Genomic DNA, 40,650 nt, shown 5'->3' with positions numbered 1-40,650 from the left:
CGCAGACTCACCCATGGCCCAGCCAGACCAGCACACCCGCCATACCAACCACACATCAGTCACAAGAGCCGGATATCCCATGCCATTGTGGGTTCCCCACTCGTCTACGAGCGGAGAACCCACAACGCGGAGGGATATCCCCTGAAGTTGCCGGTGGGGACGGGTGGAGGAGGGGCGGGGGAGGCGGTCTCGCCGGGGTGGGACGGGGAGGCGGTCTTACGGGCGCGGCGGGCGCGGCACGGGGGCGGCGGGTGCGGCGGCGGGAGGCGGTCTTACGAGGGGTGGGACGGGAAGGTGGTCTCGTGGGGGTGGGGCGCGGAGGGGGTCGCGGCGGCAGGCGAGGATGCGGTCGCGCAGGAGTGTGGCGGGGAGGCGGTCGGCGCGGGCGTGGGACGGGGAGGCGGGCTCGCGGGGGTGGGCGGGGTGTTCGGGGTCGGGCGGGGGTGGGTTAGGTGGGGTGGGTTAGCCAGTGGATGGGGTCGGTGGTGGGGAGGGTGGGGAGGCCTTCGGTGGTGAGGGCGGCGGTTAGGAGGGTGCGGCGGTGGGCGGCGTAGGTCAGGACGTGGGCGATTACTGCGCCGATGGTGTAGATCTCGATCGTCTCGCCCGGGCAGACGATGAGCTCGTCGAGGCGGTCGTCGGCGCAGACCGTGCGTACCTGGTCGAGGAACTCCGGGCCGGCGACGGCCAGCCGTTCCTGCAACTGGCTGATCGAGGGCCGCTCCTCGGTGCTGAAGTCGTAGGGGCGACCGGCGATCGCGGCGGTCCACATCTCCAGCTGGATCACGAGTCGCGCGAGCAGTCGCCGTACGGTCGGATCCTCGTCGACGCATGAGATGGACAGCTCGATCGGGGCGTCGAGGCGGTCGTCCGGGAGGGTCGCCGCCTGGGTCATCAGTTCGCCGGCGAGCCACACGTGGTGCTCGACCATCCGCGTCAGGACGTCCATCGAACTCACATTCTCTCTGGCCGGCACCCGGATCCCGGCCGGCGGATGGAAGTGCACGCCACGCGGCGAACCGATCTGCAGTCGCGTCGGCTGTCGGCGCCAGGTCGCCGGCGCGACGCCGTACGCCCGGCTGAAGGCCCGGGTGAACGACTCGTGCGTGCTGTAGCCGGCTTCGACCGCGACGTCGAGGATCGACCAGGTCGTCGTGAGCAGCCGGTACGACGCCCGCTCCAGCAGCACCCGGCGTCGCATCCGGCCCGGCGGCTCACCGGCCGCGGCCGCCACCATCCGATCCAGGTGGAACCGCGACAACCCCACCCGCCGCGCCAGCTCCTCGCCGTCCGCGACCGCATCCTCCAGCGCCCCGGCCAGCACCCCTAGAAACTCGTCGAACGCGTCGGTCCCCATCACCCCATCGTGCCCCGCCCTCGGCCCACCCGCTTGACGTGTTTTGCGGTCAGTGGTGGTGGCGGGGCCGGTGCCCGGGATCCACCACAGCACCCGGCGGAACGCCTCCATCGCGGTATCTGGTACTCCAGATGCAGCTTGCGTCCGCTGGAACCAGTGCAGTGGATGGCGCGTTGTAGCAGGCGTCGTCGTTCTCAGCCGTAGAGGAGACCGTTCGTGTACGTGCCGACCGCGCCGATGATCGCCGCCGCCTTTGAGTTAGGGGAGCCGGTGGGGGAGCTGGACCTGGTTCGCCGTGGGGATACCGACACCTGGCGGCTGGAGACGGCGACGGGGGAGTACTTCGTGAAGGGCTACTGGCCCGACACCGGCGGCCAGTTCACCTCGGGTGGGCTGCTCGATCAGCTCACGATGGCGATGGACTTCGAGCAGCGCGCGCACTCCGCAGGGATCGATCTCGCCGAGCCGGTGGCTCCGGTCGACCCGGTGGCCGGGTGGGTCACGCGGGTTGAGGATCGCCTGTTCAGGGTCTATCGCTGGATCGCGAGCCGCCCGTTGAGCGCGGACGACGACATCTCCGAGTGGCTCGGCCGGACGATGGCCCAGGTGCATCAACTCCAGCCGCTCGGGCGGGCCGGCCTCCCCGACTGGTGGCGTACGGCGCTCAAACCGCGAGCCGACTGGGAGCAGTGGTTCACCGAAGCCGACCGTCTCGGCAAGACCTGGGCGCCACTCGCGTGGGAACGGCTGCCGGACATCGCCGCCGTGACCGCCCGCATCACGGCCGCCTGCGACGACGCCCCGGACTGCGTGATGACCCACGGCGACTTCAAGACGCACAACCTGCTGATGACGCCGAACGGCCCGGTGCTGATCGACTGGGACAGCGTGCGCGTCGACAGCGCAGCCCTCGAGGCCGGCCGGGTCGCGCACATCTTCGCGGCCGGTGCGCCGGAAGGCATCCAGCGGGTCCTGGCTGCTTATGCCGAAGCCGGTGGGGACGTCTCCTGGGCGGGGGACGACCTGTTCCTGAGCGTGGCTCGCAAGGACCTGCACAGTCTCTTCGAGCATGTGCAGGTTGCCCTGGGCATCATGTCTGCCCCGCGCTGGATGACCGACCCGGACCAGATGATTACGGACCTGCTCAGGCAGGAAGGCTCTGCCGCAGGAAGTTGAGCTGCCGGTGCAGGAGGTTCTCGACCGTCTGCGGATCCTTCACCGCATGGCCTTCCCCGGGGAGCATGACGAACTCGTGCGGTGTGCCGAGCGCGTTGAGGGCGCCGGCGAAGCGGAAGGCGTTGCCCGGCCAGACGTTCGTGTCGGCCAGCCCCTGAATCAGCAACAGCGGTCGGCTGAGGTTGGCGGCGTACGGCAGCAGTGAGGTACGGCGGTATGCCTCCGCCTGCTCGTCCGGATGACCGAGGAAGCGTTCCTTCCAGTACGAGTCGTACCAGCGCTGATCCGTGACCGCGGCCCCGCCGATCGCTGCATGGAACACGTCCGGCCAGTGCAGCAGTGCTCCGATGGCCAGGTAGCCGCCGTAGCTCCAGCCGCGAATCGCGACCCGGTCGAGGTCGAGGTCGCCGTACTGCTCGGCAATCGCGTGCAGGGCGTCGATCTGGTCGTCGAGCACCGGCTCGAGGATGTCGCCGACCGTCGCGCGGTCGAACGCCGGCCCGCGTCCCGGCGTGCCGCGACCGTCCGTGGTGAGCACGATGAACCCGTGCTCGGCAAACCATTGCGAGGTCAGGAAGAACGGCGACCGGTAACGCTGTACGAGCTGCTGCCCGGGACCTCCGTACGGCGTCAGCAGCACCGGAAGCTTCGAAGACCCGGGCTCATGCCATGACGGCCGGAACACCGCGGTCCGCAGCTCACGTGGCCCGGAGCTGACGAACTCGACCCGCAGGTCGAGCACCGGCTCCTCCTCGACGGATGGCAACTCTTCCCCGTTGACTGTGATCCGCCGTCCGGCCGGCGTTCGTGAGTCCAGCACTACGGTGCCGTCGGCCACCAATCCGTCGTGGACACCGGGCTCGTCGGTCAACCGCCGTACGTCGCCATCCCAGACATACATGTGGACCTCGGTCGGATCCGGCTGGGCCGTGAAGGTCACGGTCTCACCGATGACCCAGGAGACATCGGCGACCTGCAACCCGGGCGGTGTCACGGCCTCGTCGCCGATCATCAGCCGGTACGTGTCGACCGCCTCGTCCCGCTCGATCCACACCAACCGGCCGGACGCCGTCTGCCGCGGCACACCCTCGGGTACGCCGACGAACTGCGGATCCGTCACCTCGCGAACCAGCGTGGTCGCGCCCGATCCGGGATCAACCTCGAGCACCTGCAGACACCGCTGATCCCTTGTCTGGACGGCGATCAGCGGCCGCTCGGCCGTCCACAGGCCGCGAACGACGTACTCGAACCGCTCCCGGTCCCACTGCACCTCGCGCCGCTCGCCGTTGAGGTCGAACACGAACAGCCGGACGTCGGCGTTCGCCGTACCCGCGGCTGGATAGCGGAACGGCTTCGGCTCCGCGGTCGGGTCGGTTGGATCCGCGATGAATCGGACCTGGACCCGGCTCTCGTCGACGCGGGTTGCCAGCAGGCGTTGGCCGTCGGGCGACCACCACATCCCGTCGCCACGTCCCATCGACATCCAGGCCGTGAACTCCGGCCTTCCCCAGAAGACGTTCCCGCCGTCGGCCTTGGCGAGCGAGCGTTCGTTCTTGCCGTCCACGTCGATGAGGTGCAGCGCGCGGTCGCGGCCGAACGCGATCGTCTTCCCACTCGGGTCGAGGCGCGCCACATCGACGTTCTCGACCGGTAGTTGGTCGAAGTGCCGGCCGATCAGGTCGGCCAGGAACAGGTCGTGCTCGCGGATCACGAGCAGGGTGGCGCCATGACCGTCGTACGACGATGCCGGGCCGACGCGTCGCTCGTGCTGCTCGGCGACGTCGTACGCCCAGAGCGCGTCGTCGCGCAGGTAGACCACGAACCGTCCGGCGCCGGCGATCCCATGGTTGCCCGGCGCACCGGCCCGGAAACGCTTGGTCCGGGCAAGCTGTCCCGGCAGATCCGCAACCACCCCAGCACCTCCGGCCTCGACGCGGATCGCCAGTCTGTCAGAGGTCCGGTCAGGTGGTGAAGAGCTTTCCGTAACCAGTTGGACGCGCGGCGCAGCCGGCAGCGTGCAGAAGCCCCCAGAGCAGTGCCGAGTTGGCCGTCAGCACCGGACGGCCGAGGTCCTCCTCGAGCGCCGAGACGATGCCGACGGCACGGAAACCGTTGCCGCCGATGAACACGGCCTCGGCCTCGTCGGGCGTGTACTTGCGGACCCAGGCGTAGAGCTCGGACGGGTTGACGCTGCGCTGGTTGCTCGGCAGCCCACAGGGTTTGCGCAGCACGACGTCGAACTCCTGCGACGCGAAGTACTCGCCGCCCAGCCGGTTGAGCTCGGCGTCGAACCATGGCGGGTCGAAGATCGCGAGCGTCCGCGCGTTCAGCCGGCGCAGACCCGCCACCGCCGAGGCGCAGGTCGCGACCACCGGGATGCCGGCGCTGTGCCCTTCCAGCCGCTCGACGACCTTGTGCTCACCGTCGGCGCCGTTCAGGTACGACGAGCTCGTGAAACCGATGCCGATGGCACCTAATGGGGCCGCGGCGAGCAGCGCGACCGCGTCGTCGATGTACGGCGGCTGGACGAACATCTGCACCGGCGCCAGCGCGATCGTCGGATCCATCAACCCGCCGGTCGTCATCGCCCCGAACGGAACCCGCGCCGCATGCACCCGCACACCCTCCGGCGCCATCGCCTGCAACTCCGACTCCGGCCCGACATCCCCATGCGGCGTCAGCACCCCGAGCCGTACCCGCACATCCCACCCATCCGGCTGCCACATGTCCCAACCTCCGTCCCCCACCTTCGATTGTGCGCTCGGGGAACCAGCAACGGCTAGGGCTGGAGGGAGGCCACCGTCTCGAGGATCCGCCAGTCCTCTTCGGCGGTACGGCGGACGTCCGGGCTGATGTAGGTGTCGAGTACGACGTACTCCGCGCCGAGCTCGGCGAGCCCGGCCAGGTCGGCCTTGATCTGGTCGAGGGAGCCCTCGCCGAGCACGCGGTCGTCGTCGGCGAGCTCGGTCGTCGGGTGGGCCCGGATCCGCGGGCAAAGGGCCGGCAGGTCCGCGCCCGCCTCGGTCGCGGCCCGGCGCAGCATCGGCATCCCCGTGTCGCGCAGCCAGTGTGGATGCGGGTTGATCGGGTGCCAGGCATCGCCGTACTGAACTGCCCGCCGGACCGCCGCCCGGCCAGCCCCGCCGACCCACACCGGCGGGCGCGGCGCCGGCCGCGGTCCGGTGTGGATCTCGCCGTACGGCGCGTGCGGCCCGGGTGACGTGGTGATGTCGTTGCTCCAGGCATCCACGATCGCGGCCAGGTACTCGTCGGTGATCGGACCACGACGGTCGAACGGCACACCGAGGGCGGCGTACTCCTCCTCGGACCAGCCGGATCCGACCCCTAGGATGAACCGCCCGCCGCTGAAGTGCGCGAGGTTGGCTCCGACCCGGGCGGTCTGCAACGGATGGCGGTAGGGGAGGACCGCGACCGACGTGCCGAGCTCCAGCCGGGTGGTGTGCGCGGCGAGCCAGGTGATCGTGGTGAACGGGTCGTAGAACGGGACCGGGTACAGCGCCTGCACCTCGGGGGTCAGAGCGATGTGGTCCGAGATCGTCGCGAGCGCGAACCCGGAGTCCTCGGCGAACCGGGCCCAGCCCAGCAACGACTCGGGTGTGGTGCCCGGGCCGTAGTTGAGCAGGTTCAGCCCGAGCTTCACCGTCGCGCCTCCAGGAAGGCGGCGAACGGTTCGCGCGCCTCGGCGAGCTCGATCTGCACGATGCGATCCGGGTCGAGCTGCCGGGCGGCCGCCTGGATGTCGATCAGCACAGGGGCGAACGGCGTACCGAGATCAGGCACCCACTCCTTCGGGGCTGCGTAGACGATGCGGTCGATCTCGGTGGCGATCGCGGTCGTGTGGCAGATCGGGCACGGTTCGCAGCTCGTGTAGAGCGTCGTACCGGTCAGGGTGATCGTGCCGAGCTCACGACAGGCGGCCCGGACGGCCACGACCTCGCCGTGCGCCGTCGGGTCGTTGTCCCGCAGCGCGGTGTTCACCCCGGTCGCCACCACCTCGTCCCCGTTGGCGATCACCGCCCCGAACGGCAACTGCCCCTCGGAGCCGTTCACCCGCGCCAACTCGATCGCCTGCCGCAACAACCCGAGCTCCATGCCCGGACGCTACCCGCCGCCCCAGGCCACCCACCACCGGATTCCGCGTGCTCAGTGCGTCGCAGGGCCGGTCGTGCTCTCCCGTATGACGAGGTCGTAGTCGGCCGGGAGCTCGGCCGGTGGCGACTGGTCACCGTCGAGGCGGCTCAGCAGCAGCTGGACGGCGTGCTTCGCGATCTGGGTCTTGTCGGGGCGGATCGTGGTCAGGCTCGGCGTGCTGTAGCGGCCGTCCTCGATGTCGTCGAAGCCGACCAGCGCGATGTCCTCGGGAACACGGAGGCCGCGGCTGAGGATCGTGCGCAGCGCGCCCAGCGCCAGCAGGTCGTTGTAGCAGAAGACCGCGTCCGGGGGATCGGGCAACGCGAGCAGCTCGGCCATCGCGGCCGCGCCGTCGGATCGGTGGAAGAACTCGGTCGGACGGATCAGCTCCGGCACCACCTCGAGGCCGGCCGCGTGCAAGGCGCTGCGATAGCCCTGGGTCCGCAACTGGCCGGTCTTGCGGCTCTCGTCGGACTGGTCGCCGATGGCGGCGATCCGCTGCCGGCCGAGATCGATCAGGTGCCGGGTCGCGAGCCCGGCGGCGGCGACGTTGTCGATCATGATGTGGTCGAGCCCGCCCTGCACGACGCGCTCACCGAGCAGCACCACCGGGGTGGAGGACGGGCGATCGCGGAGATCCGCGTCGCCCAGGGCGAGCGGGCTGAAGATCAGCCCGTCGAACATCGCCGCGCGGTTGCCGCGCATCACCAGCTCCCGCTCGCGCACCGGGTCGCCGTCGGTCTGGTCGACCACGACCGTGTAGCCGGCGGATGCTGCCTGCTCGATCACGGCCCGGGTCAGCTCGGCGAAGTACGGTACGTCGAGCTCCGGCAGCACCAGCGCGATCAGCCCGGACCGGCCGCGCCGCAGCGTGCGGGCGACCGCGTTGGGCTGGTAGCCGAGCTCGTCCAGCGCTCGCTGCACCCGGGCCCGGGTCTCCGCGGCGACCTGGGGGAAGTCGTTGACGACGTTCGACACCGTCCGGACCGAGACACCGGCCCGTTCGGCGACTTCACGCAGTGTGGCGGGCACTGGGTACCTCTTCCCGGTCGGCGAGCTCTTGACACTTGCAACGTTGCAAGCATAGCGTTCCGAGCGTTCCTTGCAACGTTGCAAGCCCCGCAGAAGTCATCAGCTCTGCCGAAGTCATGAGGAAGCGCCATGACCACTTCGTTCTCGTCCCCTGTCTCCCGCCGCACCGTGCTCCGGGGCGCTGGTGCCGCCCTGATCGCCGGCGGACTCGGCGCCTGCGCGCCGGGGAACACCACCGGCAGCACTCCGCTGCCGAGCAGCGCGACTACGCCCCCGTCCGGTGAGCTCACCATCTGGGACCGCACCGGCGACCTGTTCAAGGTCTTCGACAAGGCGATCGCGAGCTTCACCGCGAAGTACCCGCAGGTGAAGGTCAACCACGTCGCCGTCGACATCAACGCCAAGCTCCCGGCCACGCTGATCAGCGGCGCCGGCGTGCCCGACGGCGCGTTCTACGACGACGCGCTGCTGACCGGGGTCGCGCCGCACCTGCACGACCTCAGTCAGCTGATCGAGCAGTACAAGGCGGACATCGCGCCGTACAAGCTCGGGGTGGTGACCGTCGACGGCAAGGTCGTCGCGGTGCCGTGGGACCTCGACCCCGGCCTGCTGTTCTACCGCGAGGACATCGTCACCCAGGCGGGTGTCGATCCGGCGAGCCTGACGACGTACGACGCACTGCTCGGCGCGGCCAAGTCGGTCCGGGAGAAGTTCCCGAAGGCGAAGCCGATCCACCTGGAGAACGACCAGTTCCTGGCCCAGCTGTGGATCGACATGTTCGCCAACCAGCAGGGCGGCGCGATGGTCGACGCGGCGGGCAAGCTCACGATCGACTCCGATCCGTACCGAAACGCGCTGACCTGGCTCGACCAGGTGCGGGCCGACGGGCTGGGGACGCTGGCGAAGTACACCCAGCCGACCGACCTGCAGACCCAGGACAACGGGACGCAGGTGTTCGTGCCGTGGGCGCAGTGGTTCGTGTTCGCGCCGCAGCAGTTGCTCAAGGCAAGCAAGGGCAAGTGGCGGGCGACCGCGCTGCCGGCCTGGCAGGAGGGTGGCGCCCGGTCCGGGGTGATGGGCGGTTCGTCGTTCGTCATCCCGGCGAAGTCGAAGAACCCGGAGCTGGCCTGGCGGCTGTACGAGCACCTGGTGTTCAGCAAGGAGGGGTACACCGCGGTCTACGGGCCGAACGACGTGTACCCGGGTGGCCTGAACACGTCGATCCCGTCGTACCTGCCGGCGCTCGACCCGAACGCGCCGCTGTTCAAGCCGATCGACGCGCTCGGCGGGCAGGACCTGTGGAAGGTCGCGGTCGAGGCGGGCAGGCAGGTCCCGGGTGGGTACTCGATCCCGACCTGGTGGGGCAAGGCGGTCGACTACTTCGGCGTCAACGTGCAGAAGTTGCTCGCCGGGCAGATGAGTCCGGACGAGGTGCTGAAGACCTCGGCCACCCAGATCCAGAAGAACCTGATGGGGCCCAGTTGATGGTGACCGTCACCGAGGCGGCCCAGACTCGGCGGGAGGCGCATCCGGTACGACACCGCCGCCGGGTCAAGGCTGCGCCGTACCTGTTCGTCGCGCCGTTCGTGCTGGTGTTCGCGGCGTTCAGCGCGTATCCGATCTTCTTCGCGCTGCAGTTGAGCTTCACCAACTGGCACGGGGCCGGGGTGCTGGAGTTCATCGGGCTGGCGAACTACCGGTTCCTGCTGGCCAGTCCGGACTTCTGGCAGTCGATGGCCGTGTCCGGTGGGCTTTGGCTGCTCGTTGTACCGGCGCAGGTGCTGATCGCGCTGACGATCGCGGTGGCGTTGCGCAAGGCAAGGTTTCGGGCGTTGTTCAGTGCGGCGCTGATCGCGCCGTTCGTCACGCCGCTGGTGGCGATGGCGCAGGTCTGGATCATCTTGTTCGACCAGGACTTCGGAGCGGTCAACCACGGCCTGACCTCGCTCGGCCTGCCGGCGGTCGGCTGGCTGACAACGTCGATCTGGGCCAAGGTGACCGTCGCGCTCCTGGTCTTGTGGCGGACCACCGGGTACGCCGTCATCTTGTTGATGGCGGGATTGTCGACAATCCCCTCGGACGTCTACGAGGCCGCCCGGATCGACGGCGCGAACGCGTGGCACCAGTTCTGGTCGATCACGGTCCCGCTGGTTACCCGCACGTTGAGCTTCGTCGTCGTGATCGGGACGCTGACCGTGTTCCAGCTCTTCGCCGAGCCGTACGTCGTCACCGGCGGCGGACCGTTCAACGGGACCCGCACCGCCGGACTCTACCTGTACAAGCACATCACCAACTCCGACCTCGGTCTCGGCGCGGCGAACTCGATGCTGCTCGTGGTGATGGTGCTCGCGCTGTCGCTCGCCTCGATCCGGCTGCTGCGTTCCCGGGAGGACGGATGAAGCTCTCTGCTGTCGGTCGCTACGGGTTGCTCACCATCGCCGCTGTCATCAGCCTGGCGCCGTTGCTGTGGATGATGGCTTCGTCGCTGAAGCCCGGTGGCGACATCATCGCGCGGCCGTTCAGCTTCGACCTGGGGCAGCTCACGCTGGGCAACTTCCGGGCGATGCTGGACACGATCCCGATCGAGACCGGGTTCCGGAACACCGCGATCGTCGTACTCGTCAAGGGCGCGTTGACGATGGTGTTCTGCCCGATGGCCGGGTTCGCCTTCGCGAAGTACGACTTCCCCGGCAAGCGGCTGCTGTTCGGCACGGTGCTGACCACGTTGATGCTGCCGACGCTCGTGCTGCTCATCCCGCTGCTGCTGGAGATGAGTCAGCTCGGTTGGGTCAGCACGTTCCAGGCGCTGATCCTGCCGGGGGCGATCGACGCGTTCGGGGTGTTCTGGATGCGGCAGGTGATCATGTCGATCCCGGACGAGCTGCTCGACGCCGCCCGGGTGGACGGCGCCGGCGAGCTGCGGATCTTCGCGAGCATCGTGGTCCCGGTGATCCGGCCGGGGCTGGCGGCGCTCGGCGTGCTGACCTTCATCAACATCTACAACGACTTCGTCTGGCCGGTCGTGGCGGTGAACGACGAGCAGCACCAGACCCTCCAGGTGATGCTGTCCGCGCTGGCGCAGAACATCCGCTCCGGCCAGCTCGGCGCCGACTGGACCAGTGTCTGGGGTCAGCTGCTGGCCGCCAGCACGATCGCCGCGATCCCCGTCCTCATCGTCTTCATCGCCCTGCAACGCCACCTCATCAAAGGCGTCATGGCCGGAAGCCTCAAAGGCTGACTGGAGAACCCTGTGAACACACCACGCCCCGACTACCCCCGCCCACACTTCGACCGCTCGACCCAGTGGCTGAACCTCAACGGCGAGTGGGACTTCGCACCCGACCCAGCCGGCACCGTGCAGCCGGATGACGAGTTCCCGGCAACCATCGTCGTCCCGTTCCCCTGGGAGCATCCTGCGTCGGGTGTGGTCGCGCATTGGTTGCCTGTCGCCTGGTATCGGCGGCGGATCGAGCGGCCTGCGGAGTGGGCCGGGCAGCGGACCATCCTGCACTTCGGTGCCGTGCACCATCACGCCACCGTGTGGGTCAACGGTCAGCCGGCAGTCGAGCATGAGGGTGGGTATCTGCCGTTCGAGGCCGACATCACCGACCTGCTGGACGACGGGACCGGCACGCTGGTGGTGCGCGTGGACGCGCCGCTGGACAAGCGGTTCATCCCGCACGGGAAGCAGCGGAGCATGCCGGCCGACGACTACGACGGCTGTGCGTTCTCCCCGTCCAGCGGGATCTGGCAGGCCGTGTGGCTCGAGCCGCGACCGGCGGAGTACATCTCCCAGCTCACCCTCCGCCCGACCCCGGAGCTCGACGGCATCGAGGTGACCGTGACCGGCCCGTCGCCGGTCCGGATCGAGATCCCCGGCGTCGCCGTCCACGAGTTCGACGACCTGACCGGCCCGGTCACCCTGCCGATCTCCGAGCCGCGGTTGTGGAGCCCTGAAGATCCCCACCTGTACGACGTCGTCGTCACCGCCGGCGAGGACACGGTCCGCGGCTACACAGGGTTGCGGCGGATCGAGTGGCAAGGCAACAACCTGCTGCTGAACGGCGTGCCGACGTACGTCCGTGGCGTGCTGGATCAGGGCTTCTGGCCCACCGGCGGTCACACCGCGCCGACCGACGACGCGCTCAAGCGGGACCTCGAGCTGGCGCGGGAGGCCGGGTTCAACCTGGTCCGGAAGCACTTGAAGCTCGAGGATCCGCGCTGGCTGTACTGGGCTGACAAGGTCGGCATGCTGGTCTGGGCCGAGCCGCCGTCGACCGGCCGCTTCACGCCGGAAGCCGTTGCTGCTTTCGAAGCGGTCACCGCCGGGATGGTCGAGCGCGACGGCAACCACCCGAGCATCGTGATCTGGGGTGCGTACAACGAGGAGTGGGGACTCGACTGGGACGTCCCCGGTGATCCAGCGAAACAGGACGCCGTACGGCGGGTCTACCGGATCATCCGGGACGCGGACCCGAGTCGTCCGATTGTCGACAACTCCGGGTGGGCGCATGTCGAGACCGATCTCGTGGACTGGCACTACTACGACGAGAACATCGGGTCCTGGGCGGCGGTCGTGGACCGGCTGGTCAACACCGCGGACGGGAGCTTCCCGGTCCGGCTCGGCCCGGACTTCGTGGCCACCAAGACGATCGCGGCGCCCGGGTTCGACCCGTCGGACCGGATCCAGCTGAACGGCGAGTACGGCGGTGGGTCGACCAGTGTGGAGCGTGGTTGGCACCTGCGCTGGCAGACCCAGGAACTCCGCCGGCACGCCCGCAACGCCGGCTACATCTTCACCGAGCTCTACGACATCGAGCACGAAACGGTAGGCATCTACACCTACGACCGCCGCCCCAAGGACCTAGGCGGCACAGTTCCCGCCGACGTCCACGCCGAAACCACCCTGATCGTCGACGTGACCCCCGAGGCTCCTGGACGGGACCTGGTCAGTGCCGGCGAGGTGACGGTGCCGGTTCGGGTTTCGCATCACGGGCGGGATCCGTTGGTGGGGTCGTTGCAGTGGGCAACTGGGTCCGCGCCGGTCGACGCGAAGCCGTTCGTCGTGACGGACCCGACCGATGTCGTGGCGACTCCAGGACGGCTCCAGTTCTGGGTCACCGACGCGTCCGGCGCCGTCGTCGCGCGCACCTTCGTAGACATCGTCCTGCACTGATCTCGGGAATCCGCCCCTATCCGAGGAGGTCTCATGTCCGTTCGCAGGTTGCTGGTCGCCTTGGCTGTGGTCGCCGCCGCCCTGGTGACCACCCCGGCGGCCGCCGCGCCGCCGGGGAACGTGCTCTACAGTCCCAACCTCTCCACCTATCCGAACGCCGACGCCAGCTACCCGCGGGCGATCCGGCTCGACCACGACGGGAGCGCCGGCCGGACCGTCCTGGCGACGTTTGCCCGCCGCAACGAATCCGGCCCCAGCGCCTTCCCGGTCTTCCGCAGTACCGACGGCGGCGCAACGTTCGGCGCCAACCCGATCAGCACGATCACTTCCAACACGGCCGGCTGGGATCTCGGCGCTCCGGTGATCTACGAGGTGCCGCGGACCGCGAACGGGCTCAACCAAGGTGACCTGCTCGCCGCCGGTACGGCGTGGGACGAAGGCAACTTCACCGCGCAGAAGGTCGAGGTGTTCAAGAGCACCGACCACGGCGCGACCTGGCAGTACCTGTCGATCTGCACCCAGACCAGCGGCCAGCCGAACACGATCGGCCACGGCATCTGGGAGCCCTGGTTCCTGCTGGCGCCGAACAACACCCTCGCCTGCTTCATCTCCGACGAACGCCCGGCCGGGTCGCCGACCAACAACCAGATCATCGGCCACTACACCTCGACCAACGGCGGCGTGAGCTGGAGCGGCAGCATCACCACGGACATCGCGTTCCCGGCCGACAGCCTCGCCCGCCCGGGGATGTCGATCATCACCGCGCTGCCGAACGGGCAGTTCATGATGACCTACGAGATGTGCCGGGACGCGACGAACGCGGACCACGCCTGCGAGGTCTACATCAAGACCAGCCCGGACGGCCTCAACTGGGCGCCGACGAACAACCCCGGCACGCTGGTCCAGACGAGTGACGGCCGCCAGTTGCTGCACACGCCGTACCTCGCCTGGGTGCCAGGCGGCGGACCGAACGGCACGCTGCTGCTGTCCGGGCAGCGCGTCGTCACCGGACCGACCGGCAACAAGGCGGTGATGGCGGAGTCGGGCTCGGTCCTCTTCGCGAACACCTCGCTCGGCAGCGGCAGCTGGACCGAGCTCGAAGCACCGGTCAACGTCAACCCGACCGGCGGCTACGCGGCCGGCGTCCCGGCCTGCCCTGGGTACAGCTCGCCGATCGTCCCGTCGGCGAACGGTACGTCGTTCCTCTACCTAGCGGCGACGTGGTTGGGCACGGGCAACCAGTGCCAGGTGCGGTTCGGGACCGGTGTCGTCGGTGGACCGACCGGAGCGATCACCGGCCCGGCCGCGGCCGGGAAGTGCCTTGACGTGGACACCAACACCGCGGTCAACGGACGAGCCGTGCAGCTGTGGACGTGTGGCGCCGTACCGGGTCAGCAGTGGACGATGATGGCCGACGGCACCATTCGCGCCTTCGGCAAGTGCCTGGACATCGTCGGCAACGGTACGGCGAACCTGACCAAGGTCCAGCTGTGGGACTGCGGAACGGCCGGCGGCCAGATCTGGCAGCCGCAACCGAACGGCTCGCTGCTGAATCCGCAGTCAGGTAGATGCCTGGACGCACCCAACGGCGCCACGGCAGACGGCACCGACCTGCAGATCTACGACTGCAACGGTCTCGACCCGCAGAAGTGGAAGGTGCCGGTGTAGAAGGGCGAGCGGCCGCGGGCGAACCCGCGGCCGCTCGGCGTCTCTGCTCGGGAAACCGCTACTGGATGTCGTCGTCCTGCCCGTCGAGACCGTCCAGCCGGTCCTTGGCGAGGTCGGTGCCCTGGTCGATCTTGTCGCCGTGCTCGCCACCGGTCTTCTCGTCGGCGAACTCGCCGGCCTTGTCGACGCCCTCGCTCACCTTGTCACCGTGCTCGTCGACGGCATCCGTCGCCTTGTCCTTCAGGTTGTCGAACATACCCATCGTGTTTCCCCGTTCTGTCGATGGTTGCCTTGGGCTACCTGTCCGTCTGTACCCCATCGAACCGATCCCACACAAGGCTTCCGCCGGGGTGTTGGCCCCCCGTTCACCGGAGAACGCTTGCCAACTCGTCAGTCGGCGAAAGGATTCCGGCCCGCGGCCAGGGCGGGAAGGATCGTGGAGTTCAACCGGCTGTACAGGTGCCGCTGGAGCATGGGACCGAAGGTGATGCGGGCAGCGCCCAGGGCGGCCAGGTCGGCGAGGGAGTTGTTGCCGGTGCCGTAGCTGATGTTGACCGGGCCGGGGATCTCCTTCGTGAGGGTGCGGATGGTTTCGGGGTCGTCGGTGGCGATCGGGTAGACGCAGTCGGCGCCGGCTGCGAGGTAGCGGACGGCCCGGTCGATCGCGGCACGCGGCCGGTCCTCGGGCGCGCCGGCGCCGCGGATGAAGACGTCGACCCGGGCGTTGATCACCAGGTCTGGTCCGGCGGCGGCACGGACCTCGGCGAGGAAGGCGGCCTGCTCGTCGGCGTCGACCAGTTCACCCGTCGCGGGATCGGAGTCCTCCAGGTTGAGGCCGACGGCGCCGGTGCCGGCGAACCGCTCGGCGAGCTCGGCCGGCCGGAGCCGGTAGCCGCGTTCGAAGTCGACGGTGACGGGGACGGAGACCGCTCGCGCGATCCGTGCGGCCGCGGCCAGGACGTCGTCGACGGGGGCCGCTTCGCCGTCGTCGTACCCGAGGATCGTCGCGGTGGCGAAGCTGCTGGTCGCGACGGCCGGGAAGCCGGCGTCCTCGACGGCCCGGGCCGAGGCCGCGTCCCAGGCGTTGGGGATGACGACGGGGGTGCCGGGGACGTGCAGAGCGCGCAGGGTGTCAGCCGGGGTCATGGTTCCTCCTTGGACGACCGGCCGATCGGGAGACCGAAGGCCGGGAAGATGGCGGGGGTGTGGAAGGCCGTCACGGCGGCGATTCCGCCGGCGGTCAGGGTCAGGACTTTGATCGAGTGCGCGTGGTACAGGCCGTCACTGCCCCGGTTGTAGAGCGCGAAGGCGGGCTGGCCGTTGGCGGAGGTCTCGACGAGGAACCCGCGGCCGGGATCGAGCTTCGCGTCCAGCAGCCGCAGTACGTCGGTCCGCCCGCGGAACCAGGACGGAACGGGCGGCATCTCCCACCGGGTGTCCGCGGTCAGCAGCCCTTCGAGCGCGACCAGGTCCTTGCGCTCGAAGGCGGCGGCGAAGTCGTCGAGCAGCGCCCGCCGGACCGGCTCGGCCGGTTCGCTGAGCTCGTCTTCGGCCGGGTGAACCCTGGCCAGTTCGGCCCGGGCCCGCTGCAGTGCGCTGTTGACCGCCGCCGTGGTGGTCTCCAGCATCACCGCTACCTCGGCCGCCGGCCAGTTGAGCACCTCGCGCAGGATGAGTACGGCGCGTTGCCGCGGTGCGAGGTGTTGTAGAGCGGCGACCATCGCCAAGCGGAGGCTTTGCCGCTTCCCGACCACGGCGGCCGGGTCCGCGTTGAGTATCCGGTCCGGGAAGGGCTCCAGCCAGGTCACCTCGAGGGCGTCCGGTTGCAGGTTGTCCGGGTCGTGGCTGGGTGCGCCGATGGCGGATGGGACGACGCGACGGCTGCTGTGCTGCAGCGAGTTGAGGCACACGTTGGTGGCGATCCGGTAGAGCCAGGTCTGCACCGACGAGCGCCCTTCGAACCGTGACTGCCCGCGCCAGGCGCGCAGATAGGTCTCCTGCACCGCATCCTCGGCGTCGTGCAGCGAACCGAGCATGCGGTAGCAGTGTGTGACCAGGCCTGCCCGGTGTACGGCGAACTCGTCCTCGAGGTCCATGCCACCTCCCTCCACCTGTATAGACCGCGCCCACCGACAGAACTCATCGGTGCGATCACCAGAGGGAGACGAGGACCTTGCCGGAGGCGTCGGAGTTCTTGGCGACGGTGAAGGCTTCGACGGCCTGGGGAGCCGCGAACTCGTGGGTGACGACCTGCTCGAGGTGGGGGTTGGCGTCGAGGAGGTCGATGGCCTGGTCGATCTCGTCGTTGAAGCGCATGGTGCCGCGTAGCTGGAGCTCCCGGGAGACCAGGGGCGACAGGTTCACCGGACGGGCCTCGTTGAGCGGGATGCCCACGAGTACGACGATGCCGGCGCGCCGGGCGGCGTCGAGGGCACCTGTGATGGCGACCGGGATACCCGTGCACTCCAGTACGACGTCGAAGTGTCCGGACGGGACGTCCTGCGTGCCGATCTGGATGGTGTCGTGGACGCCGAGGTCGCGGGCGCGCTGCAGCGGACCCGGGAGGACGTCGGTCGTGACTACTTCGGCGGCGCCGAGGGCCAGTGCGGCCGCGGCGGTCAGCAGGCCGATCGCGCCGGAGCCGGAGACCAGCACGCGCTTGTCCTTGACGCCGCCGGCGATGGTGATGCCGTGCAAGCCGACGGCGAGCGGTTCGGCCAGGGCGGCGCGGCGTAGCGGCAGGGTGGCGGGCAGGACCCGGAGCATGCTCCTGCCCACCACCAGGAACTCGCTCATCCCGCCCTGGGTGTGCGGCCAGGTGGACGCGCTGCCGAGGTAGGAGCCGTTCGGCCACAGGTGCGGGCGGTCCTCGATCCCCGGCTCGGACGTGCCGAACGTGGCGGGGTGGATGGTGACCGGTGTCCCGGGCGCGAGCTCACCCGACGGGTCGAGGTCGACCGTGCCGGAGAGCTCGTGCCCGGGGACGAGGGGTTCGCGGACGACGTACTCGCCGTTCGCGCCCTCGTTGTAGTAGTGCAGGTCGGAGCCGCAGATCCCGCCGTACGCCATCCGGAGGCGCACCTGCCCGGGCTGCGGTTCCGGGGTCGGCAGCTCGGTCTCGACGAGGTCGAGCTTGCCCTGGATGACGATGGCCTTCATGGCGCTCCTCCGACTTCGGGTTGCTCAGGCGGCGGTTGGGGCCAGTGTGCGATCGGTGGCGTTCTCGGGTGCGAGCAGGTCCCGGTCCCTGGTCTCCGGCGCCAGCAGGCCGGCGGCGAACGTGACCGCCATCGCCACCGTCATGTAGATCGCGACCGGCACCCACGAGTCGAAGGCGCCGAGCAGCGCGACCGCGATCAGCGGTGCGAAACCACCGCCGAGGACGGCGGCGAACTCGCGGCCCAGGGTGACCCCGGCGTACCGGTACCGGCTGCCGAACATCTCCGGGAAGTAGCTCATCGTGACTGCCACTCCGCCCTGGCAGGCGAAGATGAAGCCGACGATCATGGCGCCGTAGATGAGCGTGAGATTTCCGGTGCTCAGGGCAAGGAACGTCGGGAACGGCAGCACCAGCAGCAGTCCGGCGATCCCGAGGAACACGGTCCGGCGGCCGAACAGGTCCGACAGGTACCCGAGCACGATCGCCCCGAGGCCGCCGAAGATCGCACCGACCAGCAGGATCTCCGGCACGGTCTGTGCGTCGATCTTCACCTCACCCTTGAGGTACGACGCCATGAACACCTGGTAGGTGTACGACTGCACGCTCAGCCCGACCGTCATCAACGTGACCAGCGCGACCGCCTTCTTGCCGTTGCGGAACACCTCGCGCACCGGAGCCGCGGCGGCTGCGCGCTCGGCCTTGATCTCGGTGAACACCGGCGTCTCCTTCAGCTTCCGCCGCAGGATGTACGCCGCCACGGTGACGAACGCACTGCTCAGGAAGACCAGCCGCCAGCCCCACGCCATCAGTTGCTCCTCGGGCAGCAGCTGCACGAGTGCCCACGCACCGGCGCCGAGCGCCGTACCCGCGGCGGCGCCGGTCATGATCAGCGCTGCCAGCCGGCCACGGCGACCGACGGCTGCCGTCTCGGTCAGCAGGGTCGCGCCACCGGACTGCTCGGCGCCCGCGCCGAAGCCCTGCAGGAAGCGGCTGAGCACCAGCAGGATCGGCGCCCAGACCCCGACGCTCTCGTACGTCGGCAGGACGCCGATTGCCATCGTCGACACGCCCATCAGGGTCAAGGTGGCCACCAGGATCCACTTGCGCCCGAGGCGATCGCCGTACCGCGAGAAGAAGAAGCCGCCGAGCGGGCGGGCGCAGAAGCCCACTGCGTAGGCGCTGAAGCTGGCCAGCAGACCGGCGGTCGCGGAGACGTTCGGGAAGAACAGGCTGCTGAAGACGAGCGCCGAGGCGGTGCCGTAGATGACGAAGTCGTACTGCTCGAGGGCGGTGCCGATCAGGCCGGCGAGCGCGGCCCGGCGGACCTCCTGGCGGGGTGGTTCCTTGGTGACCGTTGTTGTCGAGGTTGCTTCCATGGCGGATCCTCTGGGGACGTCAGGCCGCGGGCGATGCCTGCGGCTGGTGAGGGGTGCGGGAGCGTGCGGCCTCGCGGGCCGCGGCTCGGACGCCGTCGGTGCGGATGACGGCGACGTACTCGGCGATGCGCCGGACGAATTCGTTGCTCTGAGCAAGCTCAGCGGGGAAGAAGCGCGTGGTGGCTTCCTGGGCGAGGGTCTCTGGACTGCCGGCGACGAGGCGGTCGCGGGCGGGGTCGACCATGGCGCGCGCGTGCGGTCCTGGGTCGAAGCCGTTCGGTGGCGCGATGCAGCACAGCCAAGCCGCGATGGTCAGCGCCAGGTGTTCGGGCATGATGCCCTTGGCAAGGAGTCGCAGGGCGGGCGCGGGTACGCGTTGCGGGAGCTTGACGGATCCGTCGGTGCCGACCTGCTGCGTACGGTGACCGAGGGCGTCGTTCGACCACCTTTGGAACAGTGAGTCGACGTACGCCTCGACGTCGAAGCCGTCGGGCAGGTCGATGCTCGGCAAATACTCGTCCTCGAGTACGGCGCGGGCCGCCGACTCGATGAAGTCCTGGGCGCGCGCCTCGGGGATGGTCGCGCGGCCGTCGAGAGCGCCGAGGTACGCGATCAGCGAGTGGGTGCCGTTGAGCAGCCGCAGCTTGATCAGCTCGTACTCCTCGACGTCGTCGGAGAACACCGCACCGGCCCGCTCCCACGCCGGCCGCCCGGCGGCGAACCGGTCCTCCATCACCCACATCGTGAACGGCTCGGCCGGAACCGTGATGGGATCCTGCACGCCGAGCAGCCGGTACGCCGACGCGCGGTAGGCGTCTGTGGTCGCGGGAACGATCCGGTCGACCATCGAGTTCGGGAAGGTCACGTTGGCGGCGACCCAGTCCGCGGCGTTGCTGTTCGCGGCCTTTAGGAACTCGAGGATCAGGCTGCGGGTCTGGGCGCCGTTCGACTGCATGTTGTCGCAGTTGAGGACGGTGATCGGGCGGCCGTGCGTGGCGGCACGGACTTCGAGCGCACGGGCGAGCTGCCCGATGACGGTCATGGGTGCGGGACTGTTGAGGTCGGCAACGATGCCGGGGTGGTCGAGGGCGAGCCGATGGGTGCTCGGGTCCATGCAGTAGCCGTGTTCGGTCACGGTCATCGACACGATCCGGGTGTCCTCGGCCGCGATCGCGGCGACCACGGCAGCGGGGTCGCGGGCGGCGACGATCGCGCCGGTGTGCACGCCGGGCACGCTGATCGCGGAACCCGCGGGCGACAACTCCAGCACGGAGTAGAGGCCGTCCTGGGCGTTGAGCGCATCGGCGACGGTGGCCGAGCGGCTGGCGACGCCGAGGATGCCCCAGTCGCCGGCTTGTGCGGTGTAGACCGCCTGGTGCGCGCGGTGGAAGTTGCCGAGCCCGAGGTGGACGATGCCTGCGGTGGACGGCCGGTGGTCGTGGGTGAGCAGCTGCCGGGGGACGGACCCGCGGCTCAGAGTCGGAGACAAATCGATCACCAGTCGGTCATCGCGCCGTCGAGGGTGCGCGCGACGGGCAGGTAGGCGGGCTCGTACGGGAACTTCGCGGCCAGTGCTTCGTCGACCTCGACACCGAGACCCGGCGCTTCACCCGGGTGCAGGTAGCCGTCGGCGAACGACCACGAGTGCGGGAACACCTCGTGTGCCAGCGGGTCGTAGCCCATGTACTCCTGGATGCCGAAGTTGTGCGTCGACAGTCCGAGGTGGACGCTGGCCCCGAAGGACACCGGCGAGACATCCGAGGGCCCGTGCGGCGCGGCCCGGACCTGGTAGACGTCGGCCAGCGCGAAGATCTTGCGCAGGTGGCTGATTCCGCCTGCGTGGGCGACCGCGACGCGGATGAAGTCGATCAACTGCTCGGTGATCAGGTCCTTGCAGTCGTAGATGGTGTTGAACACCTCACCGATCGCCAGCGGTGTCGTCGTGTGCTGACGGACGAGACGCAGGGCCTCCTGGTTCTCCGCCGGTGTGACGTCCTCGAGCCAGAACAGGTCCGCCGGCTCGAGCTCCTTTCCGAGTCGTGCCGCCTGCTGCGGGGTGAGCCGGTGGTGCGCGTCGTGCAGCAAGGCCAGGTCCGAGCCGACGTGCTCGCGGACTGCGGTCAGCACGGACGGCGCGTGCCGCAGGTAAGCGTCGGTGTTCCACGACTCCACGACCGGAGCGGCGCCGCGGGTCGCGGGCTCATAGCCGTGGGCGTCGCGATGCACGCCGTACACGGTCTCCAGTCCTGGTACGCCGGACTGCGCTCGGACGGCGCGGAATCCCTCCTCGCGCCGGGCGTCGACGGCGTCGAGCAAGGCGGGAAGCTCCCAAGCCGAGGCGTGGGTGTAGGCGAGCACGCGGTCGCGGACGGCGCCGCCGAGCAGCTGGTACACCGGCAGGCCGGCGGTCTTGCCCTTGATGTCCCACAGGGCGAGGTCGACGGCGCTGATGGCGGCCATCGTGATCGGGCCGCGGCGCCAGTACGCCCCGCGGTACAGGAACTGCCAGGTGTCCTCGATCCGCGCCGGATCGATCCCGGCCAGCAGCGGGTTCACGTGGTCGCGCAGGTACGACGCGACGGCGAGCTCGCGGCCGTTGACGGTGGCGTCTCCGTACCCGACGAGGCCGTCGGCGGTCCGGAGCTTGAGCGTGACGTAGTTGCGGCCGGGGCTGGTGACGATGACCTCGGCGGCGACGATGCGATCGGTCATAAGGGTGCTTTCAGAGTCGGACGACGTTGCGCAGCTCGTTGCCCGCGGCAAGAGCTGTGATGTTGGCCGCGATGTCCTGGACGCGGCCGAGGAAGGTCTGCCGGGTGATCCCGGACACGTGCGGAGTCAGCAGGACGTTGTCGAGCTCGCCGAACGGCGCGTCGGCAGGCTTACCCACGCCGTCGGGGCCGGGGTACGAGTACCAGACGTCCAGGGCGGCGCCGCGGATGGTCCGGTCGCGCAAGGCGTCGTACAGGGCCTGCTCCTGGACGAGCGGTCCGCGGGCAACGTTCACGAGGACGCCGTCGCGCCCGAGCCGTTTGAGTTCGGCAGCGCCGATGAGGCCGTGGGTGGCGTCGGTCAACGGTGCGGAGACGACAAGTACGTCGGACTCGTCCAGCAGACGCGGGAGTTGCGCGGTGTCGCCGGCCCAGTTGAGGCCCTCGGCGTCGGCTCGGCCGGACCCGGTGACCGCTTGGCCTTGGGGCACCGAAGGCTTGCAGCACTCGCCAGGCGGCGCGGCCGATGTGGCCGAGGCCGACGAAGCCGATCGAGGCGCTGGCCAGCGTGTGCGGTTGGGGCAGCGTGGCGTCGTACACCGGGGAGAGCCAGCGTCCTTCGCGGAGTGCCGCGTCGGCTTGGGGGAGGCCGCGGCGGAGCGCGATCGTCGCCCAGACGATGTACTCGGCGATCGCGTCCTCGTGGTGGTAGGTGTTCGCGAGCGTCCTGCCGTCGATGGCTTGCCGGTCGACGCGGTCGGTGCCGGCGCCGGCGACCTGCACGAGCCGGAGGCCGGGCGCTGCGTCGGCCATCTCCTTGCTGAACGCCGGTCCGACCAAGACATCGGCGTCGGGGAGCGCGTCGAGGACCGTGTCCGGGGTGGCCCAGACGGTTTCGGTGCCGGGTGGCAGCAGGGCCTCGAGGTCGGCGCGCAGGGGGAGCAGGTTGGGGTCGGTGACGACGACTCTCATGCGTTGCTCCGTCCGCGCGCCGGTGTCCAGCCGGAGACCGGCCCGGTGCTCTGCCGTACGACGAGTTGCGTCGGGAGCGTGACCGTGCGCGGAACCGACGGCGCCTGGGTCGGCTCTGCGCTGAGCTGCTGGTGGAGCATGTCGACGCTCATCACGCCGGCGCGCGACATCGGGACCTGGATGCTGGTCAACGTCGGCCGGCCGACCTCCGCGAGCGGGGTGTCGTCGATGCCGATCACGCTGAGGTCGCCGGGCACCTCGACGCCGAGGTTCGCGGCGCCGGTGATGATGCCGAGTGCCATCAGGTCGTTGTGTGCGATCACGGCGGTGGCACCGGAGGCGACGACGCTCGCCGCCGCGGCTTGGCCGCCGGCCACCGTCTCCGCCTGCCAGCCGATCAGTTCGAGCTCGATGTCAGCCTCGTCCGCGAGGTGCTGGAGCGCGCCGACCCGGTTCTGGTTCGACCAGGACAGCGGCGAGCCCTGTGCATAGGCGACGTGGTCATGGCCGAGCACGCGCAGGTACTCGAGCGCCTGCCGCAGGCCGTCGGCCGCGTCCGGGACCACGCTGTTGGTCTCGTCCGAGGTGCGGTTGACCAGGACGAGCGGCGTGTCACCGCACAGCTCGACGATGTCGTGGGCGGGCAGGCGGGGCGAGCAGACGATGAACCCGTCGACCCGCTCGTGCAGCTCGCCGAGGATCTCCCGCTCCCGGTCCGGGCTGCCGTCGGTGTCGGTCAGCACGATCGTCTGCCGCCGGTTCCACCCGTGCGCCTGGGCCGCCTTCACGAAACCGGCGAACACCGGGTTGCCGATGTCCGGCACGATCACCGCGACCGTGGCCGAGCGGGTCGGCAGGCTCGCGGACCGCGACCGGCGGCCGGCCGAGGCGACGTACCCGATCTCCTCCGCGGCGGTGATGATCCGGCGCAGGGTGTCCCGGCCGATCCGGTCCGGGTCGCTGAACGCCCGGGACGCGGTCGACAACGAGACGCCGGCACGCTGCGCGACGTCGGTCAGGGTTGGGTTCACGGATCGGCTCCCGGGTGGTCTCCAAGGTTTCCGCAACTTTGCGGCAAGTTGCGCAAACATGTCAAGACCTTGGCTCAGGACCGCGCTTGGTCGGAACCCAGTCCGCCTGCTGTCCAGTATCTGACAAGAGTGTCGAAGTATTGACGCCTGCGTAAGCAGCTGTCTAGTTTGGTGTCCTCACAGGAAGCGAGGACGCCATGGCTTATGTCATCGGAGTGGACGTCGGCGGGACGTTCACGGACGCGGTGCTGGACGACGACGCGGGCACGATCGTCGCGGCGAAGGCGCCGTCGACGCCCGTGGACTACTCCCAGGGCGTGATGGACGCGCTCGCCGGCCTGGCCGAGCAGCTCGGCGAGCCGGTCGGGCGGATGCTCGCCGGCACGCACCACATCGCGCACGGCACCACCTCGTCACTGAACGCGCTGGTGACGGGCAACGTGCCGCCGGTCGGCTTCCTGACCACGGTCGGGCACCGCGACTCGATCTTCATCATGAACGTCGAGGGCCGGTACCTCGGTTCGTCGCCGGACGAGCTGCAGAACGTGCTCGGCCAAGGGAAGAACCACGGCCTGATCCCCAAGCGGCACGCGCTGGAGGTGGTCGAGCGGATCGACCGGGACGGCCAGGTCGTGGTACCGCTCGACGAGGACTCGGTGCGGACCGCGGTGGCCGGTCTGCTCGCCGAAGGGATCCGCTCGATCGCGGTGTCGCTGCTGTGGTCGTTCAAGAACCCCGTGCACGAGCGGCGGATCCGGGAGCTGATCCACGAGGCCGATCCGGACGTGTTCGTCGCGCTGTCCTCGGAGGTCAGTCCGCGGATCCGTGAGTTCGCCCGGAACGCGACGACGATCATGAGCTCGCAGATCGGGCCTGGTCTGCGCGACTACCTGGGCGTGCTCGAAGGCCGGCTCCGCGCGCAGGGGCTGGCCGGCCCGCTGCTGGTGATGCAGAGCAACGGTGGCGCGATCGCCGCGAGTGCGGCACCCTCCGCGGCGATCAGCACGGTCGGCTCGGTGCTCACCGGTGGCGTCGTCGGCGCCGTCTCCCTCGGCCGACAACTGTCCCACCGCAACATCATCACCACGGACGTCGGCGGTACGACGTTCCTCGTCGGCCTGATCGTGGACGGCGAACCGGTCCGGGCCAGCACCACGATCATCAACCACCACCCGGTCAACGTGCCGACGCTCGAGGTGCATGCGATCGGCTCCGGCGGCGGCGCGATCGCGTGGATCGATGCCGGAGGCAACCTCCAGGTCGGACCGCGCAGTGCGCAGTCCGTCCCAGGCCCGGCCTGCTACGACACCGGCGGCACCGAACCCACCAACACCGACGCCAACCTGGTGCTCGGCATCCTCCCGGAGTCCGGGCTGCTCGGTGGCCGCAAGGCGCTCAACGTGGAGGCGGCCCAGCGGGCGATCCGGGACCGGATCGCCGGTCCGCTGGGCCTCAGCGTCGAGGATGCCGCGGCCGCGATCTGGGCGATCCAGAACGCCCAGACCGGTGACCTGCTGCGCAAGACGGTGGTCGAGGCCGGCCACGATCCGCGGTCGTTCGTGCTCTACGCGTTCGGCGGCGCGGGTCCGGCGTACTGTGCGTCGTACGCCGCCGAGGTCGGTGTCCGTGAGGTCGTCGTACCGCTCGGTCCGGTCGCGTCGGCGTTCTCTGCCTACGGTCTGGCGTCCTCGGACGTCGTGCTGGCCGCTGAGCTGTCCGATCCCGGTCCGATGCCGTTCGATCCGGTGCGGGCGCAGGAGAACTTCGCCTTACTCGAGGAGCAGGTCCGGTCCGCACTGGACCGTCAAGGCCTGAGCTTCGAGCGGATCGAGTGCGTCCGGTCGCTGGACCTGCGCTACACCGCACAGCTGGCCGAGGTCTCGGTCGAGGTTCCGAACGGAGTGCTCGACGCGACCACGGTGGCCGACACGGTCGCGGCCTTCGAGAAGCGGTACGCCGAGTTGTACGGCGAGGGCACCGGCTTCAGCGCGGCCGGGATCCAGGCGATCACCTTCCGCGTCCGCGGGACCGGCGTGCTGCCGTTCTCGCCCACGTTGCCGAAGCTCGCCGATGCCGCCGGGCCGGATCCGTCCGCGGCCCTGCGCTCCACCCGGAAGGTCTGTCTGGACGCCCGGGTCGGGTACGTCGAGACGCCGATCTACGACTATCGCGCGCTGAAGGCCGGCCACGTGATCACCGGTCCCGCCGTGATCGAAGTGCCCACCACGACTGTCGTCGTACCGCCGGGCATGACCGGTGAGGTCGACAACCTCGGCAACCTGACGATCGACACCCAGCGGAGGCCCTGACCATGGCGATGCAGATCCCCGGCTCGGAGCACTTCTCCAGCCGTCCCGTCGACCCCGCCGTACTCGCCGCCGGGCTGCCGGCGTCGCTCCCGGTGCACACGGTCACGCAGGAGCAGACCGACAGCCTCGACCCGCTGACCTACGAGGTCATCCGGCACCGGCTCTGGTCGGTGACCGAGGAGATGGGCGAGGCGCTGAAGCGGATGTCCGGCTCCCCGATCGTCACCGACGCGAACGACTTCGACTTCGCGATCTGCGACGAGCTCGGCCAGGAGGTGCAGGTCGGCCTCTACAACACGATGCTGGTCGGCGCGGTCGATCTGGCGATCTACTGGACGCTGCAGCACCGGGCCGGCAACCCCGGCATCCGCGAAGGCGACATGTTCCTCTGCAACGACCCGTGGGTCGGCGGCGGGCTGCACCAGAGCGACGTGATCGTCTTCCAGCCGGTCTTCCACGAGGGCAAGCTGTTCGCCTGGACCAGCGCGATCTGCCACGAGCCGGACCTGGGCGGGGTCGGGCTGGGCTCGTTCTCCCCGGCGGCGCAGGATGTGTTCGCCGAGGCGTTGCCCACTCCGCCGATCAAGGTGGTGCGCGACTTCGAGCTCCAGGACGACGTGGCCGACGCGTGGGTACGGCGGTCGCGGGTGCCGATGCTGGTCAACCTCGACCTGCGCGCCAAGATCGGCTCGAACTCCGTCGGCCGCAAGCGCCTCACCGAGGTCATCGACCAGTACGGCGCCGACACGGTCAAGGCGGTGATGAAGCGGATGATGTCCGACGCCGAGAGCCGGCTCCGGCGCAAGCTGACCGCGCTGCCGGACGGCACCTGGCGGGCGACCGGCTACCAGGACCAGTCGCACGAGGGCGACCGGGGCGTGCACAAGATCACCGTCGCGATGACCAAGACAAGCGACCACCTGACCTTCGACTTCCACGGCACCGACCCGCAGAGCGGCGTCATCAACTGCACCTTCGCCGGGATGCGCGGCGGCGTGATGCTCGCCCTGCTGCCGATCCTGGCGCACGACATTCCCTGGTCTGCGGGTGGACTGATGCGCTGCTTCGACCTGGTGGCGGAGGAGGGCACGATCAACAACGCGACCTTCCCGGCAGCCGTCAGCCGCGGCCCGATCGGCCCGGCCTGGCTCACCGGCACCTTGGTCGCGGAATGTCTGTCGCAGCTGCTCGACCAGTCGGTGGATCTGGGCAAGAGCGTCCAGGCCGCGTGCTGTGGCACCTGGGACACCGCGGTCGTGGCCGGCCTCGACGAACGGGGCGAGGTCCCGATGCCGTTCCTCAACGTGATGATGGAACCGATGGCCGGTGGCTTCGGCGCCCGGCCACAGACGGACGGCATGGACACCGGTGGGCTGTTCTGCATTCCGATGGGTCGCATCCCGGACGTGGAGATGACGGAGTTTCTCTACCCGCTGCTCACGCTGTGGCGGCGCGAGGAGCCCGACTCAGGCGGTCCGGGGCGGCAGCGCGGTGGCGTGAGCGCGTCGGTCGCGGTGACGTTGTACGGCTCGAACAATCCTGCCGGGCTCGTCCTGGCCTCGGCCGGCAAGGCGGTCTCGCAGAACAACGGGCTCGCCGGTGGCTATCCCGGCAACACCGGGCTCGATGCGGTTGCCCGGGGCATCGACGTACACGCGCTGCTCGGGCAAGGCAAGGTGCCGCAGTCGCTGGACGAGTTGGGTGCCGGTGTCGAGCTCGGCGACTGCTACGCACAGTCCTACTTGGCTCCCGGTGAGGTGCTGTACCTGAGCTGGCAGGGCGGTGGCGGGTACGGCGATCCGCTGCGTCGAGATCCGGCTGCCGTAGCGGGCGACGTACGGGAGCAGAAGGTGTCACCTGCAGCCGCCGTCGACGTGTACGGCGTCGTCCTGCAAGACGGTGTGGTCGACGATGACGAGACCGCCGTACTGCGTGAGCGGCTGCGAGATCAGCGACGGCAACGCGCAGGTGCGTCGCAGGCAGCCGATGCACCGCGGGTGGATGTGGCGAACGCACGGCGGCTCGACGACAACCTCGTTGTCGCAGGCAACCAGGTTGGCTGTGCGCATTGCGGCCATCAGCTCGCGGACCTGTCGACCGAAACGCAGCTCCAGCTCGCGCTCTTCGAGGGCCCGTCGACCGAGGCGGGGCCGCAGATCACCTCCGAGCCGTCGACGTACGTGGACGACGAGGTCGTGTTCCGGCAACTGTGCTGCCCAGGGTGCTGGACGGCGGTGTACTCCGCGGTTGTGCCGAAGGATCACGCAGATCACGTGTCGGACGTCGGCCGCTTCGCGCTTGCAGGCGGGCCGCAGTGAGGCTTCGGTCCGTGGATGTGCTGGGTGGGGGACCGGGCGGTCTGTACGTCGCCCGGCTCCTCAAGCTCCGCCATCCGCACACCCGGGTCCGCGTCTTCGAGCAGTCGGAGCCTACGAGCACCTTCGGGTTCGGCGTCGGTCTGGCCACCCGGACGCAGCGGAACCTCGACGCCGCGGACCCGGAGACGTTCGCGGCGATCGTCGCCAACGCCTGGTCGCACGAGATGTCGATGGCGGTCGGCGGTCGGCAGGTGAGCCTGGCGCTCGACAACCTGATCGCGATCGGCCGCTCGACGTTGCTGGACGTGCTGCGCGCGCACGCGGCCGAGGCCGGCGTCGAGTTCCGCTACAACGCACGCGTCACCGCGGACGAGCTCGACGCCGGCCTCGTCATCGCCGCCGACGGTGTCAGCAGTGGCACGCGAGAGGCGCGGGCGGAGGTGTTCGGCGCGCGGGTCGACGTACACAAAGGGCTGTATTTGTGGGCAGGGACGGACGTGGCGCTGCCGAGGGCGGTGTTCGCGCCGGTGCGGACCGAGTACGGCACCTTCGTCGCGCATGCCTATCCCTATGCGAGCGATCGGAGCACGTTCCTGATCGAGACCGACGAGGAGACGTGGCGCCGGGCCGGCTTTGATGCGACTACTGAGCGCCTGCCGCTCGACGAGAGTGACACGGACTCGCTCGACTACCTTGGTGATGCCTTCGCCGAACACCTGCACGGCCACCGATTGATCGGGAACCGCACGCGCTGGCTGCGGTTCCGTACCGTCAGCTGTGAGCGCTGGCATGATGGCAACGTCGTACTGCTGGGCGACGCGGCACACACCGCGCACTACTCGATCGGGTCCGGCACCAAGCTCGCGATGGAAGGCGGTATCGCGCTCGCCGCCGCTTTGGCCGACGCGGACGATCTCGAGGCGGCGCTCGTTCAGTACGAACAGGTGCGGCGGCCGGCCGTCGAGCATCTCCAGGAGACGGCGACGCGCAGTATGAGCTGGTGGGACTCGTTCCCGACCCGGCTGGATCTGCCGGTGGAGCAGTTGCTCGTCTCGTACATGACGCGGGCCGGCAAGGTGTCTGTCGACCGGTTCGCCGGGTCGGCGGGTGACGTCGTACGCACGGCGCTCGCGCAGTACGCGCACTGCGACGTCTCGCAGGTCGACGAGGGCAACCTCACCGAGTGGGTGTTGCGGCAACCGCTCGGCGCGGCCTTCGGATCGCGTCGCGTGCGTGCCTCGGAGATCCCCGGGCTGCGACCTGTGCACGTGACGGTGGACGATCCGTGGGGATCGGGAGCGGACACCCTCGTGAAGGAGCTTGCGTCCGATGAGGCGATCTCCGGCGTGCTGGTGAGCGCTGCAGCAGATACTGGATCGGTGCTGACGATGTTCGACGTGGCGGAACGGATCCGGCGTGAGGTGGGCACGCTGGTGGTGGCGCGCCTCGATCCGGCCGCGATCGAGCTCGCCGTCGGCGCTCTCGTCACCGAGCGCGTCGACCTCGTCGACCTGGGCGGCGCCGCATGATCACCGACGAGCTGGTGCCGCCGTTCCGGACCGAGCTGGCCGAGCGCTATCGCGCGGCGGGGCTGTGGGGTTCGCGCACGATCGCCCGGGAGTTCACCGCCGTCGCGCAGCGGTACCCGGACGCGGTCGCTGTCGTCGTCGAGCAGGGGAGCCTGACGTACGCCGAGCTGGACGAGCGCACCGATCGGTTCGGCGCGGGCCTGCTCGAGCTCGGTCTGCGGCCCGGGGACCGGGTGATCTTTCAGGTCACCAACCGGCTCGAGACCGTCGTTGCCTGGTACGCGTGCCTCAAAGCGGGACTGGTGCCGGTGGCAGCGCTCGCCGCCCATCGAGCCCATGAGATCGGCGAGATCAGCCGGCAGTGCTCGGCTGCGGCACACCTGGTCGAGGCCGGCTTGCCGTTCGACCTGGTCGCCTTCGCCCGAGAGATCGCCGCCGGCCATCCGACCCTTCGCCACCTGATCACCATCGGCGCGGACGAGCCCACACCTGGCGCCGCGCTGAGTGCGGAGACGATTCGCACCCGCATCGACGAGGCTCAACGCAGCGTCGGGCCGGAGGACCTGGCCGCCCTGCAACTGTCCGGCGGTACGACGGGAGTGCCCAAGCTGATCCCTCGCCGGCACGCGGAGTACTGGTACAACGCAGCGTCGTACGCGCGTCGCCTGGGCTGGACCACGGAGACGAACGTCGGTCATCTGATCCCGGTCGTCCACAACGCCGGCATCGCCTGCGCGGTCCATGCCGCGCACAGCTGCGGCGCCACTCTCGTCCTCGGCACCCCGGACGCCGCCGCGTCGGCGGCCTTGCTGCACCGGGCGGGCGTCGATTCCGCGCTGATCGGCCACGGTCACTTCGGTGCGCTCCGCCAGCCCGGGTTCCTCGATCAGCTGCCGGCCCTGCGCCAGGTGGTGCTGTCCGGGACGAAGGTCCCCGAGGCCCTGTTCGACGAGCTCGAGCGGCGCGGGATCTGGTCGGGACAGCTGTTCGGCATGGGCGAGGGCTTGTTCGTGATGAGCCGGCTGGACGATCCGCGGGAGGCACGGCTCTGGACGGTCGGCACCCCACTGAGCGAGTACGACGAGGTCCGCATCCTGCTCCCGGGCACCGAGACCGAGGCGCCGTACGGCGAGATCGGCGAGCTGTGCTGTCGCGGGCCGTACACGATCCCCGGGTACTACGCAGCCGCCGAGCGGAACGCCCTCGCGTTCACATCGGACGGGTTCTACCGCACCGGCGACCTGGCCCGGTGGGAGACGTACGGCGGCGTTCCGCAGCTGCTGATCGAAGGCCGGATCAAGGACGTGATCAACCGCGGCGGCGAGAAGATCAACGCCGAGGAGGTCGAGCTCCTCCTGCTCCGGCACGCCGGTATCCGGCAGGCGGCCGTGGTGGCGATGCCCGATGCCAGGCTGGGCGAGCGGTCCTGCGCGTACGTCGTGGCCGGGCCGGACGTCGATCTGCCGGCGGTCCAGCGGCACCTGGCCGCGCTCGGGGTCGCGAAGTTCAAGTGGCCGGAGCGGATCGAGCAGGTGGACGACCTGCCGCGGACGAACGTCGGCAAGATCGACAAGGCGGCGCTCCGCAGCCGCGTCGCCGCGGCCGTGCGCGCCGGCGCTGCCGGTTAGAGTCTGCCCATGACGTCAGGCAACGCCGAGGAACGTGGCCGGAGCAGCACTCGTCGCGATCTGGTCGAGAGCCAGATCATCGCCGAGGCGACCAGGCTGTTCGCCGAGCGCGGCTTCTCCGGGACGAGCCTGAAGGACATCGCGGACGCGACCGGGCTGACCCGCCCGGCGCTCTACCACTACGTCAAGAACAAGGACGAGATCCTGGCCAAGCTGGTCAGCGAGCTCGCCGAGGGACCGGCCCGCGCCCTGCGGGCCATCCGCCGGCAGAGCGGGCTCGGCGCGGCGCAGAAGTTGCGCGAGATCGCGCACGCCATCGCGCTGCAGCAGGCGAGTGAGCCGGCCAAGTTCCAGCTGCTGATCCGCTCCGAGGCGGACCTGCCCGAGGAGCTCGTCGGGCCGTACAACAAGAGCCGCCGCGACGTCCTCAACGAGATCGTCGCGGTGATCGAGGCCGGGGTCGCCTCCGGAGAGTTCCGGCCGGTCGATCCCCGGATCGCCGCGCTGGCCGTCATCGGCCAGTGCAACTGGGTCGCCTGGTGGCACCATCCCGGCACGCCGGAGGAGAACTCCCGGGTCGCCACCACCATCGCCGACCTCGCCGTCGCGTCGGTGCTCTCCTCCGATGACGCCGACCCCGGAGTGGACCCGCGGACCCGGGCGATCGAACGCCTCAAGCAGGACGTCCAGCACCTCGAGAAGATCCTGAGCACCGATCAGCAGTGATCGCGCAGCCAGCTCTCGATCGTGGCCGCGGCCAGGGAAGTGCCGGTGGGCGCGCCCTTCGTGATCGGCCCGCCGAAGTGGGTGCCGGGCACGGACTGCACGGTCAAGTCTGAGGCGCCCAGCGCACTGCTCATCGCCGTGATGTCGATCGGGTACGACGCCTGGTCGCCGGTGAACTCCACGAGCAGCGTCGGCACGGCGACGCCCGGCGCGCAGCCGAGGAACGTGGCGTTGGTGGACAGGGCGGACCACGTGGACAGCCAGGCCTCGGCCGTCGACAGGCGAGCGAAACCGACGAGGCCGTAGTTGGTCAGATCGGGTCTGCGGCCGAACAAGGAACCGTAGGGACGATCGTTCGGATCCAGCGAGAGGTCGACGTTGCGCAGGTCGGCATCCGTACGGAAGACGGTCAGCACACGGGGTGCGAGTGCTCGCCGGCGATCAGCCGCGTCACCGCCGGACTCGAAGGTGCGCTTGGCCTGCCGCGCCTCCGACACGTAGACACGAGCTTTGGCGTCGAGACGTCGTACGCGGTCCTCCTGGGCGGCGCGGTAGCGGGTGATGAACTCGTCGTCGTAGCTGCTCGACTCCGGCGCCGGGCGGAATCCGTTGGCGGGGTTGAACGGGTCGAGCTCCGGGTCCACCAAGAGTGGATCGGACTCGTCGGCCACGGACGGGTCGATGAGTCGTTGCAGGAGGGCGCCTTGGCCGGGATGTGGGGCCAGGAAGATGCAGCCGTCCGGCAGCGGCATCGCAGTGTCGGCCAAGGGGACCGGTCGGCCGGAGGGCGTCGTGGTCAGGCGTTCATCAGGAGCCAGGGATGCCTGTTGGCAGTAGAAGGCGGCCAGGGTGCCGCCGCCGGAGTGGCCCAGCGAGCAGACGTCGAAGCCTCGCTCACGCAGGAAGGCGTGACCGGCGGCGAAGTCGATGATGGCCTGTTCGTGCAGCAGGTTGAGGTCGTTGTTCGGGGAGCGGGTGCCTTGGGTCCAGACGCCGTACCCCATCGTCAGCAGGTAGGGGACCAGTGGGTGATGGGTGACGTCCTGGCGGGGGTGCATGATCGTGACGACCGCGGTCGCGCCGCGCGGTATCCGCAGGACGCCGGTGACCTTGGCGCCGTCGCTGGTGCCGAGCTCGTGCACGCTCGTCGCGACGCCCGTCGGCGCGTCGATGGTGGTCGCGTAGCGGCCGGCGCCGAGCCGGGTTGCCGTCATCGCGGATCCACTCGCAGCGCGTCCTTGTCCCACTGGACGATCCGGCCGCCGGCCAGCCCGGCGACACAGCTGTACCAGACGGCGTGCCGGCAGCCGGTGGCCCGGCGGTCGATGACGATCGGGCCGTCGTACTCGATGACGAAGTACGGGCCGAGCTTGTCCACCTGGACGCCGTCGGACTGCGCCGCGACCTTGGCGACGGACGTGTTCTCCGGTACGTCGAGGACGAACAGCCGGCTCATACCGGCACCTCCCAGGAGGGGGCGCGTTCCACGATCAGCTCGGCCTTGCGGGTCAGCAGGTCGTCCATCGTGTGCCCCTCGCGCTGCGCGATGTCCACCAGCGCGTCGATGGTGAGGTTGGCGTCCAAGTCCTCCTGGGGCGTGACCGGTCGCAGCGCGCGGGTGACCTCGACCATGTAGCCGTTCGGGTCGTGGGTGTAGATCGACTCGATCGTCTCGTGCTGGATCTGCATCTCGACCGGCCACTCGCTCTCGTCGAGCCGGCGACGGTACTCCAGCAGGGCGTCCTCGGAGTCGACATGGATCGCCAGGTGCCGCGACCGGACGAACCACTCCGGCGTGCTGTCGTCGAACCGCGCGTACACGTCGCCCTTGCCGGCCGGCGCCGGCCGCGGGTGCCCGAAGTAGTAGAAGAACGCGATCCGGTCGTCGTTGCCGATGTCGAAGAAGAAGTGGATGAAGTCCGGGTGGTCGTCCGGGCCCCAGCCGGCCGCGCAGATCGAGTGCACGACCGGGAAGCCGAGGACGTCGCGGTAGAAGCGGACCGTCCCGACCGGGTCGAAGGTGGGGAAGGCGGCGTGGTCGACGCCGCGAGCCAGGTGCCGTCCGGCGAGCTCGTTCATCGGGAAAGTCCTCTTTCGCGGCGAAGCAGTGCGCCTGCTCCGGGGATGTCGAGTGGCAGTCCGGCGGCCCTGAGGATGCTGTAGGCGCCGGCCGTCGCGGCCGAGAGCACCGGAAGCCCGAACTCCTGCTCAGCCGAGTCGACCAGCGGCAACGACGGCATCTGCACGCAGGCCGAGATGACCAGCGCGTCGGCCCGGCTCAGCTCCAACGAGCGGGCGGCCGCCATCACCTGGTCACCCGGGATGCAGCCGACCGCACGGTTGTCCTCGACCTCCAGCGCCCGCCAGTCCACCACCTCGAAACCCTCGGCCTCGAGGTAGCCGACCACCTGCTCGGCGAGCGGCTTCAGGTACGGCGTGACCAGCGCGATCCGCCGCGCCGGGACAGCCCGCAGTGCCTCCACCAGCGCCCCGGCACTCGACCTGACCTTGGTCCCGGATCCGCCGGCGGCGAGCTGCTCCGCGATGAGTCCTTCGACGCGCTGATGCTCACCGGGGCCGGCGGACATCAGCGCGACCAGGCACGCGTACAGCAGCACGTCGGGATCCGCGTCGCCGAGCTCCAGCACGCACCGCTCCCGCTGCGCGTTCATCGCGGCGAGCTGCGCGGGTGACACCTTGGCCATCCGCATCCGGCTGCTGTGGAAGGAGAACGTCGCCGCCGGGTGCCGGCCCAGCAGCGCCGGCAGCTCGGTCTCGACGGTGACATTCGAACTGGGCACGACCAGCCCGACCCGCACATGACTCATCGGAATCCTCTCGTCCTGTCCAGGATTCGACGGATCCGACGAAAAGTCAACACCAGCGTCAATTAGGCCATCGGGATCAGGGCTGCGGCGGGAAGGGTCGGTGCGGGGGAGCCGCCGTCGGGTTCGACGGTGAGGCCGAAGGCTGCCTTGCCGGAGGCGCCGTCGACGACTGTGGTGAGATCGCCGGACGCGAGACCGACGGAGTGCGCGGTCCGGTTCGGGTCGATCAGCCACAGCTGCCAGGTCCGGTCGGCGGGGAGTTGCGGAAGATCCCGCAGTACGACGACCGCGGCATTGGCCTGCTCGGACGCGACGATGGTCGCCTGACCGCCGCCGGTGACCGGGCTGTGCAGCGTGCGGGCATCGGGTTCGGCGAGTACCTCGGCCACGCGGTCGTTGGCCTGGATGACCTCCTGCTTGTCGCGGTACTGGTCGATCGCGATCCCACCGGTCGCGGCCACGGCCAGCGCGGCGGCCGCGAGCGCGAGCACGGATCGACGGCTGACCCGGCGGCGGGCGAGCTCGTCGGTTGCGCCGGGCACGAGCGGCGGCAGCTGGCGGATCTCGTCGATCGCGGACATCACGCTGGCCTTCAAGGTGGGCGGTGGTGGCGTGGCGACCTGGGTGGCGAGTTTGACGGCCGCCTCGCGCAGCTCGAAGACCTCGGTGGTGCAGTAGGCGCACTCGGCGAGGTGCTCCTCGAAGCGGGCGCGCTCGTCGTCGGGCAGCGCGTCGAGGACGTAGGGGCCGGTGAGGGTGTGCACGTCGGGTTCGCTCATGGCGTGACCCCCTTCGTGGTTCCGAGGCAGTCGCGCAGCCGGATCAGGCCGTCCCGCATTCTCGCCTTGATGGTAGGCAACTTCGCGTCGAGACGCTGGGCGACCTCGGGGTAGGTGTAGCCCTCGTAGTAGGCCAGGGCGATCGACTCGCGCTGCAGATCGGTCAGGTTGTCGAGGCAACGCCGTACCTGCTCGACCTCGAGCCGGGTGGTGACCGTGTCGGCGACCTGGTCGAAGTCGACCTCCACGGACCGGACGCCGGCGAGCTCGGTCCGGTCCGCGGCGGCCTGCTCGGAGCGGACCCGGTCGACGGCCCGGCGGTGCGCGATGGTGAGGATCCAGGAGCGCGCCGAGCCGCGGCCGGCGTCGTACCGGGTCGCGGTGCGCCAGACGTCGAGCATGACCTCCTGGGTCACCTCCTCCGACTGCGCCGGGTTGCGCAGGATCCGCCGGACCAGGCCGAAGACCGACGGCGCGACCCGGTCGTACAGCGTGCTGAACGCCGCCTTGTCCCCGCGGCCGGTCCGGACCAGCAGGTCGCTGTCGCTGACCTCGCCCGGGCGGGTGCTGGACCCGCCCGGCCAGGGCAGTGGGATGGGTTCGGGCATGATCACGCAGCCGGCGGCATCAGGACCGAGTCGATCAGGTAGACGGTGGCGTTCGCGGTCTTCACGCCGCCGCAGATGACGTTGGCGCCGTTGACCTTGAGGTTGTCGCCGGAGCCGGTGATGGTGACCTCCTGCTTCTCCACAGTCACATGCTTGCCTACGACGGCCGCGGGGTCGAGCTGTCCGGGCACCACGTGGTAGGTCAGGATCTTGGTCAGCAGGGCGTCGTTGGTCTTGAGCGTGTTCACGGTGGCCGCGGGAATCTTCGCGAAGGCCGTGTCGACCGGCGCGAAGACGGTGAACTCGCCGCCGTTCAGGGTGGAGACCAGGTCGACCTTCGGGTTCAGCTTGCCGGACACGGCCGAGACCAGGGTGGTCAGCAGCGGGTTGCCGGAGGCGGCGGTGGCCAGCGGCGCGGCCGCCATACCGTCGATCGAGCCGGCGCCGCTCGGGTTGGCCTTCGCGTAGTCGGCGCAGCCCGGGCCGACGAGGCCCGCCGCGCCGCTCATCGACGGCGTCGTGCTCGGCGCCGAGCTCGGAGTCTGGGCCGGCGCGCTCCCGGCTCCGGAGTCGTCGTCGCTGCCGCAGGCGGTCGTCGCGAACGCGAGGGCCAGGGCGGACAGGGCGATACCGATGTGCTTACGCATGAGGGTTCTCTCTCTCGAAGGGGTTGCCGTTGTGGGTACTTCGGAGCGGCCGGCCCGGCGGATGGGTCACTCGACCATCACGACCGTGTTGTGCAGGCCGCTCGAGCCGTTCGGGCGCGGCGGAGTGCGCTGATCGGTCTGGGTGGTGCCGTCGGCGTCGGTCGCGCGGACGGTGAGCTTGTGGTTGCCAGGCGTCGCGGTCCAGCGGAAGGTCCAGTGCCGCCAGGTGTCGACGGTGTCCTCGGCGGCCAGCTCCGCCTCCTGCCAGGGCCCGTCGTCGACCTGCACCTCGACCTTCCGGATGCCGCGATGCTGGGCCCAGGCGACACCCGCGGCGACTGCGGGGCCGGGCTTGATGCTGGCGAAACCTTTTGGTACGTCGATCCGCGCCGCCGTCTTGATCGGCGCCTCGGCCGCCCAGCCCCGGTCGGTCCAGTACGCGCTGAAGTCCTGGAACCGGGTCACCTCGACGTCGACGACCCACTTCGTCGCCGACACGTAGCCGTACAGTCCGGGCACCACCATCCGGACCGGGAAGCCGTGCTCGAACGGCAGCGGCTCGCCGTTCATCGCGACCGCGAACAGTGCGTCCCGCCCGTCGGTGAGCGCGGCGAGCGGGGTGCCGATCGTGAGTCCGTCGATGCTGGTCGACTTCACCGCGTCCGCGCCGTTCCGTACGCCGGCCTCCGCGAGGATGTCGGCGATCGGGACACCGATCCAGCGGGCGTTGCCGACGTACGGGCCGCCGACCTCGTTCGACACGCAGGTCAGGGTGACGTCTCGCTCGACCAGCCGCCGGTCCAGCAGGTCCCGGAACGACAGCCGGAGCTCCTTGTCGACCATGCCGTGAACGCGCAACTCCCACTGGTCAGGGTCGATCCGGGGGACCTGGAGCAGGGTGTCGACGCGGTAGAACTTGTTGTTCGGCGTGACGAAACTGCTGACTCCGGGTACGTCGGCCTGCACACCAGCTGGGAGTGGTCGCGCGGGATCCGCCGGTCGGGGGATGCGCACCTTGGTGCGTGCGCTCTCGCTGGTTCCGAAGGACACGACTCGGGTGGTCGCGAAGGAGCCGGCGCCGACCACGGCCAGGGCGGAGACGGTCAGCAGGAACTGCCGGCGGTCGAACCCGGCCGGCTGTTCCGCGCGAGGTCGCGGTCTGCGGACGACGAGGGCCATCGCGACGACCGCGACGACGAGCGTGACGATTGCCGGGAGCAACCGTTCGGCGACCCCCGTAGCCGCCGAACGGCTGAACCCGGCAAACCCCACCCCAACCAGGCCGAGCAAGAACGCAATCCCGACCGCAACCCGCGGCCGACGGCGTCCGAGCACGCTGGCGGTTGCGGCCGCGGCCGCGAGGACCACGCCGATGCCGAGCCGTAGGAGCGGGCGGTCGGCTGTGCCCAGTTCCCGGACGGCGAAGTCCTTCAGCGGTCCCGGTGCCCAGTCGATCACCTGGACTCCGACGGCGTCGACCGGCCAGGGGCCACCGGTGATCGCCGCCACCAGGTAGCCGACGGCCAACGCCGTACCGGCTGCTATGACACCGCCGGCGGCCGCCGCTGCGTGCTGACTCCACCTCTCGCGCATGGCAGTTCTTCGGAGCCCGCGCCCGAACAGATGGGTGATGGACCCCATGGAACGGGCGAACGCGCGCCGAAAGGATGAAGGCACAGATCGAGCCGCCCCGAGCCGGCGCGCCAGGGAGGTCCTTGTGAGCGGTGTCGAAGCGGTCAGCCGGACCGGACAGGACGGTGTGATGCGTGCACGGGATATCGCGGTCAGCTTGCCCACCGTCACCGTACGCGACCCGCCGGGCACCGAGGTGTTCTACTCCGAGCACGAGGGGATCGACTGGAACGTCATCTTCCTGCTGCTCGGGATGATGATCGTGATCGGCATCATCAAGCAGACCGGGGTGTTCGACTACCTCGGTATCTGGGCGGCCAAGCGGTCCCGGGGTGAGCCGTACCGGCTGATGGTGATGCTGATGGCGATCACGTCGACGCCTGCCGCGCGGCCGGGCGGGGCGAGTCGTTCCTCTACCCGGGCGTGATGAGCACGCTGGTGCGGGACTACCTCGATCGGGTCAGGCGGGGCGAGCGCGTGCCCGGGCAGGTCCTCACGGCGCGCGAGGACGAGGTGGTGAAGCTGATCGCCGAAGGGCATTCCAGCAAGGAGATCGCGGCCGCGCTGACCATCAGCCCGAAGACGGTCGAACGGCACCGGGCGAACATCCTGCAGAAGCTCGGGATGCGCGACCGCACTGAGCTGACCCGCTACGCCATCCGGGCCGGCCTGATCGAACCCTGACCCTTCCGGCCGGGGGAAGCAGGCGGTCTGCGACGCGGTCCGAGCTAGCGTTCTGGGCGTTTGTCGATGCGGATGAGGGTTTGCTGGCCGGTCGCGATCAGGGACCGCTCGGTGCTTTGGACGGCGAAGACTTCGAGGCGGCAGACAGTGAGGGTGCGGCCTGACTTGAGCACGGTGCCGACGGCCTCGAGGTGGTTGCCTTCGGCAGGGGCCAGGAGGTTGATCTTGTACTCGACGGTGAGCACGGAGCTGTCTTCGGGGAACAGGGTGTAGGCGGCGTAGCCACCAGCGCTGTCGGCGATCGCGCTCGTGGCTCCGGCGTGGAAGTATCCGTGTTGCTGGGTCACCTCGGGACGGCTGGGAAGGATGATGTGCACCCGGCCGGGCGCGATCTCCGAGAGTTGGGCGCCGAGGTGGTGCATCAGTCCCTGGCGCTCGAAACTGTCCCTGACCCGCGCCTCCAGCTCCATGTCACGGGACTGTACTCACCATTGGCTCACGTACTTGCCGATGGTCTCGCGCATGAACGTCGCCGAGTCGCGGGCGCGGTCCTCCCAGGCGAACACGCACGAGGTCATGATCGTGTCGTCGCGGTCGCCGAAGCCGAGCCGGCCGAGGGTGGTGAAGAAGGTGTCCCAGTCGACCTCGCCCTGGCCGATGTCGAGGTGCTGGTGGACGCGGGCGGTCGAGCCGGGTGGGTTGACGATGTAGCGCAGTCCGGACGACGCGGTGTGGTCGAACGAGTCCGCCAGATGCAGGTGCGTCAGCAGTGGGCCGGCGTAGGTCAGGATCTCGACCATGTTGCCGCCCATGTGGAAGGTGTGCGGGGCGCAGTACAGGAAGCTGACCAGCGGTGAGTTGATGCCGCGGATCATGTCGATGGCGACCAGGCCGTCCTCGACGAAGTCGTCCGGGTGCGGCTCCAGCCTGAGCTCGACTCCCTCGCGTTCGAAGACCGGGAGGAGTTCTTCGAGTGACTTCCAGAACATGCCTTCGCTGCGACTCGCCTGTTCGGGGCGGCCGTTGAACTCCGAGTTCATCACCCGGCAGTCCAGGTCGACGGTCAGCTGGATCGCCCGCTTCCAGTACCGGACGGCGGCCTGGCGCTCGTCCTCGTCCGGGCCGGACCACCTGTAGAGCGGCAAGTGGCA

38 protein-coding genes and 1 pseudogene are annotated in these 40,650 nt (G+C 69.6%); 13 read left to right on the top strand and 26 right to left on the bottom strand.

Going from position 1 to position 40,650, the window contains the following annotated elements; translation table 11 throughout:
* Nucleotides 1-448 precede the first annotated feature (448 nt).
* A complete protein-coding gene (locus tag AB0H36_RS40430; RefSeq protein ID WP_360536021.1) occupies nt 449-1,357 on the bottom strand; it encodes a helix-turn-helix domain-containing protein in 909 nt (302 codons plus the stop codon).
* A 216-nt stretch (nt 1,358-1,573) separates the two neighbouring features.
* Here AB0H36_RS40430 and AB0H36_RS40425 point away from each other — a divergent pair, with 216 nt between their 5' ends.
* Nucleotides 1,574-2,533 carry an aminoglycoside phosphotransferase family protein gene (locus AB0H36_RS40425; protein WP_360536019.1) on the top strand — a complete coding sequence of 320 codons (960 nt, stop codon included), beginning with the start codon at nt 1,574-1,576 and terminating at the stop codon, nt 2,531-2,533.
* On the opposite strand, the gene AB0H36_RS40420 is transcribed toward AB0H36_RS40425, so the two are convergent.
* Genes AB0H36_RS40420 through AB0H36_RS40400 form a run of 5 tightly spaced genes read right to left on the bottom strand, consistent with a single transcriptional unit; the run spans nt 2,502 to nt 7,717 of the window.
* The gene (locus AB0H36_RS40420; RefSeq protein ID WP_360536017.1) at nt 2,502-4,445 is read right to left on the bottom strand and encodes a prolyl oligopeptidase family serine peptidase; all 1,944 of its coding nucleotides are present in this window, start codon (nt 4,443-4,445) and stop codon (nt 2,502-2,504) included. The two genes, AB0H36_RS40425 and AB0H36_RS40420, sit on opposite strands and share 32 nt — an antisense overlap.
* Before the next feature lie 49 nt (nt 4,446-4,494).
* On the bottom strand, nt 4,495-5,259 hold the full coding sequence (locus AB0H36_RS40415) for a maleate cis-trans isomerase (RefSeq protein ID WP_360536015.1): 765 nt from the start codon (nt 5,257-5,259) through the stop codon (nt 4,495-4,497).
* 53 nt (nt 5,260-5,312) lie between these two features.
* A complete protein-coding gene (locus tag AB0H36_RS40410; RefSeq protein WP_360536013.1) occupies nt 5,313-6,194 on the bottom strand; it encodes a TIGR03619 family F420-dependent LLM class oxidoreductase in 882 nt (293 codons plus the stop codon).
* Nucleotides 6,191-6,646, bottom strand: coding sequence for a nucleoside deaminase (locus AB0H36_RS40405; protein WP_360536011.1), 456 nt, complete (start codon nt 6,644-6,646; stop codon nt 6,191-6,193). Before AB0H36_RS40405 ends, AB0H36_RS40410 begins: the two co-directional genes overlap by 4 nt.
* A 51-nt stretch (nt 6,647-6,697) precedes the next feature.
* Nucleotides 6,698-7,717: a LacI family DNA-binding transcriptional regulator gene (locus AB0H36_RS40400; protein WP_360536009.1), complete on the bottom strand. Its 1,020-nt coding sequence runs from the start codon at nt 7,715-7,717 to the stop codon at nt 6,698-6,700.
* Nucleotides 7,718-7,846: 129 nt separating this feature from the next.
* On the opposite strand from AB0H36_RS40400, the gene AB0H36_RS40395 reads away from it, so the two are divergent.
* Genes AB0H36_RS40395 through AB0H36_RS40375 form a run of 5 tightly spaced genes read left to right on the top strand, consistent with a single transcriptional unit; the run spans nt 7,847 to nt 14,561 of the window.
* Complete coding sequence (locus AB0H36_RS40395) at nt 7,847-9,202, top strand: extracellular solute-binding protein (protein WP_360536007.1); 1,356 nt, start codon at nt 7,847-7,849, stop codon at nt 9,200-9,202.
* Nucleotides 9,202-10,116, top strand: coding sequence for a sugar ABC transporter permease (locus AB0H36_RS40390; RefSeq protein ID WP_360536005.1), 915 nt, complete (start codon nt 9,202-9,204; stop codon nt 10,114-10,116). The genes AB0H36_RS40395 and AB0H36_RS40390 overlap by 1 nt, the downstream gene beginning before the upstream one ends.
* Nucleotides 10,113-10,955, top strand: a complete 843-nt coding sequence (locus tag AB0H36_RS40385) for a carbohydrate ABC transporter permease (protein ID WP_360536003.1) — start codon at nt 10,113-10,115, stop codon at nt 10,953-10,955. The genes AB0H36_RS40390 and AB0H36_RS40385 overlap by 4 nt, the downstream gene beginning before the upstream one ends.
* A gap of 12 nt (nt 10,956-10,967) precedes the next feature.
* On the top strand, nt 10,968-12,893 hold the full coding sequence (locus AB0H36_RS40380) for a sugar-binding domain-containing protein (RefSeq protein WP_360536001.1): 1,926 nt from the start codon (nt 10,968-10,970) through the stop codon (nt 12,891-12,893).
* Between the two features lie 33 nt (nt 12,894-12,926).
* Nucleotides 12,927-14,561: a ricin-type beta-trefoil lectin domain protein gene (locus AB0H36_RS40375; protein WP_360535999.1), complete on the top strand. Its 1,635-nt coding sequence runs from the start codon at nt 12,927-12,929 to the stop codon at nt 14,559-14,561.
* 58 nt (nt 14,562-14,619) lie between these two features.
* Here AB0H36_RS40375 and AB0H36_RS40370 read toward each other — a convergent pair whose 3' ends face one another.
* From AB0H36_RS40370 to AB0H36_RS40325, 10 genes and pseudogenes are all read right to left on the bottom strand, one after another.
* Nucleotides 14,620-14,823, bottom strand: coding sequence for an antitoxin (locus tag AB0H36_RS40370; protein WP_360535997.1), 204 nt, complete (start codon nt 14,821-14,823; stop codon nt 14,620-14,622).
* A 128-nt stretch (nt 14,824-14,951) separates the two neighbouring features.
* On the bottom strand, nt 14,952-15,707 hold the full coding sequence (locus tag AB0H36_RS40365) for an isocitrate lyase/phosphoenolpyruvate mutase family protein (RefSeq protein ID WP_360535995.1): 756 nt from the start codon (nt 15,705-15,707) through the stop codon (nt 14,952-14,954).
* On the bottom strand, nt 15,704-16,657 hold the full coding sequence (locus AB0H36_RS40360) for a sigma-70 family RNA polymerase sigma factor (RefSeq protein WP_360535993.1): 954 nt from the start codon (nt 16,655-16,657) through the stop codon (nt 15,704-15,706). The genes AB0H36_RS40365 and AB0H36_RS40360 overlap by 4 nt, the downstream gene beginning before the upstream one ends.
* 55 nt (nt 16,658-16,712) lie before the next feature.
* On the bottom strand, nt 16,713-17,720 hold the full coding sequence (locus AB0H36_RS40355) for a zinc-binding dehydrogenase (protein ID WP_360535991.1): 1,008 nt from the start codon (nt 17,718-17,720) through the stop codon (nt 16,713-16,715).
* A gap of 24 nt (nt 17,721-17,744) precedes the next feature.
* A complete protein-coding gene (locus AB0H36_RS40350; RefSeq protein WP_360535989.1) occupies nt 17,745-19,097 on the bottom strand; it encodes an MFS transporter in 1,353 nt (450 codons plus the stop codon).
* Between the two features lie 19 nt (nt 19,098-19,116).
* The gene (locus tag AB0H36_RS40345) at nt 19,117-20,595 is read right to left on the bottom strand and encodes a mannitol dehydrogenase family protein (RefSeq protein ID WP_360535987.1); all 1,479 of its coding nucleotides are present in this window, start codon (nt 20,593-20,595) and stop codon (nt 19,117-19,119) included.
* A complete protein-coding gene (gene manD, locus AB0H36_RS40340; RefSeq protein WP_360535985.1) occupies nt 20,592-21,809 on the bottom strand; it encodes a D-mannonate dehydratase ManD in 1,218 nt (405 codons plus the stop codon). The genes AB0H36_RS40345 and manD overlap by 4 nt, the downstream gene beginning before the upstream one ends.
* Before the next feature lie 10 nt (nt 21,810-21,819).
* Nucleotides 21,820-22,299, bottom strand: a complete 480-nt coding sequence (locus AB0H36_RS40335) for an NAD(P)-dependent oxidoreductase (RefSeq protein WP_360535983.1) — start codon at nt 22,297-22,299, stop codon at nt 21,820-21,822.
* 55 nt (nt 22,300-22,354) lie between these two features.
* Nucleotides 22,355-22,621: pseudogene (locus tag AB0H36_RS40330) on the bottom strand (hypothetical protein); the annotation flags it as partial.
* Nucleotides 22,622-22,776: 155 nt separating this feature from the next.
* Nucleotides 22,777-23,811: a LacI family DNA-binding transcriptional regulator gene (locus AB0H36_RS40325; protein WP_360535981.1), complete on the bottom strand. Its 1,035-nt coding sequence runs from the start codon at nt 23,809-23,811 to the stop codon at nt 22,777-22,779.
* 197 nt (nt 23,812-24,008) lie between these two features.
* Between AB0H36_RS40325 and AB0H36_RS40320 the strand changes: the two genes are divergently transcribed.
* From AB0H36_RS40320 to AB0H36_RS40300, 5 genes are read left to right on the top strand one after another with little or no spacing between them, the layout of a single operon-like run.
* On the top strand, nt 24,009-26,120 hold the full coding sequence (locus tag AB0H36_RS40320) for a hydantoinase/oxoprolinase family protein (RefSeq protein WP_360535979.1): 2,112 nt from the start codon (nt 24,009-24,011) through the stop codon (nt 26,118-26,120).
* 2 nt (nt 26,121-26,122) lie between these two features.
* A complete protein-coding gene (locus AB0H36_RS40315) occupies nt 26,123-28,438 on the top strand; it encodes a hydantoinase B/oxoprolinase family protein (RefSeq protein ID WP_360535977.1) in 2,316 nt (771 codons plus the stop codon).
* Between the two features lie 11 nt (nt 28,439-28,449).
* Complete coding sequence (locus AB0H36_RS40310; protein WP_360535975.1) at nt 28,450-29,967, top strand: FAD-dependent monooxygenase; 1,518 nt, start codon at nt 28,450-28,452, stop codon at nt 29,965-29,967.
* On the top strand, nt 29,964-31,595 hold the full coding sequence (locus AB0H36_RS40305; RefSeq protein ID WP_360535973.1) for an AMP-binding protein: 1,632 nt from the start codon (nt 29,964-29,966) through the stop codon (nt 31,593-31,595). The genes AB0H36_RS40310 and AB0H36_RS40305 overlap by 4 nt, the downstream gene beginning before the upstream one ends.
* A gap of 9 nt (nt 31,596-31,604) precedes the next feature.
* Nucleotides 31,605-32,321 carry a TetR/AcrR family transcriptional regulator gene (locus AB0H36_RS40300; protein ID WP_360535971.1) on the top strand — a complete coding sequence of 239 codons (717 nt, stop codon included), beginning with the start codon at nt 31,605-31,607 and terminating at the stop codon, nt 32,319-32,321.
* Here the strand turns inward: AB0H36_RS40300 and AB0H36_RS40295 are convergent.
* From AB0H36_RS40295 to AB0H36_RS40260, 8 genes are all read right to left on the bottom strand, one after another.
* Nucleotides 32,312-33,535 (bottom strand): alpha/beta hydrolase, encoded by a 1,224-nt coding sequence (locus AB0H36_RS40295; protein ID WP_360535969.1) that lies wholly within the window; start codon nt 33,533-33,535, stop codon nt 32,312-32,314. The genes AB0H36_RS40300 and AB0H36_RS40295 overlap by 10 nt on opposite strands.
* A complete protein-coding gene (locus AB0H36_RS40290; RefSeq protein ID WP_360535967.1) occupies nt 33,532-33,777 on the bottom strand; it encodes a hypothetical protein in 246 nt (81 codons plus the stop codon). The genes AB0H36_RS40295 and AB0H36_RS40290 overlap by 4 nt, the downstream gene beginning before the upstream one ends.
* Complete coding sequence (locus AB0H36_RS40285; RefSeq protein WP_360535965.1) at nt 33,774-34,400, bottom strand: VOC family protein; 627 nt, start codon at nt 34,398-34,400, stop codon at nt 33,774-33,776. The genes AB0H36_RS40290 and AB0H36_RS40285 overlap by 4 nt, the downstream gene beginning before the upstream one ends.
* Nucleotides 34,397-35,149 (bottom strand): maleate cis-trans isomerase, encoded by a 753-nt coding sequence (locus AB0H36_RS40280; protein WP_360535963.1) that lies wholly within the window; start codon nt 35,147-35,149, stop codon nt 34,397-34,399. The genes AB0H36_RS40285 and AB0H36_RS40280 overlap by 4 nt, the downstream gene beginning before the upstream one ends.
* Nucleotides 35,150-35,211: 62 nt before the next feature.
* The gene (locus AB0H36_RS40275; protein ID WP_360535961.1) at nt 35,212-35,928 is read right to left on the bottom strand and encodes an anti-sigma factor; all 717 of its coding nucleotides are present in this window, start codon (nt 35,926-35,928) and stop codon (nt 35,212-35,214) included.
* The gene (sigK, locus tag AB0H36_RS40270; RefSeq protein ID WP_360535959.1) at nt 35,925-36,536 is read right to left on the bottom strand and encodes an ECF RNA polymerase sigma factor SigK; all 612 of its coding nucleotides are present in this window, start codon (nt 36,534-36,536) and stop codon (nt 35,925-35,927) included. The genes AB0H36_RS40275 and sigK overlap by 4 nt, the downstream gene beginning before the upstream one ends.
* Nucleotides 36,537-36,538: 2 nt before the next feature.
* Nucleotides 36,539-37,183, bottom strand: a complete 645-nt coding sequence (locus AB0H36_RS40265; RefSeq protein ID WP_360535957.1) for a fasciclin domain-containing protein — start codon at nt 37,181-37,183, stop codon at nt 36,539-36,541.
* A gap of 66 nt (nt 37,184-37,249) precedes the next feature.
* Nucleotides 37,250-38,776: a molybdopterin-dependent oxidoreductase gene (locus AB0H36_RS40260; protein ID WP_360535955.1), complete on the bottom strand. Its 1,527-nt coding sequence runs from the start codon at nt 38,774-38,776 to the stop codon at nt 37,250-37,252.
* Between the two features lie 124 nt (nt 38,777-38,900).
* Here AB0H36_RS40260 and AB0H36_RS40255 point away from each other — a divergent pair, with 124 nt between their 5' ends.
* Entirely contained in the window at nt 38,901-39,242 is a 342-nt protein-coding gene (locus AB0H36_RS40255; protein WP_360535953.1) for an SLC13 family permease, read from the top strand.
* On the top strand, nt 39,242-39,499 hold the full coding sequence (locus tag AB0H36_RS40250; protein WP_360535951.1) for a response regulator transcription factor: 258 nt from the start codon (nt 39,242-39,244) through the stop codon (nt 39,497-39,499). Before AB0H36_RS40255 ends, AB0H36_RS40250 begins: the two co-directional genes overlap by 1 nt.
* 44 nt (nt 39,500-39,543) lie before the next feature.
* On the opposite strand, the gene AB0H36_RS40245 is transcribed toward AB0H36_RS40250, so the two are convergent.
* A complete protein-coding gene (locus AB0H36_RS40245) occupies nt 39,544-39,969 on the bottom strand; it encodes a PaaI family thioesterase (RefSeq protein WP_360535949.1) in 426 nt (141 codons plus the stop codon).
* Nucleotides 39,970-39,984: 15 nt separating this feature from the next.
* Nucleotides 39,985-40,650, bottom strand: a 666-nt coding sequence (locus AB0H36_RS40240; protein WP_360535947.1) for a sugar phosphate isomerase/epimerase family protein, incomplete at its 5' end; no start/stop codon positions are given.

The sequence above is a fragment of the Kribbella sp. NPDC050820 genome, from assembly GCF_040653975.1.
Taxonomy (GTDB): Bacteria; Actinomycetota; Actinomycetes; order Propionibacteriales; family Kribbellaceae; genus Kribbella.
This window is presented reverse-complemented; position numbering and strand designations above follow the sequence as displayed.

Bases quoted from the DNA above. Each gene is read 5' to 3' on its own strand.
- AB0H36_RS40385 (WP_360536003.1), top strand. From the start codon at position 10,113: ATGAAGCTCTCTGCTGTCGGTCGCTACGGGTTGCTCACCATCGCCGCT.
- AB0H36_RS40375 (WP_360535999.1), top strand. From the start codon at position 12,927: ATGTCCGTTCGCAGGTTGCTGGTCGCCTTGGCTGTGGTCGCCGCCGCC.
- AB0H36_RS40365 (WP_360535995.1), bottom strand. From the start codon at position 15,707: ATGACCCCGGCTGACACCCTGCGCGCTCTGCACGTCCCCGGCACCCCC.
- AB0H36_RS40295 (WP_360535969.1), bottom strand. From the start codon at position 33,535: ATGACGGCAACCCGGCTCGGCGCCGGCCGCTACGCGACCACCATCGAC.
- AB0H36_RS40405 (WP_360536011.1), bottom strand. From the start codon at position 6,646: ATGGAGCTCGGGTTGTTGCGGCAGGCGATCGAGTTGGCGCGGGTGAAC.
- sigK (WP_360535959.1), bottom strand. From the start codon at position 36,536: ATGCCCGAACCCATCCCACTGCCCTGGCCGGGCGGGTCCAGCACCCGC.
- AB0H36_RS40360 (WP_360535993.1), bottom strand. From the start codon at position 16,657: ATGGACCTCGAGGACGAGTTCGCCGTACACCGGGCAGGCCTGGTCACA.
- AB0H36_RS40275 (WP_360535961.1), bottom strand. From the start codon at position 35,928: ATGAGCGAACCCGACGTGCACACCCTCACCGGCCCCTACGTCCTCGAC.
- AB0H36_RS40395 (WP_360536007.1), top strand. From the start codon at position 7,847: ATGACCACTTCGTTCTCGTCCCCTGTCTCCCGCCGCACCGTGCTCCGG.
- AB0H36_RS40280 (WP_360535963.1), bottom strand. From the start codon at position 35,149: ATGAGTCATGTGCGGGTCGGGCTGGTCGTGCCCAGTTCGAATGTCACC.
- manD (WP_360535985.1), bottom strand. From the start codon at position 21,809: ATGACCGATCGCATCGTCGCCGCCGAGGTCATCGTCACCAGCCCCGGC.
- AB0H36_RS40245 (WP_360535949.1), bottom strand. From the start codon at position 39,969: ATGGAGCTGGAGGCGCGGGTCAGGGACAGTTTCGAGCGCCAGGGACTG.
- AB0H36_RS40430 (WP_360536021.1), bottom strand. From the start codon at position 1,357: ATGGGGACCGACGCGTTCGACGAGTTTCTAGGGGTGCTGGCCGGGGCG.
- AB0H36_RS40355 (WP_360535991.1), bottom strand. From the start codon at position 17,720: ATGAAGGCCATCGTCATCCAGGGCAAGCTCGACCTCGTCGAGACCGAG.
- AB0H36_RS40265 (WP_360535957.1), bottom strand. From the start codon at position 37,183: ATGCGTAAGCACATCGGTATCGCCCTGTCCGCCCTGGCCCTCGCGTTC.
- AB0H36_RS40320 (WP_360535979.1), top strand. From the start codon at position 24,009: ATGGCTTATGTCATCGGAGTGGACGTCGGCGGGACGTTCACGGACGCG.
- AB0H36_RS40300 (WP_360535971.1), top strand. From the start codon at position 31,605: ATGACGTCAGGCAACGCCGAGGAACGTGGCCGGAGCAGCACTCGTCGC.
- AB0H36_RS40315 (WP_360535977.1), top strand. From the start codon at position 26,123: ATGGCGATGCAGATCCCCGGCTCGGAGCACTTCTCCAGCCGTCCCGTC.
- AB0H36_RS40260 (WP_360535955.1), bottom strand. From the start codon at position 38,776: ATGCGCGAGAGGTGGAGTCAGCACGCAGCGGCGGCCGCCGGCGGTGTC.
- AB0H36_RS40415 (WP_360536015.1), bottom strand. From the start codon at position 5,259: ATGTGGCAGCCGGATGGGTGGGATGTGCGGGTACGGCTCGGGGTGCTG.
- AB0H36_RS40290 (WP_360535967.1), bottom strand. From the start codon at position 33,777: ATGAGCCGGCTGTTCGTCCTCGACGTACCGGAGAACACGTCCGTCGCC.
- AB0H36_RS40250 (WP_360535951.1), top strand. From the start codon at position 39,242: ATGAGCACGCTGGTGCGGGACTACCTCGATCGGGTCAGGCGGGGCGAG.
- AB0H36_RS40350 (WP_360535989.1), bottom strand. From the start codon at position 19,097: ATGGAAGCAACCTCGACAACAACGGTCACCAAGGAACCACCCCGCCAG.
- AB0H36_RS40305 (WP_360535973.1), top strand. From the start codon at position 29,964: ATGATCACCGACGAGCTGGTGCCGCCGTTCCGGACCGAGCTGGCCGAG.
- AB0H36_RS40370 (WP_360535997.1), bottom strand. From the start codon at position 14,823: ATGGGTATGTTCGACAACCTGAAGGACAAGGCGACGGATGCCGTCGAC.
- AB0H36_RS40390 (WP_360536005.1), top strand. From the start codon at position 9,202: ATGGTGACCGTCACCGAGGCGGCCCAGACTCGGCGGGAGGCGCATCCG.
- AB0H36_RS40285 (WP_360535965.1), bottom strand. From the start codon at position 34,400: ATGAACGAGCTCGCCGGACGGCACCTGGCTCGCGGCGTCGACCACGCC.